Annotated in this window: 55 protein-coding genes and 1 pseudogene (1 of these 56 only partly in view); 31 read left to right on the top strand and 25 right to left on the bottom strand. The window is 63.6% G+C overall.

The window, feature by feature from the left end; all coding sequences use genetic code 11:
- Nucleotides 1-13: 13 nt before the first annotated feature.
- Together AC1D1J_RS13710 and AC1D1J_RS13705 are read left to right on the top strand one after the other, a co-directional pair.
- On the top strand, nucleotides 14-937 hold the full coding sequence (locus AC1D1J_RS13710; protein ID WP_477694943.1) for a peptidoglycan DD-metalloendopeptidase family protein: 924 nt from the start codon (nucleotides 14-16) through the stop codon (nucleotides 935-937).
- Between the two features lie 213 nt (nucleotides 938-1,150).
- Nucleotides 1,151-1,672, top strand: coding sequence for a hypothetical protein (locus AC1D1J_RS13705; RefSeq protein WP_457279150.1), 522 nt, complete (start codon nucleotides 1,151-1,153; stop codon nucleotides 1,670-1,672).
- 157 nt (nucleotides 1,673-1,829) lie between these two features.
- Here AC1D1J_RS13705 and AC1D1J_RS13700 read toward each other — a convergent pair whose 3' ends face one another.
- Nucleotides 1,830-2,195, bottom strand: coding sequence for an RcnB family protein (locus tag AC1D1J_RS13700; RefSeq protein WP_477687812.1), 366 nt, complete (start codon nucleotides 2,193-2,195; stop codon nucleotides 1,830-1,832).
- Between the two features lie 199 nt (nucleotides 2,196-2,394).
- Here AC1D1J_RS13700 and trxC point away from each other — a divergent pair, with 199 nt between their 5' ends.
- Nucleotides 2,395-2,832 carry a thioredoxin TrxC gene (gene trxC / locus AC1D1J_RS13695; protein WP_477694942.1) on the top strand — a complete coding sequence of 146 codons (438 nt, stop codon included), beginning with the start codon at nucleotides 2,395-2,397 and terminating at the stop codon, nucleotides 2,830-2,832.
- Nucleotides 2,833-2,950: 118 nt separating this feature from the next.
- Here trxC and AC1D1J_RS13690 read toward each other — a convergent pair whose 3' ends face one another.
- Both AC1D1J_RS13690 and AC1D1J_RS13685 read right to left on the bottom strand, forming a co-directional pair.
- Nucleotides 2,951-3,505 carry a DUF2242 domain-containing protein gene (locus AC1D1J_RS13690; protein ID WP_477695083.1) on the bottom strand — a complete coding sequence of 185 codons (555 nt, stop codon included), beginning with the start codon at nucleotides 3,503-3,505 and terminating at the stop codon, nucleotides 2,951-2,953.
- 168 nt (nucleotides 3,506-3,673) lie between these two features.
- Nucleotides 3,674-4,222, bottom strand: coding sequence for a hypothetical protein (locus AC1D1J_RS13685; protein ID WP_477687815.1), 549 nt, complete (start codon nucleotides 4,220-4,222; stop codon nucleotides 3,674-3,676).
- Between the two features lie 160 nt (nucleotides 4,223-4,382).
- On the opposite strand from AC1D1J_RS13685, the gene AC1D1J_RS13680 reads away from it, so the two are divergent.
- Nucleotides 4,383-5,051 carry a hypothetical protein gene (locus tag AC1D1J_RS13680; protein WP_477687816.1) on the top strand — a complete coding sequence of 223 codons (669 nt, stop codon included), beginning with the start codon at nucleotides 4,383-4,385 and terminating at the stop codon, nucleotides 5,049-5,051.
- Between the two features lie 25 nt (nucleotides 5,052-5,076).
- Here AC1D1J_RS13680 and AC1D1J_RS13675 read toward each other — a convergent pair whose 3' ends face one another.
- Nucleotides 5,077-5,871: an oxygen-binding di-iron domain-containing protein gene (locus AC1D1J_RS13675; protein ID WP_477694941.1), complete on the bottom strand. Its 795-nt coding sequence runs from the start codon at nucleotides 5,869-5,871 to the stop codon at nucleotides 5,077-5,079.
- Nucleotides 5,872-5,877: 6 nt separating this feature from the next.
- Here AC1D1J_RS13675 and AC1D1J_RS13670 point away from each other — a divergent pair, with 6 nt between their 5' ends.
- Nucleotides 5,878-6,036, top strand: a complete 159-nt coding sequence (locus AC1D1J_RS13670) for a hypothetical protein (protein ID WP_477694940.1) — start codon at nucleotides 5,878-5,880, stop codon at nucleotides 6,034-6,036.
- Nucleotides 6,037-6,116: 80 nt separating this feature from the next.
- Here AC1D1J_RS13670 and AC1D1J_RS13665 read toward each other — a convergent pair whose 3' ends face one another.
- Nucleotides 6,117-6,719 carry a hypothetical protein gene (locus tag AC1D1J_RS13665; protein WP_477694939.1) on the bottom strand — a complete coding sequence of 201 codons (603 nt, stop codon included), beginning with the start codon at nucleotides 6,717-6,719 and terminating at the stop codon, nucleotides 6,117-6,119.
- A gap of 389 nt (nucleotides 6,720-7,108) precedes the next feature.
- Here AC1D1J_RS13665 and AC1D1J_RS13660 point away from each other — a divergent pair, with 389 nt between their 5' ends.
- A complete protein-coding gene (locus AC1D1J_RS13660; protein WP_477694938.1) occupies nucleotides 7,109-7,765 on the top strand; it encodes a GDSL-type esterase/lipase family protein in 657 nt (218 codons plus the stop codon).
- Nucleotides 7,766-7,773: 8 nt separating this feature from the next.
- Here the strand turns inward: AC1D1J_RS13660 and AC1D1J_RS13655 are convergent, their stop codons facing one another.
- Both AC1D1J_RS13655 and AC1D1J_RS13650 read right to left on the bottom strand, forming a co-directional pair.
- Nucleotides 7,774-8,346 carry a CinA family protein gene (locus AC1D1J_RS13655; RefSeq protein ID WP_477694937.1) on the bottom strand — a complete coding sequence of 191 codons (573 nt, stop codon included), beginning with the start codon at nucleotides 8,344-8,346 and terminating at the stop codon, nucleotides 7,774-7,776.
- A 289-nt stretch (nucleotides 8,347-8,635) separates the two neighbouring features.
- Nucleotides 8,636-9,223, bottom strand: a complete 588-nt coding sequence (locus AC1D1J_RS13650) for a hemerythrin domain-containing protein (protein WP_477687968.1) — start codon at nucleotides 9,221-9,223, stop codon at nucleotides 8,636-8,638.
- Nucleotides 9,224-9,475: 252 nt separating this feature from the next.
- Here AC1D1J_RS13650 and AC1D1J_RS13645 point away from each other — a divergent pair, with 252 nt between their 5' ends.
- Together AC1D1J_RS13645 and AC1D1J_RS13640 are read left to right on the top strand one after the other, a co-directional pair.
- Nucleotides 9,476-9,913, top strand: a complete 438-nt coding sequence (locus tag AC1D1J_RS13645) for a universal stress protein (protein WP_477694936.1) — start codon at nucleotides 9,476-9,478, stop codon at nucleotides 9,911-9,913.
- Nucleotides 9,914-9,939: 26 nt separating this feature from the next.
- The gene (locus AC1D1J_RS13640) at nucleotides 9,940-10,140 is read left to right on the top strand and encodes a YgaP family membrane protein (RefSeq protein WP_477694935.1); all 201 of its coding nucleotides are present in this window, start codon (nucleotides 9,940-9,942) and stop codon (nucleotides 10,138-10,140) included.
- Nucleotides 10,141-10,161: 21 nt separating this feature from the next.
- Here the strand turns inward: AC1D1J_RS13640 and ylqF are convergent, their stop codons facing one another.
- Nucleotides 10,162-11,136: a ribosome biogenesis GTPase YlqF gene (gene ylqF, locus AC1D1J_RS13635; RefSeq protein ID WP_477694934.1), complete on the bottom strand. Its 975-nt coding sequence runs from the start codon at nucleotides 11,134-11,136 to the stop codon at nucleotides 10,162-10,164.
- Nucleotides 11,137-11,450: 314 nt separating this feature from the next.
- On the opposite strand from ylqF, the gene AC1D1J_RS13630 reads away from it, so the two are divergent.
- Nucleotides 11,451-12,116, top strand: coding sequence for a response regulator transcription factor (locus AC1D1J_RS13630; RefSeq protein ID WP_477694933.1), 666 nt, complete (start codon nucleotides 11,451-11,453; stop codon nucleotides 12,114-12,116).
- Between the two features lie 5 nt (nucleotides 12,117-12,121).
- Complete coding sequence (locus AC1D1J_RS13625) at nucleotides 12,122-13,534, top strand: ATP-binding protein (protein ID WP_477687969.1); 1,413 nt, start codon at nucleotides 12,122-12,124, stop codon at nucleotides 13,532-13,534.
- A gap of 106 nt (nucleotides 13,535-13,640) precedes the next feature.
- Here AC1D1J_RS13625 and AC1D1J_RS13620 read toward each other — a convergent pair whose 3' ends face one another.
- Nucleotides 13,641-14,504 (bottom strand): MipA/OmpV family protein, encoded by an 864-nt coding sequence (locus AC1D1J_RS13620; RefSeq protein WP_477694932.1) that lies wholly within the window; start codon nucleotides 14,502-14,504, stop codon nucleotides 13,641-13,643.
- A gap of 270 nt (nucleotides 14,505-14,774) precedes the next feature.
- Between AC1D1J_RS13620 and AC1D1J_RS13615 the strand changes: the two genes are divergently transcribed.
- Together AC1D1J_RS13615 and AC1D1J_RS13610 are read left to right on the top strand one after the other, a co-directional pair.
- Nucleotides 14,775-15,050, top strand: a complete 276-nt coding sequence (locus AC1D1J_RS13615; protein WP_477648895.1) for a hypothetical protein — start codon at nucleotides 14,775-14,777, stop codon at nucleotides 15,048-15,050.
- 20 nt (nucleotides 15,051-15,070) lie between these two features.
- On the top strand, nucleotides 15,071-15,295 hold the full coding sequence (locus AC1D1J_RS13610) for an oxidoreductase-like domain-containing protein (protein ID WP_477694931.1): 225 nt from the start codon (nucleotides 15,071-15,073) through the stop codon (nucleotides 15,293-15,295).
- 215 nt (nucleotides 15,296-15,510) lie between these two features.
- Here the strand turns inward: AC1D1J_RS13610 and gshA are convergent, their stop codons facing one another.
- Complete coding sequence (gene gshA / locus AC1D1J_RS13605; RefSeq protein ID WP_477694930.1) at nucleotides 15,511-17,109, bottom strand: glutamate--cysteine ligase; 1,599 nt, start codon at nucleotides 17,107-17,109, stop codon at nucleotides 15,511-15,513.
- 357 nt (nucleotides 17,110-17,466) lie between these two features.
- On the opposite strand from gshA, the gene AC1D1J_RS13600 reads away from it, so the two are divergent.
- Both AC1D1J_RS13600 and AC1D1J_RS13595 read left to right on the top strand, forming a co-directional pair.
- The gene (locus tag AC1D1J_RS13600) at nucleotides 17,467-18,204 is read left to right on the top strand and encodes a hypothetical protein (protein ID WP_477694929.1); all 738 of its coding nucleotides are present in this window, start codon (nucleotides 17,467-17,469) and stop codon (nucleotides 18,202-18,204) included.
- Between the two features lie 63 nt (nucleotides 18,205-18,267).
- Complete coding sequence (locus AC1D1J_RS13595) at nucleotides 18,268-19,557, top strand: MFS transporter (RefSeq protein WP_477694928.1); 1,290 nt, start codon at nucleotides 18,268-18,270, stop codon at nucleotides 19,555-19,557.
- 92 nt (nucleotides 19,558-19,649) lie between these two features.
- Here AC1D1J_RS13595 and AC1D1J_RS13590 read toward each other — a convergent pair whose 3' ends face one another.
- On the bottom strand, nucleotides 19,650-20,312 hold the full coding sequence (locus tag AC1D1J_RS13590) for an alpha/beta hydrolase (protein ID WP_477687828.1): 663 nt from the start codon (nucleotides 20,310-20,312) through the stop codon (nucleotides 19,650-19,652).
- A 276-nt stretch (nucleotides 20,313-20,588) separates the two neighbouring features.
- On the opposite strand from AC1D1J_RS13590, the gene AC1D1J_RS13585 reads away from it, so the two are divergent.
- The 8 genes from AC1D1J_RS13585 to AC1D1J_RS13550 all read left to right on the top strand — a co-directional run bounded on the left by AC1D1J_RS13585 (nucleotide 20,589) and on the right by AC1D1J_RS13550 (nucleotide 26,854).
- The gene (locus AC1D1J_RS13585) at nucleotides 20,589-21,038 is read left to right on the top strand and encodes a peptidase associated/transthyretin-like domain-containing protein (RefSeq protein WP_477694927.1); all 450 of its coding nucleotides are present in this window, start codon (nucleotides 20,589-20,591) and stop codon (nucleotides 21,036-21,038) included.
- Nucleotides 21,039-21,079: 41 nt separating this feature from the next.
- Nucleotides 21,080-21,697 carry a ubiquinol-cytochrome c reductase iron-sulfur subunit gene (petA, locus tag AC1D1J_RS13580; protein WP_477694926.1) on the top strand — a complete coding sequence of 206 codons (618 nt, stop codon included), beginning with the start codon at nucleotides 21,080-21,082 and terminating at the stop codon, nucleotides 21,695-21,697.
- Nucleotides 21,698-21,776: 79 nt separating this feature from the next.
- Nucleotides 21,777-22,013 (top strand): hypothetical protein, encoded by a 237-nt coding sequence (locus AC1D1J_RS13575; protein ID WP_477671501.1) that lies wholly within the window; start codon nucleotides 21,777-21,779, stop codon nucleotides 22,011-22,013.
- Nucleotides 22,014-22,143: 130 nt separating this feature from the next.
- Nucleotides 22,144-23,034: a PhzF family phenazine biosynthesis protein gene (locus tag AC1D1J_RS13570; RefSeq protein WP_477687831.1), complete on the top strand. Its 891-nt coding sequence runs from the start codon at nucleotides 22,144-22,146 to the stop codon at nucleotides 23,032-23,034.
- A gap of 84 nt (nucleotides 23,035-23,118) precedes the next feature.
- Nucleotides 23,119-23,592, top strand: coding sequence for a DUF4864 domain-containing protein (locus AC1D1J_RS13565; RefSeq protein WP_477687832.1), 474 nt, complete (start codon nucleotides 23,119-23,121; stop codon nucleotides 23,590-23,592).
- A 220-nt stretch (nucleotides 23,593-23,812) separates the two neighbouring features.
- Nucleotides 23,813-24,862 (top strand): class I SAM-dependent methyltransferase, encoded by a 1,050-nt coding sequence (locus AC1D1J_RS13560; protein WP_477694925.1) that lies wholly within the window; start codon nucleotides 23,813-23,815, stop codon nucleotides 24,860-24,862.
- Nucleotides 24,863-25,009: 147 nt separating this feature from the next.
- Nucleotides 25,010-25,708 carry a hypothetical protein gene (locus AC1D1J_RS13555; protein WP_477694924.1) on the top strand — a complete coding sequence of 233 codons (699 nt, stop codon included), beginning with the start codon at nucleotides 25,010-25,012 and terminating at the stop codon, nucleotides 25,706-25,708.
- Between the two features lie 624 nt (nucleotides 25,709-26,332).
- The gene (locus AC1D1J_RS13550) at nucleotides 26,333-26,854 is read left to right on the top strand and encodes a hypothetical protein (protein ID WP_477687835.1); all 522 of its coding nucleotides are present in this window, start codon (nucleotides 26,333-26,335) and stop codon (nucleotides 26,852-26,854) included.
- 53 nt (nucleotides 26,855-26,907) lie between these two features.
- Here AC1D1J_RS13550 and AC1D1J_RS13545 read toward each other — a convergent pair whose 3' ends face one another.
- Entirely contained in the window at nucleotides 26,908-27,417 is a 510-nt protein-coding gene (locus AC1D1J_RS13545; RefSeq protein ID WP_477694923.1) for a DUF1993 domain-containing protein, read from the bottom strand.
- A gap of 180 nt (nucleotides 27,418-27,597) precedes the next feature.
- Between AC1D1J_RS13545 and argE the strand changes: the two genes are divergently transcribed.
- Both argE and AC1D1J_RS13535 read left to right on the top strand, forming a co-directional pair.
- The gene (argE, locus tag AC1D1J_RS13540; RefSeq protein ID WP_477694922.1) at nucleotides 27,598-28,824 is read left to right on the top strand and encodes an acetylornithine deacetylase; all 1,227 of its coding nucleotides are present in this window, start codon (nucleotides 27,598-27,600) and stop codon (nucleotides 28,822-28,824) included.
- 38 nt (nucleotides 28,825-28,862) lie between these two features.
- Complete coding sequence (locus tag AC1D1J_RS13535; protein WP_477694921.1) at nucleotides 28,863-29,822, top strand: tripartite tricarboxylate transporter substrate binding protein; 960 nt, start codon at nucleotides 28,863-28,865, stop codon at nucleotides 29,820-29,822.
- A gap of 24 nt (nucleotides 29,823-29,846) precedes the next feature.
- On the opposite strand, the gene AC1D1J_RS13530 is transcribed toward AC1D1J_RS13535, so the two are convergent.
- Nucleotides 29,847-32,276: a cellulase family glycosylhydrolase gene (locus AC1D1J_RS13530; protein WP_477694920.1), complete on the bottom strand. Its 2,430-nt coding sequence runs from the start codon at nucleotides 32,274-32,276 to the stop codon at nucleotides 29,847-29,849.
- Between the two features lie 296 nt (nucleotides 32,277-32,572).
- On the opposite strand from AC1D1J_RS13530, the gene AC1D1J_RS13525 reads away from it, so the two are divergent.
- Nucleotides 32,573-33,775, top strand: a complete 1,203-nt coding sequence (locus AC1D1J_RS13525; protein ID WP_477687840.1) for a multidrug effflux MFS transporter — start codon at nucleotides 32,573-32,575, stop codon at nucleotides 33,773-33,775.
- A 20-nt stretch (nucleotides 33,776-33,795) separates the two neighbouring features.
- Here AC1D1J_RS13525 and AC1D1J_RS13520 read toward each other — a convergent pair whose 3' ends face one another.
- The gene (locus AC1D1J_RS13520) at nucleotides 33,796-34,656 is read right to left on the bottom strand and encodes a PA4780 family RIO1-like protein kinase (RefSeq protein WP_477694919.1); all 861 of its coding nucleotides are present in this window, start codon (nucleotides 34,654-34,656) and stop codon (nucleotides 33,796-33,798) included.
- A 20-nt stretch (nucleotides 34,657-34,676) separates the two neighbouring features.
- Entirely contained in the window at nucleotides 34,677-36,170 is a 1,494-nt protein-coding gene (gene pdxR / locus AC1D1J_RS13515) for a MocR-like pyridoxine biosynthesis transcription factor PdxR (RefSeq protein ID WP_477687842.1), read from the bottom strand.
- A gap of 128 nt (nucleotides 36,171-36,298) precedes the next feature.
- Here pdxR and AC1D1J_RS13510 point away from each other — a divergent pair.
- Nucleotides 36,299-37,000 (top strand): annotated as a pseudogene (locus tag AC1D1J_RS13510) (GNAT family N-acetyltransferase); the annotation flags it as partial.
- Nucleotides 37,001-37,086: 86 nt separating this feature from the next.
- Here AC1D1J_RS13510 and AC1D1J_RS13505 read toward each other — a convergent pair.
- The 7 genes from AC1D1J_RS13505 to AC1D1J_RS13475 form a co-directional block, all read right to left on the bottom strand.
- Nucleotides 37,087-37,515 (bottom strand): RcnB family protein, encoded by a 429-nt coding sequence (locus AC1D1J_RS13505; protein WP_477687843.1) that lies wholly within the window; start codon nucleotides 37,513-37,515, stop codon nucleotides 37,087-37,089.
- Between the two features lie 122 nt (nucleotides 37,516-37,637).
- A complete protein-coding gene (locus AC1D1J_RS13500; RefSeq protein WP_477694918.1) occupies nucleotides 37,638-38,660 on the bottom strand; it encodes a tRNA dihydrouridine synthase in 1,023 nt (340 codons plus the stop codon).
- A 12-nt stretch (nucleotides 38,661-38,672) separates the two neighbouring features.
- Complete coding sequence (locus AC1D1J_RS13495) at nucleotides 38,673-39,920, bottom strand: methyltransferase (protein ID WP_477694917.1); 1,248 nt, start codon at nucleotides 39,918-39,920, stop codon at nucleotides 38,673-38,675.
- A 451-nt stretch (nucleotides 39,921-40,371) separates the two neighbouring features.
- On the bottom strand, nucleotides 40,372-41,778 hold the full coding sequence (locus AC1D1J_RS13490; protein WP_477694916.1) for an efflux transporter outer membrane subunit: 1,407 nt from the start codon (nucleotides 41,776-41,778) through the stop codon (nucleotides 40,372-40,374).
- 30 nt (nucleotides 41,779-41,808) lie between these two features.
- Nucleotides 41,809-45,042, bottom strand: coding sequence for an efflux RND transporter permease subunit (locus AC1D1J_RS13485; RefSeq protein WP_477687847.1), 3,234 nt, complete (start codon nucleotides 45,040-45,042; stop codon nucleotides 41,809-41,811).
- Between the two features lie 32 nt (nucleotides 45,043-45,074).
- A complete protein-coding gene (locus tag AC1D1J_RS13480; RefSeq protein WP_477694915.1) occupies nucleotides 45,075-46,313 on the bottom strand; it encodes an efflux RND transporter periplasmic adaptor subunit in 1,239 nt (412 codons plus the stop codon).
- Nucleotides 46,314-46,357: 44 nt separating this feature from the next.
- Nucleotides 46,358-47,221 (bottom strand): alpha/beta hydrolase, encoded by an 864-nt coding sequence (locus AC1D1J_RS13475; protein WP_477694914.1) that lies wholly within the window; start codon nucleotides 47,219-47,221, stop codon nucleotides 46,358-46,360.
- A gap of 436 nt (nucleotides 47,222-47,657) precedes the next feature.
- On the opposite strand from AC1D1J_RS13475, the gene AC1D1J_RS13470 reads away from it, so the two are divergent.
- The gene (locus AC1D1J_RS13470) at nucleotides 47,658-48,584 is read left to right on the top strand and encodes a LysR family transcriptional regulator (protein ID WP_457279192.1); all 927 of its coding nucleotides are present in this window, start codon (nucleotides 47,658-47,660) and stop codon (nucleotides 48,582-48,584) included.
- A 191-nt stretch (nucleotides 48,585-48,775) separates the two neighbouring features.
- Nucleotides 48,776-48,979, top strand: coding sequence for a hypothetical protein (locus AC1D1J_RS13465; RefSeq protein WP_477671484.1), 204 nt, complete (start codon nucleotides 48,776-48,778; stop codon nucleotides 48,977-48,979).
- A gap of 36 nt (nucleotides 48,980-49,015) precedes the next feature.
- On the opposite strand, the gene AC1D1J_RS13460 is transcribed toward AC1D1J_RS13465, so the two are convergent.
- Nucleotides 49,016-49,957, bottom strand: a complete 942-nt coding sequence (locus tag AC1D1J_RS13460; RefSeq protein WP_477694913.1) for a DUF808 domain-containing protein — start codon at nucleotides 49,955-49,957, stop codon at nucleotides 49,016-49,018.
- Between the two features lie 206 nt (nucleotides 49,958-50,163).
- Nucleotides 50,164-50,511 carry an ElaB/YgaM/YqjD family protein gene (locus AC1D1J_RS13455; protein WP_457279195.1) on the bottom strand — a complete coding sequence of 116 codons (348 nt, stop codon included), beginning with the start codon at nucleotides 50,509-50,511 and terminating at the stop codon, nucleotides 50,164-50,166.
- Between the two features lie 339 nt (nucleotides 50,512-50,850).
- On the opposite strand from AC1D1J_RS13455, the gene AC1D1J_RS13450 reads away from it, so the two are divergent.
- Entirely contained in the window at nucleotides 50,851-51,030 is a 180-nt protein-coding gene (locus tag AC1D1J_RS13450; protein WP_457279196.1) for a hypothetical protein, read from the top strand.
- 697 nt (nucleotides 51,031-51,727) lie between these two features.
- Here AC1D1J_RS13450 and AC1D1J_RS13445 read toward each other — a convergent pair.
- Entirely contained in the window at nucleotides 51,728-52,249 is a 522-nt protein-coding gene (locus AC1D1J_RS13445) for an N-acetyltransferase family protein (protein WP_477671480.1), read from the bottom strand.
- A 183-nt stretch (nucleotides 52,250-52,432) separates the two neighbouring features.
- Between AC1D1J_RS13445 and AC1D1J_RS13440 the strand changes: the two genes are divergently transcribed.
- Both AC1D1J_RS13440 and AC1D1J_RS13435 read left to right on the top strand, forming a co-directional pair.
- Nucleotides 52,433-53,029: an LURP-one-related family protein gene (locus AC1D1J_RS13440; protein ID WP_477687852.1), complete on the top strand. Its 597-nt coding sequence runs from the start codon at nucleotides 52,433-52,435 to the stop codon at nucleotides 53,027-53,029.
- Nucleotides 53,030-53,060: 31 nt separating this feature from the next.
- Nucleotides 53,061-53,079, top strand: the start of a protein-coding gene (locus tag AC1D1J_RS13435; RefSeq protein ID WP_457279199.1) for a 2Fe-2S iron-sulfur cluster-binding protein. It continues 293 nt past the right edge of the window; 19 of the gene's 312 nt are visible here — the first part of the coding sequence; its start codon is at nucleotides 53,061-53,063; its stop codon lies beyond the right edge, outside the window.

Raw genomic sequence — 53,079 nt, 5'->3', positions numbered from 1 at the left:
AATAATCGGGTCCATGTCCGCCAGCCATTCACACACCATCTCCCTGCCGTCCTTGCCCTCTTCACCTGCTTCGCCATTCACCCGCCGCTCGGTCTTGCTGGCGGGCGCCAGCATGCTGGCCTTGCCTGCCTCATGCCTTGCCGCGGCACCGGCGCCCTCGGGCGCCTGGCCCACCGCGTCGCAGGTTCCCGGCGGCATTGCCCGGCTGCCGCTGGGCCCGGCGGCAGTGCGGCCCGTGGCGCAGGCCGGCGGCGTGCCCTTGCTGGTGCTCGGTGACCCTGCGGGGTGGACAGCGCTGGTAGGCATTGCGCTGTCTGCAGAGCCCGGCGAGGCGAGCATCTCGGTGCTGGCCCCTGACGGCAGCCAGCAGCAGCTTGCCTACACGGTGGCGCCCAAGCACTACCTTGAGCAACGCCTGAAAGTAGCACCCGGCACGGTGGATTTGTCGCCCGAAGACCAGGCGCGCTACGAGCGCGAGCGGGCACACCAGGAAGCGGTGATGGCCACCTTTAGTGAGCCTTTGCCGCAAACGCCGCTGCGCATGCAGGTGCCGGTGCCGGGGCGCCGCTCCAGCTCGTTCGGGCTGCGCCGCGTCTTCAACGGGCAGTCGCGCAACCCGCACAGCGGCATGGACATCGCCGCCGCCACGGGCACGCCAGTGGTGGCGCCGCTGCCCGCCCGCGTCATTGACACGGGCGACTATTTCTTCAACGGCAACACGGTGTGGCTGGACCACGGCGGCGGCTTGCTGAGCATGATGTGCCACCTGAGCGCGATTGGCGTGGCCATTGGCGACACACTGAAGACGGGCGAGCGCCTGGGCGCCGTGGGCGCCACAGGCCGCGTCACGGGGCCGCACCTGCACTGGGGCGTGATGCTGAACCGCGCCATGGTGGACCCGGCGCTGTTTCTGGGTGCCCGGGCAGGCGGCGAGTAGCGGTGGGTAGTGGGAGGCCAGGGCAGGCTATTTAATGAAAAAAGTGGCCAGAACCCAATAAGTACGGGCGCAAGCAGCTATTAAAAACGTAGCACCTCCACACCAAAACCGGCTGTAACCGAATCTGGACGGGCCCCTCTAGCCCGGTAGGTCGCACTCACTAGGGAAAACATTGATGATGAATCATTGTTCAACCCCTTTGAAGGAAACATCATGACCGCCAAAAACCTGTCTACCGTTGCAACCGACCTCATCGAATCTTCCGGCAACACCGCCCGCCACGTGATCAACGCCTACCGCGCCGGCGGCGAGCGCGCAGTCATCCTGCTGGAGCAGCGCTGGAACCGCGCCCTGAAACAGTCGCGCACCGAGCTGACGGCCGAAACGGCCAAAAACGCCACGGCGGCACAACTGGCCTTCAGCGTGTACTACACCAAGGGCCTGATGCTGACGACCAACGGCGCACAGCAAGTGGTGAGCCAGCTGGTCAAGGTTCTGGAGAGCGGCGTGGAGCGTGCTGCCGCCAATGCCAGCCTGTTTGAAGAAAAAACCGGCGTGACCACCCTGAACACGCTGGCCCAGGCCACCGCACCGGGCGCCCTGGCACTGAGCAAACTCGCCGCGCAGATCGAGCAAAAAACCGCCCAGCTCGCCAGCAAAATTGCCGGCGACCAGGCCAGCACCGCCAAGCGCAAAACGGCTTTCAGCCAGCGCCGCACCGCCAAGGCTGCCTGAGCATTCCTGAATAAAAGGGGGCCATAGCCCTTTACTGACGGGCGCAAGCAGCTATCAAATCAGTAGCGTATTGAAGCAGTGCATTTGATCCCAAAGAAAAAGCCGCCCTTGCAGGCGGCTTTTTCGTGCGCGGAATTTGCCGGCTACTGGCTACTGACTACTGGCCCAGATAGATCTGGAAAATAATGCCGGTGTTGTTGGCGACCAGCACATAGTCACCGCCGGTTTGCACCCAGTGATAGCCGGGAGGCGGCGCGCTCAGCCGGTGGCCGCGCCAGTCGTCTACCCAATAGCCCCGGTCGCGGTATTGCGCCGGCAGGCGGCCACCGCGGTAGAAGTTGTGATCGGGGCCCGCACCACGCCCGCCGGCCTGGGAATGCGGTGGCGGGCCGGCATGGTGGTGTTTGGCTTTTTTGTGGCCATGGCCGCGGCCGTGGTCGCCATCCTTCCCCTTGGCCATTGCCAGCCCGCTGAAAGCGAGGGACGCTACCGCCAGAGCGGTCATCAAGGTTCTGGTTTTCATATGGATCCTTCTCTTTGTAGTGAAACTTGATTGTTCGCCCGCAAGAGGCCGGCACGCGTAGGAAAAGCGCCTGTTCACCGCGCTTTACCCGGCGTTTGCACGGATTTAACGCGGCCACCCGGCCAGGCGACCTCCGCCGGGGTAGGGCCGCCACCACCGCCGCGCTTGAAATGCCGGCCACGGCCCCCAGTTGCGCCTGATGACCGACCCTCTCCACATCGTCTGCCCGCACTGCCACACCACCAACCGCGTGCGCGCCGACCAGCTGGGCAGCGAGCCAACTTGCGGCAGCTGCAAGAAGGCGCTGTTTACCGCGCATTCCACCGCGCTGGACGAAGCCGCGTTTGACAAACACATCAGCCGCAACCAGATTCCGGTGCTGGTGGACTTCTGGGCGCCGTGGTGCGGGCCGTGCCGGCAAATGGCGCCGGCCTACGAGCAAGCGGCAGCGCAGCTGGAGCCGCAGGTACGCGTAGCCAAGGTCGACACCGAAGCGGTGCCCAACCTGGGTGCGCGTTTCAACATCCGCAGCATTCCCACGCTGGCGTTATTCAAGGGCGGCCGTGAAGTGGCGCGCCAGGCCGGCGCCATGGGCGCGGCCGACATCGTGCGCTGGGTGCAGGGCAATTTGCGCTGAGACCATCAGCCGGCGCTATGCTTTTCATAGCTGCTTGCGCCCGACTGTATTAGCCTGCCGGCACTTTTTTCAATAATTTTTCTGCGCGCCCGCGCCGGGGCGCGTTCACTGCGCTCAATCAGTCGAGCGCGGCGTCCGCCACCAGGTAGCGCCTCACCAGGTCAAAAAAGCGGTCGTAAAAGTCATCGGCCGTGATGGTTTCACTGCCCACCTTGACCATGGACTCATTGCTCGACGTGAAGGGCAGCGAGACGGAGCCAATGGCGCCCACACCCAGGCTGGCGGAGTTGTTGGTTTTTTTCATGGCGTAGCTGTCCTGCAGGGCCGTGACAAAACCCAGGCTTACCTTTCCATCGGGCGTCTCGGGGGCGCACACCACGCGAACCACCATTTGCAGGTGCGCCTCGGGCTCGGGCTGGAAGGCTTTTTGCCCTTCCACCAGTTCGGCGCTGGCCATGTTGATGATGTAGCCCTGGCTCAGCAACGCACGCCGCGAGGCCTCGCAGGTCCGTGCCGGGGTGGCGTCAAACAGGCGCGAATAGGTCTGGGTGGAGGCAAACTTTTCCTGCAGCGGAAATGCTTTGGCGCCGGTGACGCAGCCTGTCAGCAGGGGCAACAGGCCGCATGCTGCCAGCAGCACGGCGGGGAGTCGGCAGGATTTCCAGAGTTGCATCAAAAGGGAAGTTTCCACAGAGGTATCCACAGAGGTAAGAGGTGTCTCATGCACAACGTGTCACGATACCTCCAATACCTCCGTTAGAGGCACCGGCTCACGCATCGGGTGCGTCGCAGTTGTAGCAAATCGTTCGCGAGGCAGGCGGGCACGGCGCAAACCAACCCGCTATTTCCCGTCCTCGTTCGCAGACCAGAAGAGAGAGTTCCATTCCAGCGGATTGAGGCTCCGGTCGCGGTTGTAGTAGAGCGTGCCATTGGGTAAGGTCCAGCCCAGAAACGTAGAATTTGAGCGGTTGGCTTTTCCGTACTGCCCTACCACGCGATCAAGCCACCTGCCGTGCACCCACCAGGGAACATGCACCACGGTGGAAGTCAGGCGGCCCTTGCTGAAAAAGGCCACAAGCATCATGGCGGATTCCCCGTCGGCTTTGTCCACAGCCGCATGACAAAGCCGGTCGGTACCGGCAGGCCCGCTCCGCTCGTTGTAGCAGATCAGGAAAACATCCCCGAAATGCTTGCGCACGGCGGCTTCATCCATCTGACCGGAGAGCTGGGCATAACGCATCGTCACCCCCGGCGAGTCGTCGCGCAGGTAGTAGTAATACGATTCCAGGCGGTCAAGGCTCAAGGCGCCAAGGGCAGCAACCAGGCACACCAACACCGCCAATACCGCCAGCACGCCCCACTTGATCCACTTTCCGGTCACTGCATTCATGATTTAACCCTTGTTGCACCTCTGCTCCAGCCCCAAAGCATATCCGGCATCGCGGCCAGCGCCCGTGGCACACACGGCGGCACGGCAACCGGGCTCACAGGCTCATAATTGGCCCGCCGCACTGAAGCTGACTCCCATTGAAGACACCCGCATCACCTCCATGACCCAAAGCCCGCACCGCCGCCCGAATTCCGGCTTTGTCAGCCTGCGCTTTGCATTGGTGGCCTGTGCGCTGCTGGCGGGGTTGCACTGGTGGTTTTCACCCAGCACCTTCCGCGCGGCGGGTGTGGGCAACGACCTTGCCTGTCCGCTGCCGCCGCAGGTCAGCATCGGCGACGAGCCGCTGCAAACCAGTGTGCCGGGCGGCATGGCACCTTTCGTCCTGAAAGCCGCGACCCTGACGCCGCTGGCGGGCTTTAGCGTTGACGCGCGGGTGCTGTCGCGCGAAGACTACCGGATGGACAACGAGGCCACGCTGTCGCCCACCGACCTGGCTTTAGGCTGGCAGCGCATGGCCGACGACAAGGTGTTGTCGCAGCTGAAGATCAGCCAGTCGTCACGCTGGTACTACTACCGGTGGGACAACGAACCGCCGCTGCCGCCGCCGGAAATTGCACGCAGCAGCGCCAACATGCACCTGATCCCGGCCACGGACGCGGTTGCCAAAGCACTGACCCGCGTGAAGCGCAACGACCGCGTGCGCATCGACGGCTGGCTGGTGGAAGCGCAGAAACCCGACGGCTGGCGCTGGCGAAGCTCCACCGTGCGGGAAGACACCGGAGCCAGCTCGTGCGAGGTGGTCTACGTGTGTTCCATCAGCCGGCTGTAGCAAACGCCTGCCTTGTCCCGGCGGCTCAAGCCACCGCCCGGCCATTGATCTGCCCGGTGGGTACCTGGTAGTTGCGTTCGTCAAACAGGTCGATGCCGCATTTCAGCGATTCCGCCCAGTCAAAAAACTGGCCGATGGCCGGGCCTTTGAGCGGCGCGCCGTGCTGGGGCACCAGCATGGAAATATCCAGCCGGCGCGCCATGGCCACCCACAGGCGCAGGACCTTGTTCGACACCATGTAGCGCTTGTGAAAACCCTCCATCAACGGCAGATGGGGCTTCAGGTCAGTGACGGGCACCTGCGCCGTCCGGCCTGACATCATCGACACACCGAGATCACCGGTGAACAGGATGCGGCTGATGGGATCGTAAAAATGGAAGTTGCCTTCCGAGTGCAGGAAGTGCGCGGGCAGCAGCCACAGCTCGCTCTGCCCCAGCGGCAACCGCCCGCCGCCGTCGGGCACGCCGACCAGGCGCTGCTCGGTCTTGCCGACCTTGGTGAAGTGCGGCACAAAACGCTCCCACACACGCGAGATCACCAGCTGCGCCGGGGTGGACGTGAGCCAGCGGTCCAGCGAGGCAATGATGTCGGGGTCGGCGTGGGAGGCGATGATGTAAGACAGTTTTTGCGGACTGAAGTGGCGCGACATGCCCAGGAACAATTCGTTGAACGCCAGGTTGCCGCCCGGGTCGATCACGGCGCCGGTGCCGTTGTCGACAATCAGGAACTGGTTGGACTGGACGGCATGCGCGTCTTCTTCGATCAGGTCGGTGAACATCAGGCAGGCATGCCTGTCGTCACGGTAAAGTTCTATGGGCATGGCTGAATGCGTGCGGCGACGCAGAAAAAAAAGCAACTTTATAAGCCGTCCGCTGCTCGCGTATTGATGCAGGTCAATGACACGCCTGAAGCGCGCGCCGCCACCCACACCGGCGCAACACGCGCAATGCCGCAGGCAAAAAAAAACGCGCCGGCGCTTCAATAAGCACCGGCGCGCCTTGCTTGTGCATGGCAGCTGTCCCGGCACCGCGTGGCGGCGCCCGGAACAGCGCTCTACTTAACCGCTTAACCGCGGCGGCGGTTGTTCATCATGCGTTCCACGTCGTCGCGCAGCGATGTCAGCTCATTGCGCAGCTGGCGGCGCTCCTGCGCGGTCACCACGCCGTCGGACTTGAATTGGGACTCATGGCGCTCAATGCGGCGTTCACGCTGGTGCAGCTTGGCGGCTTCGCGCTGCGTGATGCGGCCCGTGCGGACGCCTTCGTCAATGCGCTGGCTGATCTGGAATTCACGGTTGTCGATGCCGGGGGTGTTGCCGGCATTGCCAGGCCTGCCCGCCACATCGCGGTTGTTCATCATGCGCTCCACTTCGGCGCTGAGGCCGTCCAGGTCGGCGCGGAGCTGCTGGCGCTCTTGCGGCGTGGCGACGCCGTTGGATTTGAAGCGCGCCTCGCGAGCCGCGATTTCCTGGTCACGGCGGTACAGCACCTGCGCTTCGGACGGCGTGATGTGGCCGGACGCCAGACCCTGCTGAATGCGCGCGCTGATGGCTTGCTGCGCCTGGTCAATGCCGGGTGTATTAACACCCTGCGCCATGGCGGGTGCAAACCCCAGCCCGGCGAACAGGGCTGAGGCCAGCAATGAGACAGTGAGGAATTTCGATTTCATGAGGTTCTCCTTGGAATGCTTGTGCGTTTGACTGCCAGCAACCCGGTGGGCAACTTGCGGTGGCGGCGATAAATCTCCGGTTCGGCAAGCGGCTGTCGGGGCTGCTCCTGAATCGCTGCTTTCAAAGGCCTTTGCGCTTCAGTGAAACCATTGTTGGCCCGCTCTTGTGAATGCCGTGTAAGGCAAACGGAGCTTTACCCCGTCATTACGCAGTGATTACCCTCGCATTACCTCGCGCTTGCAGTGGTGTCCAGATGCGCTTTGGCATGGTTAGACTGTGCGCATGCTGATCATCCCTTCGCTGAGCCGCAAGCAGCTGCATCCGGAAGACAAGACGCCGACCGCACACCCGGCTCCACCCGATAACCTGAAATAAACCGGCACGACGCATGGACTCGCATCACCAACCCCTTCGCCGCCAACTCCTGCTGGGTGCTGCCGGCTCTGCGCTGCTGCTGGCTACGGCTTGCTCCAGAAAGGCCGGCCCCAAAGGCAAGACCCTGCCCAAGGAGGCCACCCTGCTGTGCCTGGGCGATTCGCTGACCTTTGGCTATGGCGCCCCGGCGGGCAGCAGCTACCCGCAACAACTGGAACTGCTGACCGGCTACGTCACGCAGAACGCTGGCGTCAACGGCGACACAGCGGCCGGTGCACTGGCACGGTTGCCGGCGCTGCTGCAGGAAAACAAGCCCGGCCTGGTGCTCGTGTGCATTGGCGGCAACGACTTCCTGCGCAACATGCCGCTGGACAGCACCCGCGCCGCCATCAGGTCGATTGTGCAAACCGCCGCGGCCAGCACGCAGGTGGTGCTGATCGCGCAACCCAGGCCCGTGCTGCTTTCTGCCGCGATGGGCTCACTGAAAGACCATGAGATTTATGCCGAGGTCGCCGCGGAAACAGCCACCCCGCTTTTTTCAGATGCCTGGTCGTATGTGCTGTCCCGCAGCGAATTGCGTTCTGACCAGATCCACGCAAATGCGGAAGGCTACAAGGTCTTTGCCGGGCGTTTGGCCGACTGGCTGCGCGACAGGAAATTTGTCGCCTGACGGATTTATCAGCCGGTGCGGTCGCGCCTGGCTGCCGTTTCAAGAAACGCCGCGTGGCGCGCCGGGATCTGCGTGAGCGCATAGGCAGCCGCCTGTTCGCGGATGCCGTTGCGGTCACCGCTGAACCTGCGGGTTTCGGTGAACACCGCGTCCTCACGTTCATCACGCCCCGCAAACATCCAGGCAAAGCACTGCGTGCCGGCAGGAATCTTCGGGTCGGTGCCGTCGGTCACGCCGGTGTTGGCGATGGCCATGGTGGCCTCGCTCTTTTGCATCGCGCCGCGCACCATCTCGGCAGCCACCTCTTCACTGGTGAGGTTGCAGCGCTCGATGGTTTCTGCTTTCACCCCGAGGCAACGCTGTTTGGCCCGGGGTGAATACACCACGTAAGCCGACTCCAGCAGGGAACCCGCACCCGGCACGTCCGCGAGATGCGCGGCGATCAGGCCTGCGGTGCAGGACTCGGCGGTGGCCAGCACCAGCGAGTGATTTTTCATGTAAGCCGCGACAGCCCTGAGCTGGTTGCTGCTGGCGTCGCGGGAAGACTGGCGGGAAAGCGGACTTGCACTCTCAGGGGTCATGGCGAGCGGCCCAGGCGGCACCTGAACCTTTAGCGGAGATATCCTGACTATGCGTTGCCGGCGCCCGCGCGGCCAGAGCCTGTTGCTGACGGCCTTGTAGGAATGATGTGCGCACCAGCGCAGGACCCTGCCCGCTTTCGGCCCCGCCATCACCCTACACAAACAGGAACCCGCAGCGTCATGCTATTGATTTAATAGCTGCTTGCGCAAGGCCTGACTGGTCCGCAGGCTCACAGGGCTCACGGACTCGCGTCAGGTGCGTATGGCAGGCTACATGCCCGGGCAGGCTTCAGGTGTCGCCCAGCCCGATAGGCGCCGGCGCCTCCATCACAATGCGTGTGAAGAGGCGGTCATACACCGGGTCGGCTGCGTGCTTGCCGGCAAGCGGGTCGCGGTTTTGCTGGAAGGCGGCGTCCAGTTCCTTCCATTCGGCCTCGGTGAGCACTTTTTCAGCCTGCGGCAGGATGACTGTTTCTTCCAGCCGCATGTGCTCCAGGTAGAACTCGACATAACGTTTGCACTGCGCCTCAAACTCAGGCTTTCGCTGCTCGCCCAGCAGTTCCCAGGCCAGCAGCAGGTGCTGCAGTTCACGCACGGCCTTCTCGCCGCTCATGTGGTCGCGCTCCAGCTGCTGCACCGTGGCCATGACTGATGGCGCGGAGCGCACCACGCGGGGAAACAGCAGGTCCGACTCCTTCGGGTGATGCAGGCGCTCGGGGAACTCGTCGATATAAAACAGCATGGCCCGAAAGACGTCGAAGAACTGCTGCGCACGGTCACCCGGGCCGCGCGCCACCATGAGCAGCATGGAGCGCAGCATGGCGGAAAGGGAGGCGTGCTCATCGAGGATGATTTGCACGCTGGCATGTTTGTGAATGGCGGTCTCCGGCGGGTAAGTGCCACCAAGAATGCCACCGGGTTCCACCCCGAACTTGATGAAGATCAAATCATGTGGATTTTTCCTTCCGGTATCGCACCGGGGAACGCATACCGCCCCACCCCTTTCCCATTGAGGCGATGGCTTGACCTGCATCAAAGCCGTTTGGCGGCAGCAACCTAAAGTGGGACCGCCCTGCTCAAGGTTTACCGCGCCGGCGATGAGCCGCCCAGGATGACAAGGAGATTTCCCATGTTCAAACATATTCTTCTACCCACCGACGGATCGCCCGCTTCGGAACGGGCGATTGCACAGGCTGTGACCTTCGCCAGGGAAGCCCAAGCCAGGATCACGGGTTTGCATGTGATGCAGGAGTTCCACCTGCTGACCTACCGGGTCCAGATGCTGGAAGACACACGTGACCAATTCATGAGGGAATGCCAGGCGCAGGCAGAGGCTTTCCTGTCCGCGCTGAAAGACGCCGCCGACAAGGCGGGCGTGCCTTGCGACACCGTTTGCGTCGCAGGCGACCACCCCTACGAAACCATCGTCCGGATGGCGGACGGCAAAGCTTGCGACCTCATCGTGATGGCTTCGCACGGCCGCAAGGGCATCACCGGGTTCCTGCTGGGCAGTGAAACCCAGAAGGTGCTGTCGCACAGCAAAAAACCGGTGCTGGTACTGCACTAGAAACCACTTTGCCAAAGGAGCTCATCATGAACAAAAACGCCGGCACCGCCGACCGCGCGGTGCGCATCGTGGCGGGACTCGCCATCCTCAGCCTGTATTTTGTGGTGGACCCCGCCTGGCGCTGGTGGGCGTTGCTGGGGCTCGTGCCCCTGCTGACAGGGTTGCTGGGCTGGTGCCCGGCGTACACGCTGCTTGGCATACGGACCTGCAAAACAGGCCCCAACTGATCCCGCGCGCGGTGGCCGGTCTCAGGATTCTTCGAATCCGGATCTGCCGGATTTATCCGGCCGCGGAATCTTCTTGAACTTGATCAACCGGTTGGTTTCGATCTTGTCTTTTTTCACCTGGCGCTCGGCGTCGAGCAGCCGGCCGGCGGCTGCCCATTCGGCAAACTCGTCAGGCGTTTCCAGGGTCACACGGCCCAGCGTTCCCGCCCGGAACTCGTAGATCACGATCTCGGCGGCTTTTTGCAGGTTGACCCGGCCCTTGGAGAGCACCGCGCCGCGCTTGCGGCCGATTTCTTCGAGCAGCTGCTCGTCGGTGATGCCGGGCGTCACCTCGACCTTGTAGCGAGCCTCCAGCAAGGCGGGGTAGTGCTTGATCAGGTAATCCAGCAGCTCGAGCGCCACCTCTTCCTCATTAAAGGCGTTGCGGCCAATGGCGCCGCTGGCGGCCAGGTTGTAGCCGCTTTTGGCCACGATGATGCGAGGCCAAAGCATGCCGGGCGTGTCCCATAAATAAAACCCGTCGGCCAGCACCAGGCGCTGCTCGACCTTGGTGATGCCGGCTTCGTCGCCGGTTTTGGTGGCGCGCTTGCCGGTAAGGGTGTTAATCAGGGTGGACTTGCCGACGTTGGGAATGCCGCAGATCAGCACCCGCATAGGCTTGACCATGGTGCCGCGTGTTGGTGCCAGCGCGTGGCAGGCGTCGATGAGGCGGCGGGCGGGCGTGGTTTCGCTGGCGTCGAGTTCGATGGCGCGGGTGGCAGGCAGGCTGTTGTAGTGATCCAGCCAGAGCGGCGTGCGGGTGGCGTCGGCCAGGTCGCGCTTGTTGAGCACCTTGAGCGCGGGCTTGGCGCCGGTAAGCTCGGCCAGCATGGGGTTGGCGCTGGAGCCGGGCAGGCGCGCATCAAGCAACTCAATGACGACATCAATTTCCTTGATGCGCTCACTGATGGCTTTTTTGGTCAGGTGCATGTGACCGGGAAACCACTGGATGGCCATCGGGATCTTTTCTTTCTGGGGTTCGGGTTTGGGGGCATGGGGCGAAGACCCCTGCGATACCCCAATTGTCGCCGCATACCGCAAAATACCCTCCTGGCGAAGAAGGCACCACCAGCAGGGGCCGCGGAACCGGCTCTGCCGGGCCGCAGGCGCCGCCCCCTGCAAGGGGGGAACAGGCTACACGCAGTGAGCCTGGACGGGGGTGTACTTGTTAATAAGTGGTTAATCAGCCATCGGCACGATCAATGCATGGCGTGTACTGCGCCTGGCAGCTCCATCCTGTCACCCCACAGCGACCCGAAAGAGACAAATCCGTGCACCTGCTCCTGGTAGAAGACGACACCATGCTGGCCGAAGCGGTGTGCGATGCGGCGCGCCAGATCGCCTGGACGGTCGACCACGTCGGCGATGCGCTGGCCGCCAAGCTGGCGCTGGTGGACCATGTCTACGAAGCCGTGCTGCTGGACCTCGGCCTGCCCGGTGATTCCGGGCTGGCCGTGCTGCGCGCCCTGCGCGGGCGCTACGACGTCACGCCGGTGCTGATTCTCACAGCGCGCGGGCAGTTGAGCGAGCGCATCCTGGGGCTGGACGCCGGTGCGGACGACTACCTTGTCAAACCCTTTCAGCTCGATGAACTGTGGGCCCGCGTGCGCGCCGTGATACGCCGCAGCCAGGGCAAGGTGGTACCGGTGCACACCTACGGCGACGTCAGCCTGGACCGCAGCAAACGCGCCGTCACGCGCGCGGGCGTGCGGGTGGCGCTGAGCGCACACGAATACCGCACGTTGCTGGCCCTGCTGGAGCGACCCGGCCATGTGGTCACGCGCGACCACCTGGAAGATGTGGTCTACGGCAACACCTCGGCGATTGAGAGCAACACGATTGCGGTGTTCATCCACCAGTTGCGCCGAAAGCTGGGCGAGCACATGATCACCACCGTGCACGGCCAGGGCTACATGATCGGCGAGGCGCAACCTTGAAGTGCGTGTTCGTCAGGTCACTCAAGGGCCGCGTGCTGGCGGTTCTGGGCGCGACCATTACCTTGTGCTGGGCCTGCGCGCTCACCGTGCTGCTGGTGTACACCCTGCGCGGCCAGAGTGACCGCTGGGACAGCAAGCTGCAGGCCATAGGCACCAAGATCCTGACGGCCATCCCCAGCGGCGCGAAACTCAAACCTTCCTTCAGCCACGGCCTGCAATTGCGTAACGAGAACATGCCACGCGACGTCAACCTGACCTTCCAGGTCTGGACGAACCGCAAGGAGCTGATCGTTCGGGCACCGGATTCTCCGCGCGTCCCATTGCTGCCGTCCTTCAACGATGGCTTTACCAGTTCCACCGTCAACGGCGAGCGCTGGCGCATCTTCTCGGTGTCCGACAGCACCGGTGAGGTCAGCGTGCAGGTGGCCGTGCGGCACAGCGTGATCGACGAAGAAATACGCAACAAGATCTTTGCGTTGCTGGGCCTGACGACGATGCTGCTGACTGTGGCGGGCCTGCTCATGTGGTTTGCGGTGAACAAGTCGCTGCGCCCCCTGACGGCGCTGGAGGCCGCCGTGCGCAGCCGCCGCAAGTTTGACCTGACGCCGCTGCCGGTGGCGCAACTGCCCAATGAGATCCGGCCGCTGGTTGAGTCCTTCAACCACCTGCTGGACCAGCTGGACCAGGCGATGCAGGGCGAGCGGCGTTTTATCGGCGATGCGGCCCATGAGCTGCGTACGCCTTTATCTGCGCTCCAGGCGCAGGCCCAGGTCGCCTTGCGCGCGGCCACGGTGGCCGACAAGGACGCCGCCCTCGTCAAGCTGCTGGCGGTAGCCGAACGCAGCACGCGCCTGTCTGACCAGCTGCTGGACCTGGCGCGCATGGACGCTGGCGTGCATGCGCCGCAAAAAAGCCTGGCCGATTTGAGCGAGCTCATCATGCATGTGAGCCAAGAGTTCGACATGCAGGCCCAGCAGCAGCGCCGCAGCATCATCCTCGCGCTCACGCCCTGCCCCATTGAATGCGACGTCGACGAGATCGGCATCCTGCTGCGCAACCTGCTGGACAACGCGCTGCGCTACACCCCCGAGGGCGGGCGCGTGAAGATCAGCTGCGGTTACCGCGGCGAAGCCGGCAGGGAACGGGTCTGCCTGGAAGTGGCCGATGACGGCCCGGGCGTGCCCGAGGCTGAGCACGAAGCGATCTTTCGCCGCTTTCACCGCGTGGCGGGCAACGGCGGGCGCGGCAGCGGCATAGGCCTGTCGCTGGTGGCCGGCATCGCGCAGCTGCACGAGGCCGCCATCGAGACCGGGACCGGGCTGGACGGCAAGGGCTTTTGCGTGCGCGTGCTGTTTCCGCTGCCGGCCGAGGGAGCCGGCTCAGCCGGGGTAGGCGCGGTGCCTGCGCAACCAGCTTAAGGAATGTATCCACCCGCGCCAGGCTGCTTTCTTCACGAGATAGCCGCCGCAACTTCAAGTGCSGGGCCGCGGCCCGGCAGGCCCTGCAACGGGGTAGTCGAAGGACTCAGAATCGGTAGAGGTAACCCACACGCACACTGCTCTGGCTGGAACGATCCACCAGCGGGCTGTCCTTGATGCTGGAGCCCAGGTTGGTGGTGCTCAGGTCCAGGAAGATGCTTTGCCGCGGCGCGAGCGCATAACCCACGCGCAGCCCGGCTTCCAGGTTGACGGCCGAACCGCCCTGGTAGAAACGCCGGCCGGCGCGCACCTCGGCGGCGTTCACGCCGTAGTAGTAGGACACGTATTTGTCGTCGAGCCGGGTCGCTGCCAGGCGCGGCGTGATGTCGAAGCTGCCCGCCTGGAAGCGGCGGTCCAGGGTCAGCCTGAACTTCGTGCCCTTGCTGTTGCCAGAGGCGTCGCCCAGCAACTCGGCCGAGAGGTTGGCGATGTCGTTGCGCCAGATGGCCGCACCGCCCAGCCAGATGCCGTCCTTGCGTTCGTCCATGCCGGCCAGGAAAGGGGAGTCGGAAGCCTCGTAGCCTTCCATCGAATAGCGCGCACGCAAGCGGAAGGACACCGGGCCCGCCGAAGGCAGCTTGAAGTCCATGCCCGGGCCGAAGACGCTGACCCATTTGTTTTCATAGGTGAGCAACGGCAAGAGCCGGGTCTTGTTGTCAAAGTCGCGGTAGGGCTTGCGCTCCACGCCGACACCCAGTCCCAGGCCCCAGGAGGACTCGCCCTCGGCCTGCACGGGCTTCTGCTGGGCGGCGGCCGGTTGCTGCGCGAGAGCCGCGAGCAGGAACAGCGAAAACAGCGGCAGCGAGGCTTTAGCCGCTGTTACGCCAGGGTGATCGGCCGCTTGCCTCGCGCCAGGTTTGAGGCGGGTCGGTGCAGGTTTGGCGGCGGGTCGCGATGGACGGGATGTCATCTTCAGGTTCTCCAGGTGGTTAAGCTGGAATGGATGATGCCGACGCGAATTTAAGGACTTCTTAGCGGTATTAAGAAATCATTAAGGGCGGCCGGCCTTCCCCACGGCCATCCCTGCGCCCGTTCCCGGCGTGATGGAGGACAATCGGGGGTATGGACATAGCGGCCGCGAGCCAGCCGCTGCCAGCCGCTATGCACGAATACAGGCCGGGGCCGCAGCCAGCCGCCCCGCAACCCTTCCCCTCCTCTTCCCCATCTATCGAGCCCCTCCATGCCCCTGCCCGCAGCCCCTGACCAAAAACCCGTGATCCCGGCCCGCCGCCTGGCCGCTTCAGCCCTCAAGGCCAACAATGAGCTGATGATCAAAGGCATTCTGTGTGTGCTGATCGGCCTGGGTGTGGTGGTGTCGCCCTACTTCATCACCTCACCAGGCATGCAGGGCATCGTCGCCAAATCAGCCCTGGTGGGCTGGTTTGCACTGGTGCTGGGCTGTGCATTCATCGGCCTGTACCTTCGCCGGCGCATGGCAGCCTCCGCCAAACCCTGACAGGCGCCCACACCAGGCCCATGCCCGAAAGCCTCACTGACCACAACGCCGCCCTGGCGATCTTCAGCGCCCTGCAGGAGCGCGCCGCTGCTGCGGGCATCCGCTTGCGGCCACCTCCCCCCGAGCCCACCACCTGCTGCGGTCGCGGCTGCAATGGTTGCGTGTGGGAAGGCTGGTACGCAGCCGTGGCGTACTGGCGTGAAGACGCCGAAGAAGCGATTCTTAAATGCCAAATCGGGTCCTAGCCCAATACCAACCTGCGCCACCAGCTATTTAATTGATAGCAACCGCAGTAACCATGACACCGGATCAGCGGCGCCAGCAGGAGTGATTAATGCGGCCAGCAGGGGCCGCGGAACTGGCTTTGCCAGGCCGCAGGCGCCGTCCCCTGCAAGGGGAAAAGGCATTACATGCAGTGAATGCCGATAGGGGTTTGCCTATTTTTCAAGGGGAAAAGGCACTACACGAAGTGAGCCCCAACAGGGGTGCGCCCAGATTCCACTTCACGGCCCGGGATGCCCAGGCGTTCCGCGGAAACGTACTGCTGACGGTACTGCTCAAACGGCATGGTGTCCGAGGCTTCAATCTTCTTTTGTTCCTGGACGGAAGCCTCGGTCAGTGCAGCGAAGTGTGCCAGCTGGCCGGCCGACAGCGGCTGGGCCTGCAGGATGCCTTGCGTCTTTTCAGATTGCGCGCGGCTGAACCGGATGAAGGAGTTGTCGTGGCTGGCGGCCATGGCCGCCAGCACACGGGCAGAAGGCAAGGTGGACGGGTCCAGCAAGGCGGCGCTGGCCAATGTCAGGGCGTCGCTGTATTGCGTGCCGCCATGCGCGGCGTCGAGCGCTGCTGCGATAGGCGCGCATTGGCCCACCACCTCCGCACCCCAGGCCGTCAGCGTGATTTCATGACCGCCGCGCTTGAGTTTCAGGCCGGGCTCGCGCCCGCGCGCCGCCGTCTGGTGCTGGTTGTGCTTGAGCTCGGCGATTTCCTGGGGCGTGTCGTTCGGGCTGTCGCTGAGCAGGCAGTGCAGCAGGAACACATCGAGGAAACGCATGGTTTGCGCATTGATGCCGACGGGCTCGAAAGGGTCCAGGTCCATCAGCCGCACTTCGATGTATTCGACGCCGCGCTCGCGCAGCGCATGCAGCGGCCGTTCGCCGGGGAAGATCACGCGCTTGGGGCGAATGGTGCCGTAGAACTCGTTTTCAATTTGCAGCAGCGTGGTGGCCAGTTGGTTGTAGTCGCCGCCGGGGTTGCGGATGCCCACTGCCTCATAGGCCGGGTAGGGCCGGGTCAGCGCGTCCTGCAGCGAAGCGCCGTAACCATCCAGGCTGTTGTAGCTCACGGCAAGCGAAGCCTGCGCATCGCTCTGGTAGCCCAGGCGGCCCATGCGCAGCGAAGTGCCGTAAGGCATGTACATGGTGCTGTCGCTCAGGGTTTGCAGCTCGTGCTGGCGCCCTTCCACAAACGTGGAACACACCGCGGGCGAAGCGCCAAACAGGTACAGCAGCAAAAATGCCTGGCGGCGGAAGTTGCGGATCAGCGCGAAGTATTCCTTGCTGCTCACCCCGGGCAGGGACCAGTTGTAGTGAATGCCGGAAATGGTTTGCATGCGCCGGCCGTAACGGTGCGACAGGCCCATGCGGTAAACGCTCTTGGCGCGCCCGACATTGGACGAACCGAAGCGGGCGATGGGAATGGTTTCATCGGTCGGCAGGCCGCAGGGCATGCTGGACACCCAGAGCATTTCGTCGCCCAGCTCTTTCATGGTGCGGTAAGTGAACTGGTGCAGCTCCGTCAGTTCCTGCAGCGTGGCTTCAGGGCTGGGGTGGGCGCCGGTGACCAGCTCAACCTGCGATTCGCTGAAGTCCGTGGTGATGCCCGGATGCGTGAGGGCCGAGCCCAGGGCCGCGGGATGCGGTGTGAGGGCCAGGCCGCCGCCGGGTTTGGCGCGCAGGCTTTCCTTCTCGATACCGCGGCGCATGCCCTTGAGCCGGGCCGGGGTCAGCGCTTTCAGGCGGTCCTGTAGCGCGCCCGCAGGCGCCTGCAACTTGGTCATATCGTCATTCCCCCAGAATCTTGAATTGGCGTGGAAGTTATCACAGCACGGCGCTTTGCGCTGGCGCATCCGGGCTTGCCAGCACAGCCCGGGTGGGGTCTGGCGCAGGGTCTGTGCAGGCTGGCCGGATTTGGGCCATACGCCTTACTTTCCGGGCAGAAATCCACGGTTTGGTGGTCTGGATGTGGAAAGTGAGCGACGCCGGTGCGCCAGGGTGCAGAACTCCCTTGACTTGTCAGACAAGCTGGACGACGATAAAAAACATTCCGTAACACGGCTGTTTTACCCTTCAATTTCCGCCAAACTAAACGGTTTTGCGGTTTTTTAGCCCGAGGCAGCGTAGAGCTTGATCAAAAAATGAAAAAACTGCTAGCCAGCCTTTTCGGCGGTTCAACCCCCGCAGCGTCGCCCAAACGCACGGGCACGTCCAGCCGGGACAACCCGCTCACCATTGAAGACGGCTCGGACAACGCCACGCGCCGCCACCTGGTGCAGGTGCTGCTGCGCGATGCCATGCGTAAATACGGTATTCCCTTGCCCTGGATCGATTGCCAGATGCTGCTGGTGTCCAGCCGCAGCCGCGGCCCTGGCATGTATGTACGCCTCGTTGTGCGGCATTGGGACGACCGTCTGCTGAAGTACGCCTTCGCCTTCCAGAACGCCCTGATGGAAGAAATCACGCGCTTTGAACCCGGGGCGGCCAAATGGCTGCACGGCATTTCCTGGCAACTGGAAGTGGCAGAAACCTGCCCCAACCCGACCATGCCCGACAAGTCGTATTGGGCCGATCCCGTCCGGCCACCTGCCGGCGCATCGGTTCGCCCGCCACGCAGCGCGCCCCTGGCTTCCCTGGCCCCTCTTCCCGCTGCGGCAACAGCCTCTGCGGCGCCCGTGCCAGCCGCCCCCGTTGTGGCCGCCAGCCTGCCGGCCCAGCCCGCAGCACCGGTGGCACGGCCGGCCCCGGTCTCCGCTGCTGACGCAGACGCCATGAAAGACCTGGAGCGGCTCTTTCGCATCCGCGACCAGGAACTGGGCCAGCCAAGCGACAGCAACTCCGCCGTCGGTTACGAAGCCACGCGCCCTTCCCCGCTGTAACGCACCGGGCCCGGCCGGGCCATCAGCAGCGCAGTGGGGCAGCTGCTGGTGTACGCTTGCCTGATGAGCCCTCCCGTCACGCCCCCAGGCCCCGCAACCGCCGCGCAAGATTCCTCCCTCCTCATCGACTCACGCTACGCCGTAATGCGGCTCATGGTCACGCTGGCGCTGATGACCGTCGGCGCCTGCGGCATGTATGTGGTGGCCGTGGTGCTGCCCGCAGTGCAGGCTGAATTCAGTGTGACGCGGGCCGATGCCTCCCTGCCCTATACCGCGCTCATGATCGGCTTCGGCGTTGGCGGCGTTCTGATGGGGCGGCTGGCCGACCGCTTCGGCGTGATGGTTCCGTTGCTGATTGGCGCAGTGGGGCTGGGCCTGGGTTTTGCCCTGGCCGCCATGGCCGGCAACATCTGGATGTTCTCGCTGGCCCACGGCCTGCTGATCGGCTTTCTCGGCTCTGCCGCCACCTTTGCGCCGCTGCTGGCCGACACCTCGCTCTGGTTTGTACGGCGCCGCGGTTTTGCCGTGGCGGTGTGCGCCAGCGGCAACTATCTGGGCGGCGCGATCTGGCCACCCATCGTTCAGCATTTTGTCGAGGCCGTGGGCTGGCGCCAGACCTATCTGTGGCTCGGCCTTTTCAGTTTCGTCACCATGACGGCGCTGGCCCTTTTGATGCGCAAGCGCCCGCCAGTGGCCGTGGCGTCGGCGGTGGGCAACAGCGGCATCGCCGCCACCACCAGCAGCATGCCTTTCGGCCTGACGCCGGGCTCGGCGCAAATGCTGCTGTGCGTGGCCAGCGTGGCCTGCTGCGTGGCCATGGCCATGCCGCAGGTGCACATCGTGTCGTACTGCACCGACCTGGGCTACGGCGCGGCGCGCGGCGCTGAAATGCTGTCGCTGATGCTGGCCTGCGGTGTGGTGAGCCGGCTGGTGTCGGGCGCCATCTGCGACCGCATAGGCGGGCTGCGCACGCTGATGCTGGGCTCGGTGCTGCAAGGCATCGCGCTGCTGCTGTTTTTGCCCTTTGACGGGCTGGTATCGCTTTACGTCATCGCCGCGCTGTTCGGCCTGTTCCAGGGCGGCCTCGTACCGGCTTACGCCATCATCGTGCGCGAATACTTCGAGCCCGCCGAAGCCGGCGCGCGCGTGGGCACGGTGATCATGGCATCCTTGCTGGGCATGGCGCTGGGCGGCTGGATGTCAGGCAAGGTGTTTGACCTCACCGGTTCCTACCATGCCGCATTCCTCAACGGCATCGCGTGGAACCTGCTGAACTTCAGCATCGCGTTTTTCCTGCTGTGGCGCGTGCGGCGGATGGCACGGGCGGCCACGACGAAAACCGCGGCGGCCTGAACAACGTCCTGGCCTTGTCCGGATCGCTATGCTTTTAATAGCTGCTTGCGCCCGTTTTGTAAGGGCCACAGCCGTTTTTCCTTAAAATACCGTCAGGCCAGAACCCGGCACAACCATTGTTCCAGGTCGGTGATTTCCTGGGGGCAAACCGAGTGCTCCATCATGTACTCGTGCCACTCGACCGCGTAGCCCATGGCGCTGAGCGCATCGCGCGTGGCGGTGGCGCGCGGCAGCACCACCACGCCGTCGCGCGTGCCATGCGCCAGAAAAATGGGTACATCCTGGTTGGCGGCGCTGCGCTCGGCGGCCGTCTTGTCGGCCAGCGGCAGGTAACCCGACAGGCCCGCAATGCCGGCCAGCCGTTCGCCGTGACGCAGGCCCGTCATGAGCGCCATGGCACAGCCCTGCGAAAAGCCCGCCACCACGATGCGGCTGGCAGGGATGCCGCGCGACTTTTCCCGGGCAATCAAGGCCTCGATGTCGCCCTGCGACTTGCGCAGCCCGGCCTCGTCCTGCCGGCTCACCAGGTCGGCGCCCAGCAGGTCGTACCAGGCCGGCATGACGTAGCCGCCGTTGATGGTGACCGGAATGCTGGGTGCACTCGGAAACAGGAAACGCACATCGCCCACGCTGGACAGGTCCATCTGCTCTGCAATCGGCAGGAAGTCCCGGCCGTCGGCCCCGAGGCCGTGCATGATGAGAACGGTGGCGACGGGCTTGTCGCCCGTCTGGGCTTCAATGACTTCGAGGGGCATGGGGTGACGGGTCCAGGTGGTTGAAGGAACAGATGACGATTGAATGCTGCGGGCTTGAAGCTGCAAAGCATGCCAGCGGGGATTTTAAGACCGGCCTAAGCTGACCCGCGAACAATGGTTTCCGGCAGCGCTGAACACCTGGTGCACAAAGCCTGCTACGGTGTGATGACAAGGTAGCTGGCCAGGCCTTCGCATATCGGCAGGCCGCATGAAAACAGTGCCAGGCAGCACACTGCGCCGACTTGCTGCCCATCGTTGCAGAAGGAGCATGCTGAAATGAAAACCCTGACCCACAAGGCCGCCTCGGCCGTCCTCGGTGTGCTGATGGCGGGTGGCGCGCTGGCCCAGGCAAGCGCCCCTTTGCCGCCGGTGCGCACCAGCGGCCCGGTTGAATACCTGAGCGGCGGCATCGGCGCCGACGAATCCGCAGCGATCCGAAATGCCAGCGGGCAGTGGCCGCTGACACTCGAATTTGCCATCAAGGACAAGCAGCGTGCCGACTTCGCGGCCGACGTGAAGGTGCGGGTGCTCGATGCCCGGGGAAATGAAGTGCTTCAGGCCACGTCGGAAGGCCCCTTCCTGCTGGCCCGGCTGGCACCGGGCAGTTATGCCGTGGAGGCGACGCTCGCCGGCCAGACCCAGCGCAGGAAGGTTGACGTGAAGGCAGGCAAACCCTCCAAAGAGGTGTTCCTCTGGGGCACGGCCGCCGATAAAACCGGGCCGTAAGCACACCGGGCCTGCCTCAATTTAACTTTTCAAGCCAGATCATGCGTAGCGTCACCGAACTGATCCACGCGATAGACAACGGGACCCTGCCGGACGCCGAGCGGCGAAGCCTGCTGGTGGCTGCAACCGGCATCGCCGCCGGCGCCGGCCTGTTGGCTGCGGCCTATCCCTTCGCGGCCAGCCTTGCACCCTCTGAAGTGGCGCGCGCCCAGGGCGGCCCGGTGCTTGTCGATATTTCCACACTGGCGACAGGCGAGCTGCGCACCGTCGCCTGGCGCGGAAAACCGGTCTGGCTGATGCGCCGCAGCGAGGAGATGGTGCGCGCGCTGCAACAGCCCAATCCGGTATTGGCAGACCCGCAGTCCAGGCGATCCGAGCAACCGAAATCGTGTGCCAACGCGACCCGCTCCGAGCGCCCGGAAATCCTGGTGGCGGTGGGGGTGTGCACGCACCTGGGCTGCTCACCGACCCTGCGCCTGGACGACAGCGCGCTGAATGCCGAGCTTCACGCGCCCGGTGGATTTTTTTGCCCCTGCCACGGCTCGCGGTTTGACCTCGCCGGCCGCGTAGTGAAGAACGTACCGGCACCGACCAACCTGGACATCCCGGAATACCAGTTCATCGACGCCACCAAGCTGCAAATCGGCCAGACAAGCTAGTGTCACTGCGGCTTGTGCCACAGCAGAGGCTTTGCTAGCATCTGGCGTCAGCATTTTCTGACGCAGGTTGGAGATTCACATGAAGCTCATCATTGCCGCCGTCGCCCTGGCCACTTCGTCCCTGGCTTTTGCCCATAACTGTCCCAACGAGATGAAGGCGATCGACGCCAAGCTCTCCACCAACCCCAAGCTCTCGCCCGCCGATATGACCAAAGTGAAAGAGCTTCGCGCCGATGGCGAAAAGTTTCACAAGGAAGGCAAGCACGACGACTCCATGAAAGCGCTGGGCAGCGCGAAGAAGCTGCTCGGAATTTAAACCGCGCCGGCACCCTGGCGGTGCAAGGCCGCCGGATCGCCTGAGCAGAAACGGAGAAACGGCAACCCGCATGCCGGGATGCCGCCGCAATGACCTGCACCGCGATAATTCCCCGCAGGAGAATTGCCACATGACAGTGATGACAACCATGCCGCCCTTGTCGGGGCTGCAGTACTACCAGGTGGACGTGTTTACCCACGAGGCGCTGGCCGGCAACGGCCTGTCGGTGTTTCTGCCTGAAAGCCCCTTGCCGGCGCGCCAGATGCAACGCCTGACCATCGAAATGCGGCAGTTCGAGAGCATTTTCCTCACGCCTGACGGCCCCGGAAACCGCTTCGAAGCGCGCATTTTCACGATGGAAGAAGAGCTTGACTTCGCCGGCCACCCCCTGCTGGGCGCAGCAGGTTTGCTGCATCACCTGCATGCGGGGCATCACCCTTCTGCCGGCTGGACGCTGATGCTGGGCACACGGGCAGTTGCCATCAGCAGCACACGCAAAGAAGGCACACCGGGCACTTACGACGCCTGCATGAACCAGGGCGTGGCCCGCTTCGAGGCAGCCCTCAGCCATGCGGACAGCCTGCCGTTTCTCGCGGCGTTCGGGCTGGGCCCGGCACAGCTGGATGTGCGTTTTCCGCTGCAGGTGGTGTCCACCGGCCTGCCCTATCTGCTGGTGCCCGTGGTCGGCGGCCTGGAGCGCGCAAAAATTGTGCACCCTGATTTTGAGGTGCTGCTGGCCACCGTGGGCGCCAAATTCGCCTATGTGCTGGACGTGTCGGCGCGCGAAGGCCGCACTTGGGACAACGCCGGGCTGGTGGAAGACATTGCCACCGGAAGCGCCGCCGGGCCGGCAGGCGCCTACCTGCTGCGCCACGGCGCGGCGAAGGTGGATGAGGTCATCACGCTGAAGCAAGGGCGTTTTGCCGGGCGCCCCAGCCGCATCACGGTAGAGGTCAATGCGGCCGGTGAGATGCTGGTCAGCGGCGGCGTCGTGGTGCTGGCGCACGGCCGGCTGGTTTGAGGGATGGCATCCGTTGGCGCGCCGCTTGCGTACCTTCATCACCTTTAGCCACTGTGGCCATCGAATCCAGGAAAGATTAGCCCTATGACTGCTCGCCTGATCCATTTGAACTGTGTGCTGAACCGCATGGCCCGGCTGCTCGCCGCCGGCAGCGCGGCGCTGTTGCTGGTGTGCGCGGCGGTGCCGGCGAATGCAGCGCCCTTTACCTCGGCCGACGAGAAGACGGTGCGCACCGTGGTGCAGGCCCAGCTGGCGGCCTTCGCAAAGGATGACGCGGCCAAGGCGTTTTCTTTTGCGGCACCCAATGTGCAGAAGGCCGTTGGAACACCCCAGGGATTCATGGCGATGGTGCGCCGCGATTACCCGGTGGTGTACCGCCCGGCATCGGTCGCCTTTCTGAAACCCGACGGCAAGAACGACCAGGTGATCCAGCGGGTGCAAATGGCCGATGCCAACGGTGTTTCGTGGCTGGCGGTTTACAGCCTCGAACGGCAAAGCAACAAAGCGTGGCGCATCACCGGATGCGTGGTGGTCGAAAACAAGGGCCGTATGGCGTAGTACGCCAGTCCGCGGCGCCTGCTGATAACGGTTTTCCCAGAGGCGGGAGCCGTCCCGGGGACAGACATCATTGCCGTGGCCCGCATTGAAACACCACGCCAACCGGGCGCGTATGCGGCAAAGAGCACCGATACGTGGTTTACAGAGGGTTACCCGCTCCTGCACGCTGGCGGCTAAGGTGTTTGGTACTGCTGCGTTTGCGGCATTCCGGACTCTACCCATGAACATGCCCGCCACCTCACTTGAATTCCCGCGCCTGCCGGGGGATACGGCTTCGCCGTCGCGCAGGGAAAACCTGCAGGCACCACGCTATGCACAGCAGCGTCAGGGTGCGACGCAGCCACGCGAAGCGGCGCTCAAAATCAGGACACAGTGTCCGGGCTGCATGTCGGCGTCCCTCAACGTAATTTACGAGGAACCGTACGCCGGCGCGGGCGTTCAGGCCTATCTTGCAAGGCACTATGAAGGCCACGCGTCAAGGACTGCCGACGCAGGCGTTTATGCGCTGGCACGCTGCAACAGCTGCAGCCTGGTCTTTCAGCAACAGGTGCCCGACGACCCCTTGCTGGGCGAGATCTACAACGACTGGGTTCCCGGCACCGAGCTGGACCGCGAGCACAGAAATTACAGCCTGGACGAATACCGTTACCTGGCCGAGCAGGTCCAGTTCATCATTCAATACTTCGGGCTCCCGCCTGGTGAACTGGACGCGCTTGACTTCGGCTTTGGCTGGGCGCACTGGTCGAAGATGGCCATGGGATTTGGCTGCAATGTGTGGGGTGTGGAGCTTTCTGAAGAGCGCGCCCGTCACGGAAAATCCGTGGGGCTGCGGGTCGTCGGCCTGGCCGACCTGCCGGCCCGGAGGTTCAGGTTCATCAATACGGAGCAGGTTTTTGAACACCTGACGGAGCCCAGGCTGGTGCTTGAAAAACTGCGCGACGCCCTGTCAGGCGACGGGGTCATCAAGATCAGCGTTCCCAATGCGGCCGCCGCGCTGAAAAAAATCGGCCAGGGAAAAAATTTCGGCGCGCTGTCGCCCGACGACCAGATGCCCATTGCCCCGCTCGAGCATATCAACGCTTTCAGCCACGAGTCGCTGGTCGCCTTCGGGAAAGAGTTTGGCCTGAAACCGCTGCGCCCCAAGCTCTACAGGCTGTACAACAGCGCCTCGGGCCTGCTTCAGCCTAAAAACCTGGCGAGGGTCATTGCCCGGCCTGTCTACCGGCATATTTTCCCGGGCACCACGTTCATCTATTTTGTGCGCGCCTAGCGCTGCGGCTTCATTTTTGGCGGGCCTGGCCGTAGGACGGCGCCGGAAGACGGCCGAGCGGTGCCGCACGGCCTTTAAGATAAAAAAAGGCCGCACCGCATGTCGCGGTCCGGCCTGCTTCAGGTTGATTCAGAAAGCGAGGCACCCATGCTGATCAAAAAAACCATCACCATCGCCGCAACGGCCACTGCCATGTTTCTGGCCGGCGGTGTTGTCATCGCCGCACAAACAACAGACGCCGGTGTGAACACCACGGCCGGGAATCCGGAAGGCGCAAGGCTGGCGAGCCGCTACAGCGCATTTGCCGGCTCACCCCAAAACGCCGAGTCACTGGTCGAGGGGCTGCGCACGGGCACACCGATTTCGCTGAGCCCCAGCCCGACCGGACCCAACGCCACCGCGCCGGCGGCAAGCCTTTCGCCGGCCACCGGAAAAATGGGTTACGGCAACATCAACATCGCGCTGGCGCTGGCCAAGACTTCACTGGCCAAACAAGGCATTACCAACCCTACGCCTTCACAGCTCTCAGCCACACTGGGCGGGTTGCTGTCCCAGAAGGCCGACGGTATTGGCTGGGGCCAGATTGCCAACAGCATGGGCGTGAAACTGGGCGCCGTCGTGAGCGCTTCGCATACCTCCAAAAGTGGCAAGAAAGCCAATGAGAGTGTCCATGCCGTCCATGCCAGCAATGTCGCCACGGCCCACGCCTCCAGCAAAGGCCTGGGCGCCGGAAAAGAGTCCGGTAAAAGCGGCAACAACGGCAATGGCGGCCAGGGCGGAGGCAATGGAGGCGGCCATGGGGGTGGTAATGGCGGCGGCAACGGTGGCGGAAATGGCGGAAAGTAACGCGGGCATCTGTTCAACCGCGCGCCGCTAAACCACAAGCACCTGCGCAAGGCAGCTGCATAGCTATCGATTTAATAGCGGCTTGCGCTCGTCCTGACTGGCCTGCAGGCTCATTTCCCGTAAGAACAGCAGCCGCCCCCTCAACGCTTGCTCAATGGCCGCGCAGGCCGGGGCGCATTCCAGATGGGCCAGATGCAGGCCCCGCTTTCAAGTCGCTGAAGTCCAGTTGTGCAGGCATCGCGCCAGGCTGGATTCCCGTCATGCCGCCGCACTTCTTTCCCCGGCCTAAATCATCAATCGGTTACATAAAGAAACATTTAGCGAGAATTGCCGTTTACCGAGTGCAAATCCAGTGCAGCCCTCCCGGCGCTGCCAGCGTCTTCGATTGAAAATCCCAGCCGCGGCCAGTTCTCGCCTGTAGCGTCCACGTTGAATACTCACGAAGCACATCATTTTGGCCGCGTTTTCATGAAAAAATTCCGCTTTTAAAGAGCCCTCCGCTTGACTTGCGGACGCCAGTCGTCGACATTGTTAACACTTTGTAACACGCGGTGTTAGCCAAAGACAGAGCGCAAAAATACCTCTTGTCAGACAGCTGGCGCCACAACGCGATGCGGGCACCTCATGAAACTTCAACAGCTCTTTGGACTGAAAAGCCAGCCAAAAACGGCCTCAAGCGCCACCCACCCCGAATCGGAAGTCTCTGTCCCCGGCGACGAACACTCCACCATTGGCGTGCGGCAGCAGCTCATTCAGGTGCTGTTGCGGGACACCGCCCGGCGAGCGGGGATTCCGTCAAACTGGCTGGACTGCCAGATGTTGGTGACCGCCAACCCCACACGCGGCGAAGGCATGTACCTGCGCATCATCATGAAGCAGTGGGACCTGCGCCTGCTGACCTACGCGGCGGCTTTCCAGAAAGTGTTGATGGCGGACATCATGCGTTTTGAGCCGCGCGCCAGTGACTGGCTCCACGGCATTTCCTGGCAGCTTGACGGCGGCGACAGCTGCCCCCATCAGGAAATGCCCGACCCGACCATCTGGATGCAAAGCCCCACCCGGCCGCGCAGCGGCTACGCGCCCCGCGCGCCCGTAGAACCGGCTGCGCCCGGAGCGCCCTCGCTGGCACAAAGCCCGGCGCACTAGGCGCACCACCAGGGCCAGGCAGCAGGCACCCATCCCGGGTGCGGGCGATGGGCTCAATACGAGCCGATGTAATCTTTTTTGCCGACTTCCACGCCGTTATGGCGCAGGATGGCGTATGCCGTGGTGGTGTGAAAAAAGAAATGCGGCAGGCCGTAATTCAGCAAATAGGACTGGCCGGTAAAGCGCTTTTCCTTGGGCGTGCCGGCTTGTGTGACGATCTCCCGCGTGGCGGCATCGTCAAATTTCGCCACGTCCAGGCCTTCGACGAAGGCGAGGATGGTGTCAATACGCGCCTGCAGTTCGGCAAACGTCGTTTCCTTGTCTTCGATCTTCGGCACTTCCACGCCGGCCAGCCGGGCCGACACGCTCTTGGCGAAATCGCTGGCCACTTGCACCTGGCGCAGCAAGGGGAACATGTCAGGGAAAAGGCGAGCCTGCAGCAAGGCATTGGGGTCGATATTTTTGGCGGAAACGTGGGCCTCGGCCTTGGCCAGGACGCCCTTGAGGCCACCCAGCATCTGCTTGAAAACGGGGATGGACGTGGTGTAGATGCTGCTGGTCATGAAAAGCTTTCGGTAAAGGAATGGAGATAGCCTGCCGCGCCATGCGCGCGGCGCCCTGCATTCTCGCCGGATTGCGGCGGGAACGCTTTGCAGCCCGGCAATGGCCTGCGAGGACGGCGAAGCCCTTCGCAAAATAGTATGCTGTCATACCAATTTCCGCCCTCCCCAAAAGGCCCCACCATGAACGCCCCTCTCCCCGCCGCCGCCCGCCAGTCCGTGCAGGCCGCCGACCTGGCCGCCCTGCCCCTCATTGAAAAATGGGTGTCCTTTGCCTCCGTCTCGCGCGACAGCAACCTGCCCCTTCTTGACTGGACGCAGGCACGGCTTGAAGCGCTGGGCATTGAATGCCGGCGCACTTACGACGACAGCGGCAAGAAGGCCAACCTGTGGGCTACCCTGCCCGCCGAGAACGGCGAAACCAAGGTGGGCGGCATCGTGCTGTCGGGCCATACCGACGTGGTGCCGGTGGACGGCCAGCCCTGGGACACTGACCCGTTCGCAGCGCAAATCATTGGCGGCAAGCTCTATGGCCGCGGCGTGACCGACATGAAAAGCTATGGCGCCACCGCGCTCATGATGGTGCCCGAACTGCTCAAGCGCAAACTCAAGCGCCCGGTTCACCTGGCCTTCAGCTACGACGAGGAAGTCGGCTGCATCGGCGTGCGCCGCCTGATTGCCGACATGGTGGACCAAGGCTACAAGCCCGCCGGCTGCATCGTGGGTGAGCCCACCGGCATGCAGGTGGTGATTGCGCACAAGGGCAAGCATGCCTACAAAACCTCAGTGCGCGGCTTTGAGGCGCATTCATCGCTCACGCCGCTAGGCGTGAACGCGGTAGAAATCGCCTGCGAATTTGTGGCCCACCTCAAGACCATACACCGCAGGCTGGTGAAGGAAGGCCCCTTCGATCCGGTTTACGACGTGCCCTACACCACCATCCACACCGGGGTGATTGCCGGCGGCACCGCGCTCAACATCATTCCGCGCGACTGCGACGTGACCTGGGAGATTCGCCACCACCACATGAATTCGCCCGATGCGCTGTTCAATGAAGCCAAGGCTTTTGCCGACAGCCTGGTGCCGGCCATGCAGGAGGTGGCGGCCGACACCGGCATCACGCACAAGCTCAACTCGGTGCTGCCCGGTTTCGCCACCGATGCCGACAGCGAGATCGCGCAGCTGTGCTTCAAGTGCGCAGACGTGGGCGCAAGCTCCGGTGCAGGCAAGGTCTCTTTTGGCACGGAAGCTGCATTGTTCCACCAGGCCGGTGTGCCGACCATCGTGTGCGGCCCGGGCCATATCGCGCAGGCACACCAGCCGAACGAATGGGTCACGCTGGAGCAACTGGCCTGGTGCGAGCGCTTCATGCGCCGCCTGGCCGACGAGCTCTGCGTCAATCCGTCGTGAACTGAACCCTGCCCCCCCTACCTCACCCGAAAGAACACATGATGCAACGCAGAGATTTCCTGGGCACCGGCCTGGCACTCACCGCAGGCAGCGCACTGGCGCAGGCCAACCCCAAAATCGCGCGCATCGTGGTGCCTTTTGCACCGGGCGGCGTGCAGGACATCCTGGCCCGGTCCCTGTCGACCGAGCTCGGCCTGGCATTGGGCCAAACCGTGATTGTGGAAAACCGGCCCGGCGCGGGCGGCACCGTGGGCACGGGTTATGTCGCCAAGTCCCCGCCCGACAGCGGTGCGATGGTGTTGGCGGCCGCCAGCCACAACATCGCCGGCACGCTCTACACCAAACTCGCCTACGACCCGCAAAAAGACTTCACGCCCATGGCGCATATCGGCACCGCCGACTACGTGCTGATGATCCACCCCGAGGTGCCCGCCAAAACCGCGGCCGAATACATCCGCTACGCCAAGGCCAACCCGGGCAAGATGAATTACGCGACAGCCGGCGTTGGCAGCGCCACACATCTTTCCATGGCGTATTTCAACGGCCTGGCCGGCATCGACGTGGTGCATGTGCCGCTCAAAGCCACGGGCGAAGCCATCAATGAAGTGATCTCTGGCCGCGCACAGGCTGTGATTGCCGCCAGCATTGGGGCGCTGGCCTTCGCCAAAGACAGCCGCATCCGGTTGATCGGCGTGACCTCACCCAAGCGTTCCAGATACCTGCCCGAAGTCCCCACCATTGCCGAAAGCGGCTTGCCGGGCTACCAGTTTGATTCATGGTTTGGCCTGCTGGGCCCTGCCGGTACACCTGCAGCCGACGTCAACCGTGTCAACGCGGCCATCGCCAAACTGCTCAAGGACCCCGTCATCCTTGAGCGCCTGGACAAGCAGGGTATCGAACCCCTGGCGTTGAGCAACGCCGACTTTGCCAAACTGCTGGCAGTGGACTACAAGCGCATGGCCGAGGTCGTGAAGGCATCGGGCGCCAAGGTCGAATAGCGCCGGCAATACTTCACCGCCGGCCTATGCCAGCGTGACGCCGGCCACGGAGGCCAGGTATTTTTCCAGCACGGCCAGCTCGGCCACGGTGGGGGCGCCCTTGCCCGCGATGACGGCGTAAATGTGTCCCCTGAAACTGCCGCGCGGGTAGTAGCTGAGATAACCCCAGCCGATCAGCATCTGGCTGCACACACCCGGCGCCAGCGTGGCACTGGCGGTGCCCGCCTGCACCGAATTGATACGCAGCCTCTGCGCACCGGGTGCAGAGGTGAGCGCCATCACGGCAGGCACACCCGCAGTGAGTTTCGTGGCGCTGGTCAGCTGCACGGTCTGCCCCGCTGAGTCCACCCATTTGGCATACGGCTGGCTGTTGGTAAAACCCAGGTCCGAGGTGTAGAGCGTCTCGGTCTTTGAGGCCTGGAAAACCACGCCGGTATTGGTGGGCCCCGGAACACTGACCGCGGCAATGGCGAAATGGGGATCTTCAATGTTGTAGGGCACGCGGTTTTTCGGATTGGGTTGGATGCCGGCCATCGGCACTGATTTTTTGCACCAGAAGCCCGCCGTGTCGTAAACACTGTGGTCCGAATACTTTTTGCCGCCGGCGTTGACGCGCATCACCGGCGGCGCCATCGTGCCCATGTTGGGGCCGTCCCTGTTGATCCAGTTGATCATCTCCATGGCATTGCCGGGGCTGGAACCGTAACCCGAATCCGACACCGCGCGCACCGCCTGCCCGGCTGCGGCGGGCGCACCCAGCAGGTAGTCGGTGTAGCCATTTGCCATGTCCCATTTGCAGGCGTTGTATTTCGCGATGATGGCCAGCGCGGCATCGGCCAGGCTGGTGGCAGCGTAGGCCACCGGATCGGTCAGCGAGAACACCTTGCGCGGCGGCGGCACCTGGCCCGACAGCTGGCCGCCGCTGGTATAGGTCAGCGTAGCCACCCGATTGGCTGCCGGCGTGAAGGTAAAGGTGTCCTGGCCGTTGGCCCCCGCAGGAATGACAAGGCTGGACTTGCTCAACGCACCGCCATTGTTGGAAGCCACCGTCAGCGTCACGGGTTGCGCCAGATTGCCGCGGGCATACACCGTAAACGTCAGCGCTGCACCGGCGGGTGAATAGCCAGGACCGTCGTCGTACACGGTGGCCTGCACAATACCCACCGCAGCCTTCATCGGCCCCGAGACCAGCGGCTCGAGCGTGCGGTTCTGGTGCCAGCCCGGCACATGGTTGATGGCGTAGTTGTGGATGGGCCAATGGTTGCCGCCCATCCAGCTATAGACCTCGCAGTTGACCTGGCGCGCATAGTTGACGGCCTGGGCAAACATGGTTTGCCACCGCAGGTCGTCAATCGGCATGCCGATCTCGGTGAGCGCCAGCTTCGCACCCCGAGCCTGTACCCAGTCGGCCGCAATCTTCAGGCGGTCCATGCCCGTGGAAGCCTTGATGGGGCCAACACCAAAACCCGCGCTGTAGTTCTTGGCGACTTCCGTGTCGTAATCGAAAGAGGCACCGTTGCCGAAGGCATCAAGGTAGACGTGGACTTCATACACAAGATTGGCGCCTGTGACCGGGAAGCCGGGGTTCTTGGTGCCCAGCGATATGGCCGCGCTGTACTGGTTGCCGCCCACATAAATGGGGTTGACGGGGTCGATGGCCCGGATCGCATTGATGGCGGCTTGTGAATACGCCGCCATGATCGCCAGGTCTTCACCGCCCTTCACGGTTTCTTCATCCGAGGCGATAAGGCCACCCGGCTTGGGCAGGTCGTGCGGTTCGTTCATGAGGCCATAGCCGCCAAAGCCAGGGTGGCTCTTCCACTTCGTGGCGGCACGCGCCCAGAAATCCGCAAACTGGGACTGCTTGAGCGTGGCGCCTGCGGTCAACGAAAAAATCCTTACCTGCACCTGGCTTGCATCGGTGGTGTAGGGCCGCAGCAGCGGGTCGGACGGCACCGTCAGTCCAAGTACGGATCCGTCGGCCTGGAATTTGAAATCCTGGTAGCGCCCGTAGTTATGGTTGTCGATGATGCACTTCATGCCCGCCGCCGCATGGGCGTCCAGCACACCGGTGATATAGGCTTCATACGCAGCGTGGAAAACACCCGGATTGCCGATCGCCGCTTTGGCCGCAGCGTTGGCCACCGTGTCATGCAGCATGGGCTGCAGCAGTTCCCATTGAATGGGCAGCCTGTTTTTGGTGAAGCCACAGGCGGCAAGATAATCCACGTCGGCCTTGCGCGGCACTGTGAAATGGATGTTGGTTGCAGAACTCGTGTTGCGCCGCAAGCCGGTTTTTGCCCATTCCATGCCGGAAAGATTGGTCCCCATCGCTGGCGAGCCAGCCGCGGCAAGAGGCGCTGCGGCCTGGGCAAGCCGGGCCGTCATGAAAGGCCCAAAGGCGGCCACCGCGCCCGCCGCCACGGCGGCCTGTGAAAATTCACGTCTATGCATCGGGGTGCGCTCCTGTTCGTCCAAAGACCTCAGGTTAAACCCCGTATTGCGGCTTCATTACAGTTTGAATCAACACAGTGTCCCGCTTACATTTCGGCCCCTGTCAGGCCTGACAGGTTACTGCCGCAGTGCAAGCAAGAGACAGCGAGGTCAGCGACAATAAGTCACAGGTAATTTCTTTGCCGCCATTGCGCCCCGCCCTGGTGCGTTTTCAATGGCGGTTTTAACAGTGCCGTTTGGTGCAAGGCCCTCTTCCTTGTTACCGATACACAAAGCGGCTTGACTTCATTTCATTCATGACAAAAAGTTTCTTCCGGGCAGCCCTGGTGCTGGGTTTGCTGTCCGCCATCGGCCCTTTCGCCATCGACATGTACCTTCCCGCGCTGCCCTCCATCGGGCACAGCCTGGGTGCCTCCATGGGCGCGGTGCAAGCCAGCCTGATGGCGTTTTTCATCTCCCTCGGCATTGGGCAAATCATCTACGGCCCGGTCTCCGACATGGTGGGCCGCAAACCGCCGCTGTATTTCGGCCTGCTGCTGTTTGCCGCCGGCAGCATCGGCTGCGCGCTGGCGCCTGACATCCAGACGCTGGTGGTGCTGCGCTTCATCCAGGGCCTGGGCGCCTGCGCCGGCATGGTGGTGCCGCGCGCGGTGGTGCGGGACCTGCATACCGGCCATGACGCCGCGCGCCTCATGTCCCTGTTGATGCTGGTCTTCAGCGTCTCGCCCATCCTGGCGCCGCTGGCCGGCAGCTTCCTCATTGAGGCCTTCGGCTGGCGCAGTGTGTTCTGGGCCGTCACCGTGGCCGCCGCTGCAGGGTTGGTGCTGGTGGCCTTCACTCTGCCGGAAACGCGGCCTGCCGAACAACGCGTGGACAGCAGCTTTGGCAGCGCATTGACCGCCTACGGCGTGCTGCTGCGCGACCGCCATTTCATGGGCCTCGTGTTCATCGGCGCCTTCGGCATCTCGAGCTTTTTTGCCTACCTTGCCAACTCGTCCTTTGTGCTGATCAACCACTATGGCCTGACACCGCGCCAGTACAGCATCGCCTTTGCCGTTAACGCAGCCTCCTTCATCGGAGTTTCGCAGTTCACCGGCAAGCTGGCTGCGCGTTTCGGGCTTGTGCCCATCGTGAAAGTGGCCGTGACGGGTTATGCCGCCGTGATGGCTTTGCTGCTGGTACTCAACTTCGCAGGCATCGAACGGCTGGACGTGATGATTGCGCTGATGCTGGTCGGTTATGGCTTTTTAGGCCTGGTGGTGCCAACCACCGCCGTACTGGCACTGGAAGAACACGGCGCCATTGCCGGCACGGCCTCGGCCCTCATGGGCACCTTGCAGTTTGTCACCGGCGCGGTGGTGATGGCGGTGGTGGGCCTTTTTGTGGACGGTAGCGCCCGCCCCATGGTGGCCGGCATCGCCGGATGCGCCTTGCTGGCGTATGCCACGGCGCGCGTGACGCTGGGTGGCAAGCGCGCTGCCGCTGCACCGGCGCACTAGCGCCTCGCAAAAAGACGCGCCTAACGGGCTTGCTGCATGCGCAACCGCCGTGCTGCATCTTCAGCCCGGGCATCGTCAATCTCGCCTATCACGGCGCCAAGGTTGACCGGCCCGGTCTTGTGGGCAAAGCGGCCCGTCAGCACCGTCTCCGGCTGCAGCACGCCGCGCTGGTACAGGTCCCAGATCTCGCTGCCGTAGTCGGTTTGCAGCAGCTCCGGCGCGAAGCGGCCGAAAAAACCGCGCAGGTTCGCCACGTCGCGCAGCAGCATGCGGCCCGCGTGGTTGTTGCCGGCGGCGTCCACCGCCTGCGGCAGGTCGATGATGACCGGGCTGGGCTGGCCATCCGTCACGCCCAGCAGGATATTGAACTCCGACAAGTCGCCGTGCACGACACCCGCGCACAGCATCCGCACCACTTCCGTCAACAGAGTGGCGTGGTGCACGCGCGCATCTTCGGGCGTGAACTCCACGTCGTTCAGGCGCGGTGCAGCATCACCGTGCTCGTCGGTCACCAGCTCCATCAGCAGCACGCCATCACAAAAGTTATGTGGCTTGGGCACGCGCACGCCGGCTGCGGCCAGCCGGTACAGCGCATCGACCTCGGCGCTTTGCCAGGCCGCTTCGGTGGCCTGCCGGCCGAAACGCGTGCCCTTGGCCATGGCGCGCGCCTGCCGGGTGTTCTTGACCTTGCGGTTCTCGGTGTAGTCCACCGCCTGGCGAAAGCTGCGCTCGGTAGCGTCTTTGTAGACCTTGGCGCAGCGTGTTTCGTCGCCGCAGCGCACCACGTACACCATGGCCTCCTTGCCGCTCATCAGTTGCCGTACCACGGTATCGATCAGGCCTTCTTCGAGCAGCGACTGCAGCCTCTTGGGTGTTTTCATGGTGCCATTGTGCGCCGGGCTCAGCCTCCTGCCGTCAGCACCAGCTGCGACAGGCGTTTGACGAGAGGGTCCAGCAGCTCCGTCGCGGTGTTGCCGTAACCCAGCACGAGGCCGTTGTCTTCAGGCGCCGGCGCCATGGCGAACGAAGAAAGCGGCATGGGCGCCATCCCGTACCGCCGGGCAGCATCCGCAATGCGAGCATCCGCGAAGTCCGGCGGCAACCTGACAGCCAGGTGAAGGCCGCCCTGCCCGCCTTCAATGACGTGCGGAACGCGCAGGTGCCGCGTCAATGCTTCCCGCAAGGCATGCTGGCGCTCACGGTACAGCCGTCGCATTCGCCCCAGGTGCCGCACAAACTGCCCGGATTCGATAAAGCCGGCCATGGCAAGCTGCTCATGGCTATGGCCGCCGCGAAGCATCTCGCGCAAGGCGTCCTGCGCTGAAGCCAGCAGTGGCTTTGGCATGACCACGAAACCCAGGCGCAACGAGGGAAACATGGTTTTGGAAAACGTGCCGACGTAGAGCACAGGCGCATCGGCCACCAGGCCCTGCATGGCGCCTATGGGTTCGCCGGTATGCCGGAATTCGCTGTCGTAGTCGTCTTCAATGATCCAGGCGCCGTGCCTGCGCGCGGCAGACATCAAGGCCAGGCGGCGTGCCACCGACATCACCACGCCAATCGGGTACTGGTGCGAAGGCGTGGTGTAAATAAGCCGTGGTGTGCGTGAGCGCCAATCCGCCGCGCCGACGTGCAGGCCCTCGTCGTCCATGCGTTTGGGCACGATGCGCAGGTCACCCGCATGCATCGCTGCCTTGGCGCCCCGGTAGCCCGGGTCTTCCACCCAGGCCGTGTCGCCCGGGTTGGTCAGCAAGCGCACACACAGCATGAGCGCCTCCTGCGCCCCTTCCGTCACGATGACCTGCGCCGGCTCGCAATGCACACCGCGCGTGATTGCCAGGTGGCGCGCAATGGCAGTGCGCAGTTCAGCCTGACCGAAAGGGTCGCCGTAATGCAGCGCCGCCGGCAAGGCCTCGCGCACTGCGCGGTCCAGCGTGCTGCGCCAGACAGCCAGCGGAAAGTGGGAAAGGGCCGGCACGCCGGGCCGCAGGGCGGTGCTGGTGTCGAGCCGTGCGGGGCCCGAGCGGATGCGGGACAGGCGCAGTGCCACACGGGATGGCGCGGTGGCCTCGGGCTGCGCCTGCTGCGTGGCCGGGCGCAACACAGCCGCCACGGTGCTTCCCTGCCGGTCGGCTCGGACATAGCCCTCCGAAACAAGGTGTTCGTAGGCAATCGCCACGGTATTGCGCGAGACCAACAGGGTTTGCGCCAATGCGCGCGAGCCGGGCAGGCGGCTGCCCGCAGCCAGCTGGCCCTTGAGGATGGCCTCCTTGAGCCTGCGGTAAAGCTGGCGCTGCAAAGGCTCGGCGTCGGACCTGTCGAGCGGGGCTTCCAGGAAATCCTGTTGGGCGGAATGCGTTGAAGCGGACTTATTAGCGGGCTGGGTGGAGGGCATCGCGCAAGGGTCGTTGAATGGCGAAGAGTTCGGTCGCAGATCGTGGCACCACGAAATAACCATATTGTGGCACTTTATGAAGAGCCACAAAGATCTTAACCTAGTGCCTCAAACTCACAGGAGCATCGATGACCACACGCACAAACGCCTACGGGCAACCCATTGGCGAACCCATGCAGGGCTGGACAGCAAGGCAAAGGCCGCCGCGCATCACACTCGAGGGCCGGTATTGCCGTCTCGAGCCGCTGGACGCCAGGCGCCATGGCGACGACCTGTTCGCCGCCTACGCCGCCGCTCCCGATGGCCGGGCCTGGACCTACCTGGCCCCCGAGCCATTTACCGCGCGCAGCGATTTCGATGCCTATCTCGAACGCAACGCAGCCAGCGCCGACCCTTTGCATTACACGGTCGTGGACGCCGGCACCCAGCGCGCGGTCGGGACGCTGTCGCTGATGCGCATGGACACCGCCAACGGCGTCATTGAGGTAGGGCACGTCGTCTTCTCGCCGCTGCTGCAGCGCAGCCGTGCCTCCACCGAAGCCCAGTATCTGTTGATGAAGCTGGTCTTCGAAACGCTCGGCTACCGCCGCTACGAGTGGAAATGCGACAGCCTCAACGCGCCGTCACGCAGCGCGGCCGCCAGGCTCGGCTTCAGCTTCGAAGGCGTTTTCCGGCAGCTCCTCGTCTACAAGAACAGGACGCGCGACACCGCCTGGTTTTCCATCATCGACGTTGAATGGCCGCTCTTGAAGAAGGCCTTCGACAGCTGGCTTTCGCCGGGTAACTTTGATGCGGGGGGTGCACAAGTCCGGACGCTGGTTGATATCCGCGATCGCTTGATTTACAAAACTCCTGCGGCGATGGCGGCATAGTGGGAGCGCGCCGGGTATGGATTTCCCGGCGCCGCATCGAAAGTTCAGTTCAGCACCAGTTGCGCGATGACACCGGTGGCAATGGCGATGAGCGCATAGTCAGCACCCACCTGTACCCACTGCTGGCCGCGCGGCGGCGCATGAAGGTGGTGGCCGCGCCAGTCGCGCACCACATACTGCCGGCCGCGGTACTCGCGCGGGATGTGGCCGCCGCGGTAGAACTGACGGCCATGCCCGTCGAAGTGGCGGTCGTTGCGGTCGTTGCGGACGTAACGGCGGTCGTCACGATGGTCGAACCGATGGTCATCTGCGCGGCGATCCACAGGGTGATAACCGGGGCCGACAGACCCGCGCTGCTCAACACGAGGCGACTCACCGCGCTGGCCGCGCCCGTCGTAGCCTTGCGCAAACGAGAGCGAGGCAAAGCCCAGCGACGCTGCGGCAATGGCACACACAATGGCTTTTGATTTCATGATCGACTCCTTTGGATGGAAGAGCCTTCATGGTGTTCCGGTGAAGTGTCGGCGCAGCAAAGCCGCGGGGGTGTTTGTGTAAAGCCTGGTTGCAATCTGTGCAGAACTCAGGTCTTGGCCTTTCAAGCCAGTACGGGCAAAGGCAAGCGCGCGGAGAATTGCTCGCTCCCGGAGTCTTGCAGCAGCTGGGCCAGCCACTCATCAACCAGCACCGGATCATTCACTGTCTTGATCGCCTGGTAGGCAACCTCCGCTTCAGGAAACCGCCGACGCAAAAAATTGAGCCACTGCTTGAGGCGCCCAGCTCTCGCACGTGTCTCAAGCCGTGAGCAGACGATGTACCAGAACTCGACAATCAGCGGCAGCAGCGTGGGCCAGCTCACGGTCGCATGGTTGTGCTCACCGGCCATGTCGGCCTTGATCGCCAGCCCCAGGCCCGGGTCGCGCACCGCGCCGCGGCCGATCATCAGCACATCGCAACCCGAAGCTTCACGGCAGCGCCGCGCATCTTCCACTGTCCATATCTCGCCATTGGCCACCACCGGAATCCTGACCGCGGCACGGATGTCGGCGATGCGCTCCCAGTAAGCGGGCGGCTTGTAGGCCTGGGCTTTGGTGCGGGCGTGCACCACCAGTTCGCCGGCGCCGCCGGCTTCGATGGCGAGTGCGCATTCCACGGCACGCGCGTCGTCTTCGTAGCCCAACCGCATCTTGGCCGACACGGGCATGCCGGCCGGCACCGCCCGGCGAACCGCGCCGACAACGGCCGTCAGGGTTTCGGGCTCGCGCAGCAGCGATGCACCGCCGCCGTGGCGATTGACCACCGCGGCCGGGCAACCAAAGTTCAGGTCGATGCCTGCCGGACCTAGGCTTGCAAGGCGGGCAGCATTCTCGGCCATGCATCCCGGGTCGGAGCCGAGCAACTGCGCACGCACCGGCACACCGGCCAGCGTACGGCCGCCGTTGTGCAATTCAGGCACGATGCGATAGAACACCCGCTCGGGCAGCAACTGGTCGGTGATGCGGATGAATTCAGAGACGCAGCGGTCAATGCCGCCAACCCGCGTGAGGATGTCGCGCAGCACGAAGTCCAGCAGCCCTTCCATCGGGGCCAGCAGGACGGTAGCGCGTGCTTCAGCCTTCATCGCATGCAGAAGCTATTTGGCGGCCAATCGCCACAAGGACGTGACTTCCGCCGCGCGCGCCGCATGCAGCGCATCGCTCGCGTCCGAGGCCTTGGGATGATGCGGCTGCGCATCCAGCCGGTCCACCACCTTGAGGCCCGCTGCATCGATCGCCGCCAGCAGCCAGGCGCGCGTGCGCAGGCCCAGGTGCTCGGCAATGTCCGACAAGATCAGCCAGCCCTCGCCTTTGGGCTCCAGGTGCGCGGCAAGGCCATTAAGGAAACCCAGCAGCATGCGGCTGTCTTCGTCATACACCGCGTGCTCGATAGGCGAGCCGGGCCGCGCCGGCAACCACGGCGGGTTGCAGACGATGATGTGCGCCTTGCCTTCGGGGAACAGGTTGGCCTCACGCACCTCGACTTGCGGAAAGCCCAGGCGCTTGAGGTTGTCGCGCGCACAAGCCAGCGCGCGCGGGTCCTGGTCGGTGGCCACCACGCGCTGGATGCCGCTGCGCAGCGCCAGCACTGCGGCCAGCACGCCGGTGCCGGTGCCGATGTCAAAACCGGTCAGGTCGGCAGTGCCTTCAGGCACGGGCGCCTGCGCCACCAGATCGATGTATTCGCCGCGCACCGGCGAGAAAACGCCGTAGTGCGGATGGATGCGGTTGTGCGGGCCGTCTTCACCCAGCGCGGGAATCGGCACGCCCTTGCGGCGCCATTCGTGCGAGCTGATGAAACCCATCAGCTCGCGCAGTGATGCGACGGAGGGAACCGCTCCATCCCGGGCAGGGCCCCAGGCTTCGGCGCAGGCTTTTTTGGCATCGGGCGCACGGCGCAAGGGGATGCTGTAGTCCGCGTCAAACGGGATCAGCACCATGCCCAGCACGCGGGCACGCTGCGCCTGTGACTGACGGTGCAGGTGAAAGGCTTCCGGGAATACCGGTGCGTGTGCTGAAGCCTGCGTGCTGGCTTCCCCGGCCGTCTGGTCCTTGACGCGTTTCTCGCGCTTGGGCTTGGCCGGCTTGTCGACGCGGCGGGCCAGCGCCTGCAGCAGCAGCCTGGCATTCTGGAAGTCGCCACGCCAGAGCAGACCCGTGCCTTCACACGCCAGGCGGTAAGCCGCGTCAGCCGCGAGGGTGTCGTCAGCGATCACCACGCGCTTGGGCGGCGGCGCACCGCGCTCGGAACGCCAGCGCGCAGAACGCGCTTCGCCGCCCTCCGTCCAGTGGATGGTGGCGGGCTCAGGAAAGGAGATAACAGGAACGGCAGGTGAAGCGGACATCAGGGGCAGACACAAAGAAGGAAGAAGAGAGCCAAGTGTTTTAACAGATGGCCAGCCCCAGCGGCTGCAAGCGCTGCCTAATCACTATCAATTTAATAGCTGCTTGCGCCCGTCCTGATTGCCTCTCAGACACTTTCAATCCTGAAAAAACGGCTTTTTTGAGGGTCTCCAGGCTGTTTTGGGCGCTCAACAGGCTCCAAAAAAGGCTTTCAGAGCACTTTTCAGACCATTTTCAAGAACGATTTAGGCCTCAAGCCAAATAGGGACGGGCGCCAGCAGCTATGAATTAGATAGCAGTCGCATTGTCCAAAAAAGAGGTGTATTCCACAAGCAGGGGCCGGGGTCCGGCTTTGCCGGCCCCAAGGCGCCTGTCCCCTGCAAGGGGAAAAGGCGCTACACGAAGTGAGCGCCGATAGGGGTGTGCCTATTTCTCGTCAACAGGGGTGTGCAATCAAGCCCAACCGCCACCCAGCGCCCGGATCAGCCCCACCGTCGCCAGATACTGCGCGGTCTTGACCTGCAGGGCCTGGCGGCGGTTGCGCAGTTCGCTGCGCTGCGCGTCCAGCAGTTCGAGCTGGCTGACAAAGCCATTGCGGTAGCGTGAGTCCGACAGCACCGTGGCGCGTGTGGCCGAAGCGACCGAGCGCGACTGCGCCTCGGATTGCTCGGCCAAAAGGCGCAGGGCCGAGAGCTGGTCTTCCACGTCCTTGAAGGCGACGAGGATCTGTTCACGGTAGTTGGCCAGGGCGATGTCAAGTTCGGCATTCGCGTTCTGCACACCGGCCTTGCGGCGTCCGCCGTCAAAGATCGGCAGCGAGAGCAACGCGCCCACACCCCAGGCCTGGGTCGAGACCTTGAACAGGTCCTTGATCTCGGGCGCGGCATAACCGGCGTTACCTGTCAGCGAAAAGGTCGGGAACCACGCAGCCTGGGCGACACCGACGCGGGCCTGCGCGGCCTGCATGGTGTTTTGCGCGGCGGACACATCGGGCCTGCGCTCCAGCACGGTACTGGGCACACCGGCCGGGATGACCGGCAAGGCAGTCGACCATTCAGCAGGCGCGACGGCAAAGTTCGACGCCACCTCACCGACCAGCACAGCCAGGGCATGCTCCAGCACGGCGCGGCGCTGGTCGAGTGCCAGTGCATCGGACTCGGTCGAGGCGACCTCGGTGCGCACACGGGCCACGTCGAGCTCGGCCACATCGCCCTCCTTGAAGCGCACTTCCGTCAGGCGCAGCGTGTTGCGGTAAGCCTGCAGCGTGTCGCGCACCAGCGTGCGTTCGGTGTCGAGCGCGCGCAGGTTGAGGTAGGTTTGTGCCACATCGGCCTGCACCAGCAACTGGGTGCTGCGCAGCAAGGCCTCGCGCGATTTCGCGTCCAGCGATGCGGCATCCGAGTTGAGCGACAGCTTGCCGATCAAATCGACTTCATACGAAAAGTTGGCAGCGGCCGTCACCGTGGTCTGCGCGACGCGGTTGGTGGTGATGTTGCTCTGGCGCACCGCGCCCCCGCTCAAGCCCACTTGCGGCAGGCGGTCGGCGTCGGTGTTGCGCAGGATGGCACGCGCCTGGGCCAGCCGGCCCGCGGCCACCTTCACGCTGTTGTTGTTGGCGCCGGCCTGCTCGACCAGTTGGTCGAGCACCGGATCGGCGAACGCCTTCCACCAGGTGCCTTGTGATTGCGGAGCGGTTGCTGCAGGCGCCGTCGCGACGGCGGCAGCGTTTTCCTTGTAGGCGGAAGGCGCAGCCGGAATGCTCGCCGGATCAACCGACGCGCTGGTGGCGCAGCCGGCCAGCACCAGGGCGGCCAGCAAAGGCAGCAGCGCGGTGCGCAGTTTCGACGTTGTGTGGTTCATGATGAACTCCTGTACCTTTGATGCTTGTTGTTATTCGTGAAGCTTGAGGGGCGCTGCCGGCTGCGCGTGCGCACCTGCACCACCACTGCCCGCGAAGGCCTCGACGTGCGGCACTTCGCCATGCAGCTTGAGCGGACGGTTGCCCGTGAGGCGGCGCAGCGTGACATAGAACACCGGCGTGAGGAAGAGACCGAAAGCCGTCACACCAATCATTCCCGAGAACACGGCCACACCCATGGCGTGGCGCATTTCGGCACCGGCACCGGAGGACAGCACCAGGGGCAGCACGCCCATGATGAAAGCCAGCGAAGTCATCAGGATGGGACGCAGACGCAGGCGGCTGGCTTCAATCGCGGCCTGCAGCGGCGTGCGCCCGGCAAACTCCAGCTCGCGCGCAAACTCCACGATCAAAATCGCGTTCTTCGCCGACAACCCCACCAGCACGATCAAGCCGATCTGCGTGAAGATATTGTTGTCGCCGCCGGTCAGCTTCACGCCCAGCATGGCGGCCAGCAGGCCCATGGGCACGATCAGCACGATGGCGATCGGCAACGTCAGGCTTTCGTACTGCGCAGCGAGCACCAGGAAGACCAGCAGCAGCGCCAGCGGGAACACCCACATGGCCGAATTGCCGGCGATGATTTCCTGGTACGTGAGATCCGTCCACTCGTAGCTGATGCCGGGCGGCAGCGTCTCGGCCGCAATGCGAGCGACCGCGTCCTGCGCCTGGCCCGACGAATAGCCGGGGGCGGCGCCGCCGTTGATGTCGGCCGAGAGGAAGCCGTTGTAGCGCATGGCGCGTTCGGGGCCAAAGCTGGGCGTGACTTTCATCAGCGCCGAGAGCGGCACCATTTCACCGGTGGCCGAACGCACCTTCAAGAGGCCGATGTCTTCAGCACGGGCGCGGTAAGGCGCATCAGCCTGCACCCGCACGCTGTAGGTGCGGCCGAACTTGTTGAAGTCATTGGCATACAGGCTGCCCAAATAGATCTGCATGGTGTCGAACACGTCGGTCACCGGCACGCCGAGCTGGCGCGCCTTGGTGCGGTCGATGTCGGCATACAGCTGCGGCACATTGACCTGGAAGCTTGAGAACATGCCCGCCAGCTCAGGTGTCTGGTACGCCTTGGCCATGAAGGCCTTGGTGGCGGCGTCCAGCGCGGCATAACCGAGCGAGCCGCGGTCTTCCAGCTGCAGCTTGAAGCCGCCGGTGGTGCCCAGGCCCTGCACGGGCGGCGGCGGGAACATGGCGATGAAGGCCTCCTGGATGCCGCCGAATTTGCCGTTGAGCTGGCCGGCGATGGCGCCCGCACTCAGGTCGGCGGTGGTGCGCTGGTCAAACGGCTTGAGCGAAAGAAACACGATGCCCGAGTTGGAGCTGTTGGTGAAGCCGTTGATCGACAGGCCCGGGAAGGCAATCGCGTGTTCCACGCCGGGTTGCTTCATGGCGATGTCGCTGATCTTGCGGATCACGTCTTCGGTGCGGTCCAGCGTAGCGCCGTCGGGCAACTGGGCAAAACCGATCAGGTACTGCTTGTCCTGCCCGGGCACAAAACCGCTGGGCACTGCCTTGAAGAGGCCCGCCGTGGCGAGCACCAGCACCAGGTAGACACCCAGCATGATGGCCTTGCGCGAAATCGCACCCTTGACACCGCGGCTGTAGTTTTCGGAACCGCGGCTGAACAGGCGGTTAAAGCCTGCGAAGAAGCGGCCGAACACCTTGTCCATGCCGCGGGTCAGCGCGTCTTTCGGTGCGTCATGGCTCTTGAGAAGCAAGGCGGCGAGCGCCGGCGACAGGGTCAGCGAGTTGATAGCGGAGATCACCGTGGAGATCGCAATCGTCAGCGCGAACTGCTTGTAGAACTGTCCCGAGAGGCCGGTGATGAAAGCCAGCGGCACAAACACGGCGATCAGCACCAGCGCAATGGCGATGATCGGCCCCGACACCTCCCGCATGGCGCGGTAAGTGGCGTCGCGCGGACTCAGTCCCGCCTCGATGTTTCGCTCGACGTTCTCCACCACCACGATGGCGTCGTCCACCACAATGCCGATGGCCAGCACCAGCCCGAACAGGCTGAGCGCGTTGATCGAAAAACCGAACAGGTGCATCACCGCAAACGTGCCGATGACGGAAATAGGCACGGCCAGCAGCGGGATGATGGAAGCGCGCCATGTCTGCAGGAAGATGATCACAACCAGCACCACCAGGGCCACGGCTTCAAGCAGCGTATGCACCACGGCCTCGATGGAGGAGCGCACAAACTGCGTGGTGTCATAGACGATTTCGTAGTCCACGCCTTCGGGCATGCTCTTTTTCAGGTCCTTCATCACGGCCTGCACATCGTCGGAGATCTGGATGGCGTTGGAGCCCGGGGCGGCAAACACCGGCACGGCCACAGCCTGTTTGTTGTCCAGCAGCGAACGCAGGGCGTAGTCGGAAGCACCGAGCTCCAGACGAGAAATATCGCGCAGGCGCGTCACGGCGCCGCCCTTGTCGGTCTTGACGATGATGTCACCGAACTCTTCTTCGCTTTGCAAGCGGCCCTGGGCATTGATGGACAGTTGCATATCCACGCCGGGCAGACCGGGCGAAGCGCCCACGACGCCGGCGGCGGCCTGGATGTTCTGCTCGCGGATGGCGCGCACCACGTCGCCGGCGGACAAACCACGCTCAGCCACTTTTTGCGGATCGAGCCAGACTCGCATTGAATAGTCGCCCGAGCCGAACAGCTGCACCTGGCCCACGCCGTTGATGCGCGCCAGGCGGTCCTTGACATTGAGCACCGCGTAATTGCGCAGGTAGGTCATGTCGTAGCGGTCGTTGGGTGACAGCAAGTGCACCACCATCGTGAGGTCGGGTGAGCTCTTGATGGTGGTAATGCCAAGGCGGCGCACTTCTTCGGGCAGGCGCGGCTCGGCTTGCGAGACACGGTTTTGCACGAGCTGCTGGGCCTTGTCGGGGTCGGTGCCGAGCTTGAAGGTGACGTTCAGCGTCATCAGGCCGTCGGTCGTGGCCTGGCTGCTCATGTAGAGCATGCCGTCGACGCCGTTGATGGCTTCTTCCAGCGGCGTGGCGACGGTCTCGGCGATGACCTTGGGGTTGGCGCCGGGGTAGTTGGCGCGCACCACCACGGTGGGCGGCACCACATCGGGGTATTCGGCGATCGGCAGCGAGCGCAGCGCGATCAGTCCGGCAATGAACATCAGCAGCGACAGCACGCCGGCAAAGATCGGCCGGTCAATAAAAAATTTGGAAAGATTCATGGCAATTCTTCTGGTTCAGGTGAAGGAGCGGCTCAAGACTTGGCCGCGACCTTCACGGCTTTTTCGGTGAGTTCCGACTTGGCGGTCATCTCGACCGGCTGCGGTGTGATCAGCGCACCGGGGCGGATGCGCTGCAGGCCGTTGACGACGATGCGTTCGTTGGCGGCCAGGCCGCTTTTGACCACACGCAAGCCATCGACGGAAGCGCCCAGCATGACTTCGCGGTACATCGCCTTGTTGTCGGCGCCGACCACGAGCACAAACTTCTTGTTCTGGTCGGTGCCGACGGCGCGCTCGTTGATCAGCAATGCCTTGCCTTTGGTGGCCTGGCCCATGCGGATGCGCGCGAACTGGCCGGGAATCAACTGGCCGTCCTTGTTGTCGAACACCGCGCGTGCGCGCACAGTGCCGCTTCGGGCGTCCACCTGGTTGTCGACCAGCTGCAGCTTGCCTTCAAACGGCGTGTCGGCGCTTGCGGCGGTGCCCATCTGCACCGGGATGCGGTCCAGGTTGCGGCCGCCCGCGATACCGGCGTTGGCGCCCTGCACGTCCTTGAGGGCCTTGACCACGACCTGCTCGTCGGCGTCAAAGCTTGCATAGATCGGGCTCACGGACACCAGTGTGGTCAGCACGGGTGCGCCGGGGCCTGCGGCGACCAGGTTGCCCACCGTCACTTCGAGCTTGCCGACGCGGCCGGCCACCGGGGCGCGGACCTGCGAATACCCCAGGCTCAACTGCGCCGTTTGAAGGGCTGCCTGCGCGGCGCGCAGGTTGGCGTCGGCTTCACCCTTGCCGTTGGTGCGCTCGTCAAATTCGCGTTTGGAAATGGCCTGCTCGCCCCACAGGCGCTGTGAGCGCTCGTGTTCGCCTTTGGCCTGGGCCACACGGGCCTGCGCCGCGGCCACCTGGGCTTCGGCGCGCGCCGCTTCGGCGGCATACGGCGCCGGGTCAATCGTCAACAGCAGGTCACCCTTTTTGACCAACGCGCCTTCGCGGAAGTGCACGGCCTGGATGGTGCCGGCCACGCGCGAGCGGATGTCCACGCGCTCGACCGCTTCCAGCCGGCCCGAAAACTCATCCCAGGCGGAGACGTCGCTTTGCACGACGGTGGCCACCGAGACCGGCGTGGCCTGCGGCTCGGCAGGCGCACCCGACTGGGCACGCGTGCCCGAAACGCCGAAGATGACGGCCGTCACGCCCGTCAATGCCAGTACGGCCACGACGGTTGCCAGCAAACGGCGCTTGTTGTTGTGCAGATGAATCGATGTCATGGTGAAACCCCTCAAAAGAAAAGTAAAAAAAGGAACTGTGAAACTCAGGAATGGGTCGCATGCGCGGCCAGCGCATCAGCGAAAAAACGGGTGTACTGCTCATGCAGGACAGGGCCCCACGCAGCCTTGTGGTCGCAAGGCTGCAGATAGCTGCAGGGCCAGCCTGTCGGCACCGGCAACACGGTCTCGTGCGCAACCAGGCCTGCGGCGCGCAGCCGTGCGGCGTAGGCCAGCGTTTCGTCGCGCAGCGGGTCGTCCTGCGCCGTGATGAGCAGCGTCGGTGCCAGGCCGGCCAGGCGGAATGCGGCGCCGGGTGCGGCGTAAGGATGGCTTGCGTCTTCGGCCCGGGGCAGGTATTTGTGCCAGCCGTCGGCCCAGGTGCAGCCCACGGGCCCGGCTTCGGCGTCGCGCAGCGAAGCGGTCGCAAGGCACGGGTCCAGCATGGGCGACATCAGGATCTGCCCCGCCAGAGCCGGCTCATGCTGGTCACGCGCCATCAGCGCCACGGCTGCAGCGATATTGCCACCGGCCTCTTCGCCGGCCACAAAAACCGGCGCACCGACACCGACCAGCTTGTGGCGGGCCTTGGCGGCCCAAACCAGCGCGGCATAACCTATTTCGACTGCATTGGGGAAAGGGTGCTCTGGCGCCAGCGGATAGTCCAGCGACATCACCACTGCGCCGGCTTGGGCCAGCAGCCCGGCTACGCAGGAACCGCCTTCCAGCGACCCGCCCACAAACGCACCGGCGTGGAAATGCACCACCAGGGGTGAAACGCCCGTGCCGCTGCGGCGGCCGTAAAAGCGCACGTCCAGCGGCTTTTTCAGCGCCAGCTGGATCTGTTTTTCCACCCAGGGAGGGGTGTTTTTGTCGGCGCCTGCAGAGACGGGCTGTGGGCTATTCATCATGGCGAGCCGCACGCGGCTCCTCTTTGTTGCAATGCAGCAGAAGATACGCGCGGCAGGTCGCTTAATAAATAGCCGTTTTGTTTATACTTTATTTCACCAGTGCAACAATGAGGGGTAGCAAGCAGGCTTCTCCTCTGAAAATCACGGCCCCCCATGAAAGCTCCCATGAACATCCGAGCGCGGAGTTTCATCCTTCCCTGTGGGGCAAGGTCAATTGGGAGTTGGCAATCCCGGAAAGTTCTCAGGGCTATTTCGCGCCCCGCACCTGAACCGGCTGGGCTGGTCACAATCGCCCCTCGCCGTTTTGCCGATGAGCCCCTGTTGGCAGATGCATCTCTTCCCCGGCAGCCATTTTTAATTACCGCCCCGTATCCCTCTTGCGGCGCCCGCCAGGCAAGGCACGCGCTGACGGCCCTCACCAGAACAGGACTCTTTCATGGATAAATTTTCCGCAATGCAGGCCTTTGTACGGGTTGTGGAGGCCGGCACGTTTACCAAAGCGGCAGATTCCATGGGCATGCCCAAGCCCACGGTGACGCGCCTGATCCAGACACTGGAGCAGTCACTGGACACCAAGCTGCTCAACCGCACCACGCGCAAAGTCACGGTGACGGCCGACGGTGCGGCTTACTACGAGCGCGCGGGCCGCCTTCTGGGGGAAATGGAAGAGCTTGAGTCGAGCATGTCGCGCGCCAAGGCCAGCCCGCGTGGCCGGCTCAAGGTGGACATTCCCTCTTCATTGGGCCTTGCGGTGGTGATTCCGGCGCTACCCGACTTTTATGCGCGCTACCCCGACATCCAGCTGGAGCTTGGCGTAAGCGACCGGCCGATCGACATCCTTGCAGAAAATGTCGACTGCGTGATCCGCGGTGGGCAGATCACCGACCAGTCGCTGGTGGCGCGCCGCATCGGCGAGTTCTATTTGATGTCCTGCGCTTCGCCCGCCTACCTCAAGCGCCACGGTGTACCCCAACACCCGCGCGAGCTGCAGGCGCACAAGCTGATCCGCTATTTTTCGCCGCGCGACGGCAAGCTTTACACCGTCAACCTGCAAAAGGACGGAGAGGTGGTGGAGATCGGCGGGCACCACCAGCTCTCGGTGAATGACTCGAACGCGGGTGTGGCGGCGGCGCTGGCCGGCCTGGGCATCCTGCAGACGCTCACCTTTCTGGTTCAGCACCACATCAGCAGCGGTGCGCTGGAACCCCTGTTCAACGGCTGGTGCTCCGAGGCCAAACCCATCCATGTGGTGTACCCACCCAATCGCCACCTGAGCAACAAGGTGCGTGTGTTTGTCGACTGGATCGCTGACCTGTTCGCCAAACACGACCTGATACAGCGCAAGAGCAGCTTGCCGCAGTAAACGCGGCAGACGACGCGTCAGCCGCTACGCCGACGAATGCGTTGGCATTTCCCGGCGTCCCCAGCTTCCTACAACTGGCGTCATCCGCAGACTACACCGCAGGACACCCCAGGGGAGTAAGGTCAGTGGCTGTCCGGCGTTTTGCGCGCCAGCTTTCATACACTGCCTTTCTTCCCTGCGAAAGACCACCCATGCCAAGACCCAAAGTTGCCGCGCCCGATACCGAGAGCCGAAAGGCACTGGAGCAGCGCGCGCGGGAAGCAGCCATGCCCGCACCGCCCCGTGAAAAAGGCCGCTGGCCATTTCCGGTGCCGGACGACCAGCCCGCCGGCAAGACTGAAGGCCGCCACGAGGAACCGGAAAAGCCGGCCAAGCCAGGAAAGTCCGGCGACTGACTGCCGGATTCTCCATGCATTCTCTTCTCTTCTGTGTCAGCGGCGCGCCAGGACGCGCTTGACCAGCATGGCAACGAACAGCACCAGCGCACCGGCGATCAAGCCTGTGAGTGCGTCCATCAACAGCGGCGTGAGCGCGGCCAGCAAGGCACCTGCTCCGCCAATGGCCGACGCTTTTTGTGCGAGCACTTCGATCGCGTGATGCAGCGGCGCAAAGCCGTGCGTCAGAATGCCGCCACCCACCAGGAACATCGCGATGGTGCCCGCCACAGAAAGGCCTTTCATGAGCCAGGGAGCGGTCAGCAGGATGGCGCGGCCTGCACCGCGCTGCAAGCGGCCCAGGGCGCCGCCGCCTTCACGCCGGCTGAGGTAAAGCCCGCCATCGTCCAGCTTCACGATGCCTGCCACCAGGCCATAAACCCCCACCGTCATCAGAAGGGCGATACCGCCCAGAACAGCCACCTGCGTCACGAAGGGACTGGCCTGCACGGTGCCCAGCGTGATCGCGATGATTTCAGCGGACAGGATGAAGTCGGTGCGGACCGCGCCCTTGATCTTGTCTTTTTCCAGTGCCAGCACGTCTACGTCGGGGTTGGTCAGTGCGGCAGTCAGCGCCTCATGCTCGGCCGCCTGTTCGTCTGCGCTGTGCATGAATTTATGCGCAAGTTTTTCAAACCCCTCGTAACAAAGAAATGCACCGCCTACCATCAGCAGCGGCGTGACGGCCCACGGTATGAACGCGCTGATGGCCAGCGCAGCCGGCACCAGGATGGCCTTGTTGACGAAGGAACCTTTGGCCACAGCCCAGACTACCGGCAACTCCCGGTCTGCCTTGACACCTGAGACCTGCTGGGCGTTGAGCGCCAGGTCATCACCCAGCACGCCGGCGGTTTTCTTGGCGGCCACCTTGGAAAGCAGCGCTACGTCATCAAGGATGGTGGCGATGTCGTCGATCAAGGCGAGAAGGCTGCTGGCCATATGTAGGTTCCGTGTGCCGGCGCAAGGCCGAAGGGGGTGAGCAAAGCTTGCAAAGCCCGGCCGTGATGAGGCCGGGCCGGCAGGAGTCCGATGCTGCCGTTATGCGTTGTGGTAGCACCGAAGGGGAAGGCTTACTGTACCCAAATCCAGCGCAACAAAAAGCCGCCTCACGGGCGGCTCTGGACGGGCGTTTATGCGCCAGGCATTCAGCGTGCCGTGAGCCGTCCCAGGATAAAGCCCAGGGCCAGGGCGGCACCGACAGCCTCCAGGGGCCTTTCCTGGACCCACGACTTCGAGGCATCAATGGCCCGGCCTGGCGCTTCAGTCACCCGGCGGGTCTGGTCGGCAAAGCGGTCAGCCACAGTGCTGGCACCGCTGGCCAGCTTGTCGACGCCTTCGTGCGCGGCGGAAGACGCGCGGTCTACCGCACTGCGGGCCGGCTCAGCCACCTTGTCAATGCCGCTGTGGAGCGCTGCTCCGGCAGACTCGACGCCGCGCTGCAGGGGATTGTCAGTACCGGAAGCCGTACCGGTGGAGGCTGTGGTTTTGTCCATGATGCTTCTTTCAAAAAAATTCCGCAAAATACCTCTGCGATCCATCTGTGTCCCGGCGATGACGGTTATATGGTTGGTCATCCAGAGGTGTCTGCCGACATTAAGCGGCGGCAGGCATGCTGACTGTGCGCAGCGGGATACGCTGCATGTAGGACAAGAGAGTGTTGTGCGTGCCGCGCGGTTGTCGGCCCACACTGACAGGAAAAAGGCCGCTTGGCTTGGCAGCCCCTGTCGCGGTTGCCCGCATCATCGTCCTGAACTCACAAGCCAAAGGCATCCAGGCCAGGCACCGTTGATAAACGCCCTTCCAACGTTTTTGAAACTCCAAGGAGAAGCACAATGCCCAGAATTGGACGACCCGCCCTCAGAACCGGCGCAACCGACAACGGCCAGCCGCGTAACGGCCCACCCGAGGAAGGTCTGGATGAAGACGACGCACTGGAGTTGCCGGTGGAGCCCGACGAAGGGATGCCGCTGATTCCTGATGATGATGAGCGGGTGGTGAATGTGCCGTCGTGAGATGGCGCTCTTAAGGCCTGGTTTGTTCTGTCGTTGCGCTTTTTGCTGAGGGTGGCTGGCCGGGGGTTGCCCGGCATGCAACTCACTTTCTTTTGCTTCGCCAAAAGAAAGTAAGCAAAGAAAAGGCGACCCTGGTTCCCGCGTCCCTTCGCTGCGCTACGGGCAACCTGCGGTGCTCGGTCCAGCCGGGGTCAAAAACAACTCGCTTCGCTCAAACAAGTTTTTGCCCTGATCCGCCTGGCCCTGCGCTCCTCGGCGCATCCACAAGGGGGTGAAGACAGGAATACCAAACAGCCAATAACCGAATACCAGAACTCGAACACCTGAAGAAACAAGGACACGCCATGGCGTGTCCTTGTCGGTATTGGAGTTGGTATTTGTCTTCGGTCCCCGCTCCCGTCAGCCCCTTCTGTCTGCGCCGAGGAGCGCAGGGCCAGGCGGATCAGGGATCGCGATTGTCTGAGCGAAGTGCAACGTAGCGAGTTCGAGCGAGACCCCGCCTGAACCGAGCACCGCAGGTTGCCCGTAGCGAAGCGGAGGGACGCAGACAGCAGGGTCGCCTTTTCTTTTGCTTACTTTTCTTTTGGCGAAGCAAAAGAAAAGTGAGTAGCTGCCGGGCTACCCCCGGCCAGCCACCCTCAGCGAAGAGCGCACCGCCGGAGCAAGAGCCGGCCTAGCTCAGACGAATGTCAGACGCTCAATCAACCACCCGCTTGAGCCGGATCTCTTCCAGCTTGGCACTGCCAAAAGCCACAGTCTTGAGCGATGGCATCTCGCGCTTGAACCCCGCAGCGTGTTCATAAAAGCGCAGCGCACGCTCATTGCGCAACAGCACCCACAATGTGACCTGCGTGCAACCCTCTTCTTTCAGGCCCTCGCGCGCACCGTCCCACAGGGCCAGGCCTGCGCCCTTGCCCCAATGTTCTGGCAGCACATACAGCGCCCAGATCTCACCCACTGTTGATTTGGTGCCGGCATCGCGGGAACGGTCAAAGCCGACGAAGCCCACGATCTCATCTCCGTCCGTGGCCACCAGCAGTTGCGGCTCGCTGAATTCGATGGCTTCGCGCCAGTAAGGCAGGCGTTTTTCTACCGTGATCTTGCCGAGGTAGTCCTCGGGCATGAGGTCTTTATAAGCGGCCTGCCAGGTGGCGACATGAATTTCGGCAATGGTTTTGGCATCGCGGGGCGTAGCGGGACGGACGGAATAGCTGGACATGAAAAAAATCGCTTGTGAATCGGTGCGGGAAATGATCGGGGGAGCAGAATTGTCGCCCAAATCGCCTCCCACCCGGCAATACATTCGCTTCACGGCGGTCCGGCGGCAGGATGAATGCCCGGCTAGTGACTTTGGCGTCGGGTACATTCGTCGCACCCTAACACTTACAAGCGCTTGCAAATCATGGCCCAAGGTATTCAGTTTCCCCTGCAAATGTCCTTCAAACTCATCGCCTTTGCGCCGCAGTTTCTGGTCAAGGACGCGCACAGCCAGCCGGTGGCGTATGTCAAACAAAAACTCTTCAAGCTCAAGGAAGCCATCACGGTTTTCACCGATGAAAAACAGGACCGGCAGCTCTACCAGATCAAGGCGGACCGGATTATCGATTTTTCGGCGCTGTACCACTTCACCGATACCCAGGGCGCGGCGCTGGGCGGCATCAAGCGTCGCGGCATGCGCTCCATGTGGAGAGCCGGTTTTGACGTGCAGGACAACGGTGTCACCCACTTCAGCATCAACGAGAAAAGCGTGATGACGCGTTTTCTTGACGGCCTCTTCAGCCAGATTCCGGTGATCGGCATGTTTTCGGGCTACCTGTTCCATCCCGCCTACCAGGTGACGAGACCCGATGGCACACTGGTGGCCGAGCTCACCAAGCAGCCCGCCCTGTTTGAGGGCCGGTTCACCGCCGAACGGATGGCCCCTCTCAATGAACGCGAAGAGCAGCAGTTGTTGCTGTCCCTGATGACCGTGCTGCTGCTGGAGCGCCTGCGCGGCTAGCGCTGGCAGCTTCCCGCAACCCGAGGCAGCGATGGACGACCCGGCCCACC

The sequence above is a fragment of the Polaromonas sp. P1_F8 genome, from assembly GCF_056405635.1.
The sequence above is the reverse complement of the archived record's forward strand: the minus strand, read 5'-3'. Positions and strand labels throughout refer to the sequence as shown.

What these genes read in the sequence shown, in the direction of transcription:
- AC1D1J_RS13680 (WP_477687816.1), top strand. Translation starts at nt 4,383, where the DNA reads ATGACCCAAAGCCCGCACCGCCGCCCGAATTCCGGCTTTGTCAGCCTG.
- AC1D1J_RS13685 (WP_477687815.1), bottom strand. Translation starts at nt 4,222, where the DNA reads ATGAATGCAGTGACCGGAAAGTGGATCAAGTGGGGCGTGCTGGCGGTA.
- AC1D1J_RS13710 (WP_477694943.1), top strand. Translation starts at nt 14, where the DNA reads ATGTCCGCCAGCCATTCACACACCATCTCCCTGCCGTCCTTGCCCTCT.
- AC1D1J_RS13610 (WP_477694931.1), top strand. Translation starts at nt 15,071, where the DNA reads ATGCCCGAAAGCCTCACTGACCACAACGCCGCCCTGGCGATCTTCAGC.
- AC1D1J_RS13555 (WP_477694924.1), top strand. Translation starts at nt 25,010, where the DNA reads ATGCTGATCAAAAAAACCATCACCATCGCCGCAACGGCCACTGCCATG.
- AC1D1J_RS13600 (WP_477694929.1), top strand. Translation starts at nt 17,467, where the DNA reads ATGAAAAAACTGCTAGCCAGCCTTTTCGGCGGTTCAACCCCCGCAGCG.
- AC1D1J_RS13500 (WP_477694918.1), bottom strand. Translation starts at nt 38,660, where the DNA reads ATGAAGGCTGAAGCACGCGCTACCGTCCTGCTGGCCCCGATGGAAGGG.
- AC1D1J_RS13535 (WP_477694921.1), top strand. Translation starts at nt 28,863, where the DNA reads ATGATGCAACGCAGAGATTTCCTGGGCACCGGCCTGGCACTCACCGCA.
- AC1D1J_RS13470 (WP_457279192.1), top strand. Translation starts at nt 47,658, where the DNA reads ATGGATAAATTTTCCGCAATGCAGGCCTTTGTACGGGTTGTGGAGGCC.
- AC1D1J_RS13675 (WP_477694941.1), bottom strand. Translation starts at nt 5,871, where the DNA reads ATGCCCATAGAACTTTACCGTGACGACAGGCATGCCTGCCTGATGTTC.
- argE (WP_477694922.1), top strand. Translation starts at nt 27,598, where the DNA reads ATGAACGCCCCTCTCCCCGCCGCCGCCCGCCAGTCCGTGCAGGCCGCC.
- AC1D1J_RS13460 (WP_477694913.1), bottom strand. Translation starts at nt 49,957, where the DNA reads ATGGCCAGCAGCCTTCTCGCCTTGATCGACGACATCGCCACCATCCTT.
- AC1D1J_RS13520 (WP_477694919.1), bottom strand. Translation starts at nt 34,656, where the DNA reads ATGAAAACACCCAAGAGGCTGCAGTCGCTGCTCGAAGAAGGCCTGATC.
- AC1D1J_RS13620 (WP_477694932.1), bottom strand. Translation starts at nt 14,504, where the DNA reads ATGACATCCCGTCCATCGCGACCCGCCGCCAAACCTGCACCGACCCGC.
- AC1D1J_RS13495 (WP_477694917.1), bottom strand. Translation starts at nt 39,920, where the DNA reads ATGTCCGCTTCACCTGCCGTTCCTGTTATCTCCTTTCCTGAGCCCGCC.
- AC1D1J_RS13690 (WP_477695083.1), bottom strand. Translation starts at nt 3,505, where the DNA reads ATGCAACTCTGGAAATCCTGCCGACTCCCCGCCGTGCTGCTGGCAGCA.
- AC1D1J_RS13455 (WP_457279195.1), bottom strand. Translation starts at nt 50,511, where the DNA reads ATGGACAAAACCACAGCCTCCACCGGTACGGCTTCCGGTACTGACAAT.
- trxC (WP_477694942.1), top strand. Translation starts at nt 2,395, where the DNA reads ATGACCGACCCTCTCCACATCGTCTGCCCGCACTGCCACACCACCAAC.
- AC1D1J_RS13445 (WP_477671480.1), bottom strand. Translation starts at nt 52,249, where the DNA reads ATGTCCAGCTATTCCGTCCGTCCCGCTACGCCCCGCGATGCCAAAACC.
- AC1D1J_RS13645 (WP_477694936.1), top strand. Translation starts at nt 9,476, where the DNA reads ATGTTCAAACATATTCTTCTACCCACCGACGGATCGCCCGCTTCGGAA.
- AC1D1J_RS13525 (WP_477687840.1), top strand. Translation starts at nt 32,573, where the DNA reads ATGACAAAAAGTTTCTTCCGGGCAGCCCTGGTGCTGGGTTTGCTGTCC.
- AC1D1J_RS13485 (WP_477687847.1), bottom strand. Translation starts at nt 45,042, where the DNA reads ATGAATCTTTCCAAATTTTTTATTGACCGGCCGATCTTTGCCGGCGTG.
- AC1D1J_RS13640 (WP_477694935.1), top strand. Translation starts at nt 9,940, where the DNA reads ATGAACAAAAACGCCGGCACCGCCGACCGCGCGGTGCGCATCGTGGCG.
- AC1D1J_RS13465 (WP_477671484.1), top strand. Translation starts at nt 48,776, where the DNA reads ATGCCAAGACCCAAAGTTGCCGCGCCCGATACCGAGAGCCGAAAGGCA.
- AC1D1J_RS13530 (WP_477694920.1), bottom strand. Translation starts at nt 32,276, where the DNA reads ATGCATAGACGTGAATTTTCACAGGCCGCCGTGGCGGCGGGCGCGGTG.
- AC1D1J_RS13560 (WP_477694925.1), top strand. Translation starts at nt 23,813, where the DNA reads ATGAACATGCCCGCCACCTCACTTGAATTCCCGCGCCTGCCGGGGGAT.
- AC1D1J_RS13440 (WP_477687852.1), top strand. Translation starts at nt 52,433, where the DNA reads ATGGCCCAAGGTATTCAGTTTCCCCTGCAAATGTCCTTCAAACTCATC.
- AC1D1J_RS13475 (WP_477694914.1), bottom strand. Translation starts at nt 47,221, where the DNA reads ATGATGAATAGCCCACAGCCCGTCTCTGCAGGCGCCGACAAAAACACC.
- AC1D1J_RS13700 (WP_477687812.1), bottom strand. Translation starts at nt 2,195, where the DNA reads ATGAAAACCAGAACCTTGATGACCGCTCTGGCGGTAGCGTCCCTCGCT.
- AC1D1J_RS13545 (WP_477694923.1), bottom strand. Translation starts at nt 27,417, where the DNA reads ATGACCAGCAGCATCTACACCACGTCCATCCCCGTTTTCAAGCAGATG.
- ylqF (WP_477694934.1), bottom strand. Translation starts at nt 11,136, where the DNA reads ATGGCCATCCAGTGGTTTCCCGGTCACATGCACCTGACCAAAAAAGCC.
- AC1D1J_RS13565 (WP_477687832.1), top strand. Translation starts at nt 23,119, where the DNA reads ATGACTGCTCGCCTGATCCATTTGAACTGTGTGCTGAACCGCATGGCC.
- AC1D1J_RS13655 (WP_477694937.1), bottom strand. Translation starts at nt 8,346, where the DNA reads ATGACCCCTGAGAGTGCAAGTCCGCTTTCCCGCCAGTCTTCCCGCGAC.
- AC1D1J_RS13595 (WP_477694928.1), top strand. Translation starts at nt 18,268, where the DNA reads ATGAGCCCTCCCGTCACGCCCCCAGGCCCCGCAACCGCCGCGCAAGAT.
- AC1D1J_RS13665 (WP_477694939.1), bottom strand. Translation starts at nt 6,719, where the DNA reads ATGAAATCGAAATTCCTCACTGTCTCATTGCTGGCCTCAGCCCTGTTC.
- AC1D1J_RS13505 (WP_477687843.1), bottom strand. Translation starts at nt 37,515, where the DNA reads ATGAAATCAAAAGCCATTGTGTGTGCCATTGCCGCAGCGTCGCTGGGC.
- pdxR (WP_477687842.1), bottom strand. Translation starts at nt 36,170, where the DNA reads ATGCCCTCCACCCAGCCCGCTAATAAGTCCGCTTCAACGCATTCCGCC.
- AC1D1J_RS13480 (WP_477694915.1), bottom strand. Translation starts at nt 46,313, where the DNA reads ATGACATCGATTCATCTGCACAACAACAAGCGCCGTTTGCTGGCAACC.
- gshA (WP_477694930.1), bottom strand. Translation starts at nt 17,109, where the DNA reads ATGACCAAGTTGCAGGCGCCTGCGGGCGCGCTACAGGACCGCCTGAAA.
- AC1D1J_RS13490 (WP_477694916.1), bottom strand. Translation starts at nt 41,778, where the DNA reads ATGAACCACACAACGTCGAAACTGCGCACCGCGCTGCTGCCTTTGCTG.
- AC1D1J_RS13660 (WP_477694938.1), top strand. Translation starts at nt 7,109, where the DNA reads ATGGACTCGCATCACCAACCCCTTCGCCGCCAACTCCTGCTGGGTGCT.
- AC1D1J_RS13585 (WP_477694927.1), top strand. Translation starts at nt 20,589, where the DNA reads ATGAAAACCCTGACCCACAAGGCCGCCTCGGCCGTCCTCGGTGTGCTG.
- AC1D1J_RS13575 (WP_477671501.1), top strand. Translation starts at nt 21,777, where the DNA reads ATGAAGCTCATCATTGCCGCCGTCGCCCTGGCCACTTCGTCCCTGGCT.
- petA (WP_477694926.1), top strand. Translation starts at nt 21,080, where the DNA reads ATGCGTAGCGTCACCGAACTGATCCACGCGATAGACAACGGGACCCTG.
- AC1D1J_RS13705 (WP_457279150.1), top strand. Translation starts at nt 1,151, where the DNA reads ATGACCGCCAAAAACCTGTCTACCGTTGCAACCGACCTCATCGAATCT.
- AC1D1J_RS13570 (WP_477687831.1), top strand. Translation starts at nt 22,144, where the DNA reads ATGACAGTGATGACAACCATGCCGCCCTTGTCGGGGCTGCAGTACTAC.
- AC1D1J_RS13615 (WP_477648895.1), top strand. Translation starts at nt 14,775, where the DNA reads ATGCCCCTGCCCGCAGCCCCTGACCAAAAACCCGTGATCCCGGCCCGC.
- AC1D1J_RS13550 (WP_477687835.1), top strand. Translation starts at nt 26,333, where the DNA reads ATGAAACTTCAACAGCTCTTTGGACTGAAAAGCCAGCCAAAAACGGCC.
- AC1D1J_RS13670 (WP_477694940.1), top strand. Translation starts at nt 5,878, where the DNA reads ATGCGTGCGGCGACGCAGAAAAAAAAGCAACTTTATAAGCCGTCCGCT.
- AC1D1J_RS13450 (WP_457279196.1), top strand. Translation starts at nt 50,851, where the DNA reads ATGCCCAGAATTGGACGACCCGCCCTCAGAACCGGCGCAACCGACAAC.
- AC1D1J_RS13590 (WP_477687828.1), bottom strand. Translation starts at nt 20,312, where the DNA reads ATGCCCCTCGAAGTCATTGAAGCCCAGACGGGCGACAAGCCCGTCGCC.